Origin of the sequence: Zobellia barbeyronii, assembly GCF_018603515.1 — a bacterium.
GTDB lineage: Bacteria > Bacteroidota > Bacteroidia > Flavobacteriales > Flavobacteriaceae > Zobellia > Zobellia barbeyronii.
Window position 1 is genome coordinate 1 of record NZ_JACATN010000002.1, and the last position, 57,671, is coordinate 57,671.

Sequence of the window (57,671 nt, forward strand, 5' to 3'; positions counted from 1 at the left end):
TTTTGTTTTTGCCAACTTTACTACCTACTTTAGATAACTACACACAACTGGGCATATATTCCAGAAGTCACAGCAATCTTCCACTCGGTAGGCTGCGCCTTCCGGAAGATATACCCGGACCGTTGTGCGTTATTTAAAAAATTGAATTTATAACTGACCGAAGAATGCTGATAGAATGTACAAATTGCAATATTCACTTAGAAGCCGAAACGATAGGAGAATTTTTAAGTGCATATTCTGATGACCCGATTGATAGTGCAAAATATTCTCTTTTTAAATGTCCAAAATGCTTTAATCCAATTTTAACGGAACAGACGATGGATTTTGACAATGTGGACTATCAATTAGCTTTTGGGAATATAAAAATTCTATATCCTAATTCCGAATTTCATCTAAATCCAATAATCCCTGAGAAACTAAGGGATTCTTTGAAGGAATCTATTAAATGTTTTAGAGCAAATTCATATACAGCAACGGCAATTATGTGCAGACGAACCATTGAGGGCTTCTGCTTTTTAAAGGGTGTGAAAGACAAAAATTTAGCAAAATCCATTGAAAAATTAAAAACTAATGGCATAATCAATGAACAGCTATACGAATGGGCGAACGAACTGAGACTAGTGGGGAATGAAGCAGCTCACAATATAGAAATTGAATTTTCTGTAGTTGATTCGAGGGACATTCTGGACTTTACAATTGCTATATTAGATTTCACTTACTCCTTTAAAGATAAGTTTGACAGATTTAAGGAACGACAGTCAAAATAAAAACAACGCACAACAATGGCTATAGCAAATAGGGCATAAAGTGCTACATTTAAAGGCTTGGGCGTGTTTGCCAAGTCCGCCAAATCTTTTGGATTTGGCAATTAAAAAATAAAAATAATTACAAAACAAAAAGCTCTGGCTAGCAGACCAGACGGAAACGAAAAGTTTCCTTGCCTGCCCTACTTGCCATAGCCTAGACGTTGGCAACAAGCATGAAAAAAACATTTAAAGTTTCCAATTTATTTTTTGTGACATTCATTATGTCTCTCATCTTTAGTTGCAATAATTCAAAGTATTCGGATGCGAAAATTGAAAGTAAAGCGCGGAATATTGTTAAAGAACTAAGCCAAGAAGATATTAATGTTTTTAAAAATTGGAAATTCGAATATCACGGTAAAGGCGAAATATGGAGAAAGATTAAAAATAATAGAGTTGATTTTCGAGCATACTATTATAAAGAAAATGATAGCACCTCTTTTATGATTTATCCTAAACATTTGAAATCGACTGAATATCCGATTCTCGTTGATTTTGACACTTCAAAAATTAAATCGAATATTTGGTTAACGAAATTAAAGAATGGTCAAATTAGGATTAGTCCATCATTTAAGATTATAGGCGATTCTATTAGAAGAGAAAAATATTTAGAAACAGAAATATATGGAAATAAAAATCCTTTTAATGACCTTCAAAAACTCAGTAGTTTAATAAATAAGTGCGGAATTGTAAGTGTTAGTCACAATGAATATGTAGGCGGATTTATTCAATTTTATTTAACTTATGAAGATGTTCTGACTTTCGTTCCGGATAACCTAATCATAAATCCAATTTATGGAAATGTTTGGAAAGACAATATTGAAAGCGGAGTAATGATTAATAAAAATTGGAATTTAAGAAAACTTGAACAGCCAATACACCCGATACAGCGTAAATAAGCCAGTTGCCAACACCGTATATAATTTATTGCTGGCTTCTCGCCTATTTACGAAAGTCCTCGCGGACTTTCTTGGTCTGTAATTATTTACTAAATTAGTTGCTTAAAACACGCAACAAACCATATACAAACACGTTGAGGGAAATGACCTAAAGGCCGTGTTACTCCGCTGCAAAAAAACACGTACTGCATGAATAGCCGTTTTTTTGCGACTCCCATAACACTCATTTCCCTCAACGGTCCGGGTATGCCGCGACTTTAATTAAGGCTGTTTTGCTTTTGCCAACTTTACTACCTACTTTAGATAACTACACACAACTGGGCATATGTAAGAATGAATAATTTACTTAAAATCTATATTTATTTTATGATTTTTTCAACCTCAATATTTAGCTATGGTCAAAATAATTTATCAAAAATTAAGAACCATATCGTAAAATCCAATTTTAATATTGAACATTCCGACAAATTAAAGTTTAGTGAATTAATTCAACCAACTATTGGCGTAAGAACAACAAGAAGTAAGGACGATGAAATTGAAGTTGGGTTATCTAAAATTGGCGGAAAACCAGACTTACCAAAAACTTTCAGTTGGCCAAAATACGATGAGGAATCATTGACTTTTTGTGCACAATATAATTTAGAAGAATTAAGTAAATATGACACTAATAATGAGCTACCTAAACATGGAATTATCTATGTATTCATTTACATTGATAAAGAGTGGCCAGGATTTTTGAACCAAAAATCCTCCTATAAGCTAGTCTATCACGACAACATCAAAGATTTAAAGCGGATGGAGTTTCCAGTCAATTACTTCATGAAAGGAGTTTTTAACCCTGCAAAAATTGAATATTTCGAATCTTTCACTATCCCTGACGATGAAAACTTTAAACTAAAAGACTTACAGAAAAAATATGAAAGTTTTTATCAATTATATGACTCAACCTATGAATTTATAAATCGTATTACGGATTTAAATTCAGATGACTTTCATCAAGTATTGGGAGAAGACAGGTCAATCCAATCAAGTGTGGTAACTTATTTCGCGGAAAGGGAATTAAATATAAAAACAAGGAGCGAGTTTGAATCTAAACAATCTGAGATTTCCGACTTGTCAAAAAAATACAAAGTGCTTATTCAACTTGACTGTGCTGATAGAAATACAGATTTAGAAAAGTATGGAGGAAGTATGACAATTTATTTTGGAATTGAACCGAAAGACTTAAAAGAAAGAAATTTTAACAACGTAATTATGGCATTTCAAGGCACATAAATACTGTGTACAACAAAACCTATAAACAATACGGGCTTCGGGCTTAAACGAAAGGTTTGTGTATTTTTATGATGTCCGCAAAATCTTTGGGATTTTGCTTTAGACAAAAAAAATAAAACAAAACAAAAAGATTTGGCTACGCGCTGTGGCGCAACGGGAATCGTAAATCACCGCCTCACACTAATCATAGCCTAGACGTTGAGGGAAATGACCTAAAGGCCGTGTTACTCCGCTGGAAAAAAACACGTACTGCATGAATAGCCGTTTTTTCACGACTCCCGTAACACTCATTTCCCTCAACGGTCCGGGCATGCCGCGACTTTAATTAAGGCTATTTTGTTTTTGCCAACTTTACTACCTACTTTAGATAACTACACACAACTGGGCATATATTCCAGAAGTCACAGCAATCTTCCACTCGGTAGGCTGCGCCTTTCGGAAGATATACCCGGACCGTTGGCATTAATTATGAAAAAAAATCAATGAGAAAAATAACCATCTTTTTATTTGTAATATTTTCATTTATTGCTTGCAAAAATAATGAGTCAAAAAATATTGAAAAGATAATACCTAAGACAGAATTGAAATCAATCGAATATGAAATAAATAAAAACATAATCACCTTTAGAATTGCTCATAATCTTATTAAAGAAAATAGACAATGGACAACAAGACCAAACCCCGTAAGAGATGATTTGCTAAAAGTTTTTGAAGAATTTGAAAACCATGAAGTCTTAAATTTGATAAAACAATGTGGGGGAGATGATGCTATTTCATTATACTTACTTCATAAGAAGGAGTTTCCAGAATTTGGAGACAAGTACACAATTTCCAAAAAAAACAAAGAATACGAATTAAACGATTCAACGCATACTGGGCTAGACCCAAAATGGGACTTATTATACAAATCTCTGCACGACTTTTATCTTAATGCCAATGTTGAGCCATTTATTGAGGAGCACTTGTATTATTATGAAGGAGCCATACAAGAAATATCCAAAATTGCAATGGACATTGATTTAGTTGGTAAAATGGAAGAATACACAAATCAAATAAATGACCGTTATGTGATATCACCTGAGCCCCTTTTTATAACTGGAGGTTGGCGAGGTATTGGACCGAGTATAAAAACAGATGATATTTCTATCGCTTATCAATTAATCAGCCCCTCAGATAAAATTGATTTAACCAATTTTTCTACTGATTCAGTAAAACAATTTGGATACAAAGACAAAGAATTCATTAGAAATTTATGTGTACATGAATTTGGTCATTCTTTCGTAAATGCCTCATTCTATAATCAAGAAATATCTGAATATATTCAGAGTAATGAACCTATACTCACCAAAAAAATAAAGGAAATTATGCTGCAAGAAGGTATGGGCAGTTTGACGGGTTACTTAGTAGAACATGTAGTAAGGTTGTTAGAAATTCGAATTGCATCTATTTATTTCGGAGCTGAAGCTGCACAAAAGGAAAGAGACGAAAACAAAGGTTTTGTTTTTCTAGCAGAAATGGAAAATAAATTGATTGATGAATTCGAAAAAAACAGAGAAAAATACCCAACCTATGCCGATTTTATTCCTGAATTGATAAAAGTTGTAAAGAAATAATTAATGCCAACAATGCCCATAATTAATGTGGGGTTTGGGTTTTTACGCCAAGGTCTGTGTATATTTATGAGGTCGCAAAATCTTTGGAATTTTGCTTTAGACAAAAAAAATAAAACAAAACAAAAAGATTTGGCTACGAGCTGCGGCGCAATGGAAATTGTAAATCACCGACCCACATTAATCATAGCCTGACCATTGAGGGAAATGACCTAAAGGCCGTGTTACTCCGCTGCAAAAAAACACGTACTGTATGAATAACCGTTTTTTTTACGACTCCCGTAATTACCCAGCTGTATTAGCTTAAGGATATATTTTAACTGTTTAATACAAGCTTAAAAAATCTCTATATCTTTGAATTTCAATATATGTATTTTAATGATAGATTTAGAAGAACAATTAAAAAACCCGGTTTGGTATTCCTTAAAGGAAACTCATAAAAAATTTGCTATTGAACATAATGGAGTTCAATTTTATAACCCGGAGATTTGTTCTTTTGGCTCATTCTTCGATGAAACAAAAACAGCTAAAGCTGCAAACGAATATTTAAAAAATTCGGATGATTTCTTCTTCGTTTCAGAGAATCAAACACCAATAATAGATAATACTAAAGTTTCCCTAGAGAAAAAAATTGATGGTTGTCAAATGGTTTTAAATAAGCTAACAGAAGTTTTAATAACTGAAAATATTGTCTTGTTAGGAAAAGAATTTATTGATGAAATCTATGAGTTAGTTTGGTTGGTTATGCCTGGTTATTATAAAAGAAGAAGTTTTGAAATGGGCAAATACTTTGGGATATTTAAGAATGGTAAATTAGTCGCAATTACAGGTCAGCGAATGCAAACTAATCAATTTATAGAAGTCAGCGCAGTTGTTACCCACCCTAATTATACGAGACAAGGATTGGCCAAACAACTAATTGCTCATACCACAAAAGAAATTTTAAAAGAGAAGAAAACTCCTATTTTACATACAAACAAAGGAAACTTAGCAATTTCTCTTTATGAAAAGTTAGGCTATGAACTAACAAGAGATATGAACTGGTGGTCATACCGTAAAATAGGATAGCGCGCAGTGATTATTGCCCGTCCAATATAATTGTAACATTCTAGAAAATTCCTACGTCTTTCTTCAAAAATCTTCATACAAGTGGTTTAAACAATTTAGAGAGGTATTCAATAATTGTATCTTTATAATATCATAAGTTGAAACCCATTTTATAATTGCTTACGCTTAGTATAACGAGTTTTCTTCGCTATAATTTCACTCTCAAAATAGTGTAAATCTTTTCTTTTTTAATTGATTTCAATTTATTTGAATGCTAGTCCGCATATTTTTTCAAACTATCTAATTAATCCTTCGTTGCATTGTAAGAAATATCCTGTCGGTCAAATACCATTTTCAATCGGTGAGTGGAAATCAAACTTTTCTTTTCTACACCTATTATTTTTTTAGATATGCAATTTGTCCGCTAAAAATGTAAAGTAAACGAATATAGCGTGACTTGTTTTATGCTGCTATGAGGTATACCTAATTTTATAGTCAATTGTTCTCCTTAATTGGAGAATAACAGACCCAAATCTTAGTACCTATGAAAAAACATTACGCTATGCAGCGCCTACTTGCATGCTTATTCGTCTCATTTACATTTACTGTATTTACTAATGCTCAAAGCTTTAATGCTACAGGGCTTAACGGCGAAAACCTTAACAATCCAACTTCTTTGGATTTTGGACCTAACGGAAAACTATACGTTTCACAACAAGATGGGACCATTTTTGAGTACACGGTACTACGAGATAAAGCAGAAGCTGGTTCTGGTACCTATACCGCTATAAGTTCTAATACTATAGACCTTGTTAAGACGGGTACACCTAATCATAATGACGACGGTACTATAAATACCGCGAATAAACGTCAAGCTACTGGGCTTCTTGCCACAGGTACACAAACAAATCCTATTCTTTACGTAAGTTCTTCAGATTCTAGAATAGGCGGCGGCGGTAGTGGTAATGATAAAAATCTTGATACCAATTCCGGTGTTCTTTCACGGCTTACATGGACAGGCAGTGCTTGGGAAAAAGTAGATTTAGTTAGAGGACTTCCCAGATGTGAGGAAAACCATTCTACTAATGGAATGGAAATTTTTGAACGTAACGGTAATACCTATTTATTACTACAACAAGGAGGTAACGCAAATAAAGGAGCACCAAGTAATAATTTTGCAGGTACATCAGAGACTTATTTATCTGGTGCCATGTTAATTGTCAACTTAACTCAATTAGAACAGATGGAAGCCTCTAATGGCGGACCATATATAGACACTCGCCAGGGTACTACAAAATATATTTATGACTTACCTACATTAAATGACCCGGAAAGGCCTGATATAGACAATACACATTCAAGTTTTCCTTATACCGCTGGACATCCTATGTATAATTCTACTATAGATTTGGGGGATCCATTTGGAGGTAATAACGGACTAAACCAAGCATTTCCAGAAGCTGGCGCTCCCGTTCAAATTTTCTCTACAGGTTGGAGAAATGGCTACGATGTGGTTATAACAGCAGATGGCCGAATATATTCTGTTGATAATGGACCAAATACAACTTGGGGAGGTTTACCTATAATTTATGATAGTACCGGTCAGCTTAAAGGCGATCAAAGTACTACAACCTATAACCCTTCTGCTGGAGATTATGTAACTAACGAACTTAATGAAGTTGGTAGTAGTGGTCATGGTGATGCGTTGCATTATGTTGGTAATATTACGGATGACAATGGTGCTTACTATGCCGGTCATCCAGCACCTATACGAGCATTTTCATCTCGTGCAGGAGTAAAAGTATATACATTTGACGGCTCTAATTGGGTGCTTTCTGCGAATCACAATTTTGGTACATTGCTTACAGGAGTCTCAGGTTATTTCAACACGACTTTTGATATTTCTAATTTTCCAGATGACCCCATACAGGGAGAATACCTAGCAACCGCTACCTCAGATCCCCGAATGCGAATTTTTGATATTGTAAATTCTTCTACAAACGGTATGTGTGAATATACCGCCAGTAATTTTGGAGGAGCTATGCAAGGAGACCTTTTAACGGCTTCCTTTAATGGTAAGATAAATAGATATCAATTGAACGCAAGTGGCAATGGACTAGAATCTAAAAACAATAGTTTCCTTACAGGTTTTGGCTCAACGCCTTTAGATGTAATTGCACAGGGTGATTCTGACCCTTTTCCTGGTACAATATGGGCAGCCACTTATGGTGCAGACAATATTACAGTTTTTGAACCAACTGATTTTAATGAATGTATAGACCCCAGTGATCCAGAATATGTAGGTTCAGAAGATTATGATTCTGATGGGTATTCTAACGATGATGAAGTAGCAAACGGTACTGACATTTGTTCTGGGGGTAGCCAGCCAAATGATTATGATGGTGATCTTATATCTGATTTGAATGATTTGGACGATGACAATGATGGCATCCCTGATAGCCAAGATGTATTTGCTATTGATGCTGATAATGGTACTACAACAAATCTTCCTATTGATTATCCATTCTGGAATAATGATCCAGGTACAGGATTTTTTGGTCTTGGTTTTACTGGCTTGATGTTAGATCCAAGCGGAAATACCGAGTACCTTAATCAATACGACGAGAATAATCTTTCCTTTGGAGGAGCCGGAGGTAAGGCAACAGTTGATGCAGTTACATCTGGTACAGCATTTGAAGGTGCAAACTCTCAAAAGAATGCTTTTCAGTTTGGGGTAAATTTAACCACCAACTCAAAACCATTTACCGTACATTCAAAAATTGAGACACCTTTTGCAAACGTTTCTTCTGTGTCAGGACTTTCATATGGTATCTATATCGGTAACGGAGACCAAGACCATTATTTAAAAATAGTAGTTGCAGATGGACTAACCGAGAACGATAATCTTTATGGGTTTGAGGTTGTAAAAGAAGATGGCGCATCTAACGTAACTACGCAAAAGTATGATGTAAGCGGGCTTAAAGGAGCTACTTCTGTTGATATTTACATCAATGTAAACCCAGCTTCGAATACGGCACAACCTTATTATTCCGTAGACGGCGGTGAAACAGTAATCGTATTAGGAAGTACTATTGTATTGCCTGTTGAGTTACTAAATCCAAATGATGCTAAGGGTCTGGCAGTAGGTATTATTTCCACTTCAGGAACCGGAGAGGCTTTTACGGCCACATGGGATTTTTTAAAAGTTACGGAAGATGAAGAAGCAAACCTTGTACTTTCAGAAAACCCTGTAGATTATGGTGTTTTGGAAACGGGCTCAGACCAAGTACAACTTATTCCTACATTAACAAATGAAGGTGGACCATCAACTGGAGCTATTGAAATTACCGCAGTAAACATCACAGGTATTGATGCTGCGCTTTATAGCCATAACTTAACATTACCATTAGTAATAGGGCCTGGAGCAGATAAAACATTGCCTTTGAATTTTTTCCCGAATGATATTTCAGGAATCAAAAATGCTAATTTACAAATCGTTCATAACGGTGCAAACTCTCCTTTCATTATTCCCTTAACGGCAATTCTAGAAGAATTTATAGAGCCCAATTATACCATAGTTGCAAGAATAAATGCAGGAGGTAACTCCGTAACTGCAACTGATGGTAATATAGATTGGGAAGCTAATTTAGATAACGGTGCGGCTTCAGGAAGTAACTATTCCGTAAATACGGGAACCATTCCAGGCGGCACTAACACGTTTCTTTATGAAAATAGGCATACGTCTGTTCCCGATTACATAGATGAAAGTACATTTAATGCATTGTATGGCAAAGAACGTTATGATGCCACAAGCGGGCCTGAAATGGAATTTAAATTGCCAGTACCCAACGGAAATTATGTAGTTAATATCTATACAGGTAACGGATATGGACCTACAAATAACATTGGCGCGCGAGTATTTGATATATCCTTAGAAAATGAAATAAAAGGAGATGATATAGATGTCGTTGCACTTTTTGGAGGCAATGGTAACGTGTTCAATGCAGGTATGCTTTCGTATCCTGTTACGGTATCAGATGGTGAACTAAATATATTATTCGAACATATTGGAATTGAAAATCCGGTTTTACAAGCTATAGAAGTTATGGGAAGTACTTCTGCAAATGACCCTATTTCAATAGCTCCAATTGCTAATCAATTTAACGCTAGTGGTGACCAAAGTGCCTTAACCATTTCGGCAATAGGTGGGGATTCGGAAGAAAATTTTACATACGCTATTTCGGGTCAGCCAGAAGGTATTGATGTTGAATCGACCAATGGCCAAATATTTGGTACGATTTCAACGAATGCAATAACGGGAGGAACGAATAATGATGGTGTCCATAATGTGACTATAACGGTAAGTAAACCGGGATCTACTACTACGAGTATTTCATTTGTATGGACTGTAGATGACCTAGTATGGAAAGATAAAGACGAGGATGAAAATTATACGGCTCGTCATGAATGTTCACTGGTACAAGCGGGAGATAAGTTCTATTTAATGGGTGGTCGCGAGAATGCCAAAACCATTGATGTATATGATTACACTACAAATACATGGACTCAAATTCCAAATTCACCACCAGAAGAATTCAACCATTTTCAGGCAACTGAGTATAAAGGATTGATATGGGTGATAGGGGCTTTTAAGAGTAATTCGTATCCTAATGAGGAACCAACTGAGTATGTTTGGGCTTTTAACCCTGCTAATGAAGAGTGGATTCAAGGACCTGAAATACCGGAAAATAGAAGAAGAGGATCTACAGGTTTAGTAGTTTATAACGATAAATTTTACATATCTGGTGGGAATACCATTGGCCATAATGGCGGTTACGTTAGCTGGTTTGATGAATACGATCCTAGTACTGGTATTTGGACTCCCTTAAATGATGCTCCAAGGGCAAGGGACCATTTCCATGCAGGTGTTGTTGATAATAAAATGTATTTGGTAGGAGGTCGTCTTTCGGGAGGTGCCGGAGGTGTTTTTAGTCCAACAATTGCAGAAGTTGATGTTTATGATTTCAATTCAGGTACGTGGAGCACACTTCCAACAAATCAGAATATACCAACACCTAGGGCAGCACCTATAGTGGCTACTTTTAATGGCAAACTTATTGTTGCTGGTGGAGAAGTTGAGAACCAAGAGGTCTATGGTCAAGTAACGTCCAATGCGCTGAAGATTACAGAGCAGTACGATCCTATTACTCAAACATGGACACGTTTGCCAGATTTAAATAACGCAAGGCATGGTACGCAAGCTATAGTTTCTGGTAACGGCTTGTTTGTATTGGCCGGTTCACCAAAACTAGCTGGAGGTAACCAGAAAAACATGGAATTTTTAGGTGAAGATTTACCTGTAGGTTCGCCTAGCATGGCAAGTACTTTATCTATTCCTGATGTGGTCAACCTTGAAGTGGGCGACTCTAAAACGTTTGATATAGAAGTAACAGGTGGAAACATAGGAATGTTTATCCGCTCTATGGAAATAACTGGTGCAGATGCAACCAATTATACAATTACCTCTGGTAACACGGAAAATGTGTTTTTAGATGCGGAAAGTTTACGTCAGATAACAGTTTCCCTGAACAATTCTGGAGAGGATACAAATGCTATTTTGACTATTCATTATGGAGCGTCATCATCGGTAGATATTATTCTAAGGAATGGAGAAAGTATTTCTAATATAATTGATCCTGGAACGCAGTACAATGCTGAAGGAGATGAAGTATCATTACAACTCCTAACTGAAGAAACAGAAAATAATGTAACGTTTAGTACAACTGGACTTCCTCCAACCTTAATGATTGATGCAGCTACTGGACTGATAAATGGAACAGTAGTTTCTTCTAATGAGTCAGGTGAAGGAGCTTTCCTTGAGGAAAATGGTTTAGTTGTTATTGAAGCAGAATCTGGAAATTTAGAACCGGGATGGGTAGAAACCACAATAGATGGTGTTACTGGAATCTTAGCAAGCACGAATAGCTTTGGTGGACAAAACGGTGGAACTATTCCTTATCAAATTACTGTAAGTACGCCTGGTGTATATAAATTCGATTGGAGAAGTTTCTATAGTGGCGAATCTCCAACGGATGAGAACGATAACTGGTTACGTTTTCCTAACAATGAAGATGTATGGTTTTTTGGATACAAAGGAAATCCTGCAGATGAGGCTAGTTTAATCTCAAATGTACAGGGTGATCAAGTAAATGTTGTTTTCCCAAAAGGAAGCTCAAGAATTACAGCTGGACCTGATGGAACAACTCCTGAAGGTAGTAGTAGCAATGGTTATTTAAAAATATACAGAAGCGGTGGTCTTTCTGAAACTTATGATTGGCAGGCTAGAACAAGTGATAATGATTCACATAATGTATACGTCTGGTTTGTGAATCCAGGTACATATACCATGGAAGTTTCTGAACGTTCGGCCGGACATGCTATTGATAAAATGGCACTTTACAAAGTAGATGGCCCTACATATTCAGATAGTCAATTGACGGCTGCAAATGAATCTAGTAGGGCAGGGGGCAATGCAAACACCGGTGATAACAGTTCTTATAATGTTGTAGTTACCGCTACAGATAATAACGATCCAACAAACAAAAGTGATGTTGAATTTACATGGGTTATAAATGATACTGGAAATCCAGTAGCTATTGCAAGTGCAACACCACTTGAAGGTCAGGCTCCGTTAGAAGTCAACTTTACCGGTAGTGGATCAATGGATGATATTAGTATTGTAGATTACAGTTGGGAGTTTGGTGATGCGCTTTCATCTATATCCGACTTAGCTGACCCAACGTTTACGTTTAACGATGCAGGTATTTATAACGTGTTGCTAAGGGTTACCGATAGTGATGGTAATCAAAATACTGAATCTCTCGTGATTACTGTTACTGAAGCAACCTCTCATATCATTACTGCAATGGCAGGTGAAAACGGAGTAATATCGCCAAACGCAGAAGTAGAAGTAATAAAAGGTGCTAATCAACAATTTGATATAATTCCAAATACAGGGTATAAAATTGCTGACGTATTGGTGGACGGGGTATCACAAGGAGCGATTGATAGCTTCACTTTTGAGGCCGTTTCTACAGAACATACCATTGAAGCTTCGTTCGAAGAAATTTTCAAAGTAATTATGTCATCTTCTAGCTTAGGAGGAACAATATCTCCAAGTGGTGCTGTTTCTGTTGCGCAAGGAGTAGACCACTGGTTTACCGCAGCTCCAAATGAGGGCTATAAGTTCGATTATTTTATTGTGGACAATAGCTTTACGGTAGGAGAACCTACTTATGCGTTTGAGAATGTTAATGACAACCATACTATTGAAGCTGTGTTTACAGAAATTGGTGTTAACCAGTTTACAATTTCAGCTACATCAGGAGACGGAGGAATGATAACGCCAGATGGAGAGAATACAGTTGCTGAAGGCGAAAGTATTAGTTTTTCAGTAACAGCTAGTGATGGGTATGAAATAGATAGGTTAATTGTAGACGGTAAAAGCTTACAAGGTTTATCCGAATATACTTTTGAAGAGGTTTCAGAAAACCATACGTTTGAAGCCGTTTTTAAATATACTGGAGCAATTAAGACATATATCATAACTGCTACTGGAACTGAAGGCGGTGAGCTTTCTCCATATGGTGAGATTGAAGTAGCTAAAGGTCAAGAACAGAATTTTATAATACTATCAGACGAAGGTTACCACTTGGTGGATATTCTAATTGATGAAGTCTCAACAGCTCTTGTTGAAGAGTATAAGTTCGCAAATCTAGTAGAGAACCATAGCATTCATGTTGTTTTTGAAAAAATAGACAATAATCCGCCAAAAGCACTAGCTGCAGTAGATATCAAAGATGGCATAGGACCGCTATTGGTTAATTTTGATGGTGATGAATCTACGGATGATACTGGTATTGCAAGTTACTCATGGGATTTTGGAGATGAATCTCCTTTGGCCAGTGGTATCGTGGTTTCTCATACCTATACACAAGCGGGTATTTATACCGCAACCTTAACTGTCATTGATGATAACGGTGAAGTCGCAACAGATTCCATTACAATCACCGTAAATGATTCTTTGACTGATAGTGAAGTTTTAAAAGAGTTTAGGTTATTTCCGAATCCAGCTTCTGTGAACGTATCGCTTAGTTTTGGAAAAGTTGTAGACTTAGAAACGATATCAATTTACGATATGAGCGGAAAGCTAGTTCTGCATGTTAATGCTAAAGATGTGAATAAGGGTAGAAATTATGAGCTTAGCGTCATTAATTTATCTTCTGGTTTATATCTAGTAAGAACTACGGATACGAATGGAAATGAAATTAATAAAAGACTGTTGATTCAACGATAATAATAATAATAATAAGAGTAACTCTATAGAAAAGCAAGGACCTCAACTGGTCTTTGCTTTTTTGTTTCAAGTAAAAACTTCACGATTTATAAATAAAAAAGGGGCCAGATATTGGCCCCTTTACTAATACAATAAATAAAAGTATTTTTAATTTAGAATAACCTTTCCGGTTAAGACTTCTTTTCCTTTTGTGATATTTAACACATACGCACCTTTTGCGTAGGGAGATAAATCCATCTGGATATCACCATCTACAGTCACGGTCTGAGAAGCTACTTTTCTACCTGAGAAATCAAGAAGGTCCAGCTGCATTCCCGTCAACATTCCAGTCACTGTAATGACTCCATTTGTCGGATTAGGGAAGACACGGAATACTTTCATATCTAATTCACCTTCCATTGGTACATCTATTTTTGATGCTATATTTTCTCGAACTATATTAGAATTTCCTTCTTCAAATAGGGAAGACACTTGTTGCTTGGTCAATGAATTATTGAACAACTTTACATCATCAATAGCTCCTTCAAAATATTCATCACTCCAGCCTGACCATCCTATCCAAGATACATCCATAGGCTTCAAGGTTCCAGAAAGCGATTCACTATGAACATTTTCACCATTTATGTACCAGCGCATATCCGTACCATCATAGGTGCAAGTAATCAATTGCCAAACATTGTTTTGAATAGTTCCCTTGCTAACTAGCTTTCTACCATTCTCGTTAGTGCTCACCGTAAACGCTAGTTTGCCACGATTAACGAACATCATAAAGCCACCTGAGGTAGTACTACCAATAATACCTTGATAGTTACCTTCTGCATTGCTAGGGTTAACCCATGCGGATACCGTAAAACTAGACTTCAGATTATTATCAATATCAGGTAAATTAATATGATCATCTACGCCGTCAAATATCAAGGCGCCTTCTATTTTACCATTAGTTTTATTCTTATCGAAAGTTACACCACTATCAAGTGCTCCATTAAGACCTTGACCACTAACATCGTTTGCGATTACGCCGTTTAACTCATCTAACGGCCAATGACCTACTAAGCCCGTAGTTTTTTCAATTACGACATCCTCAATCACTATCGGAGCGTTTTCTTGAATTTCCAAAATCTCAATAGCATTTATGATTGGATGTCTAGTTCCTCCATCAGAAGATAAAGAAGAAAAATCTATATCTAATTTTCCGTCGGTAACGTTTACAGTATGCGTTTTTGTTAGTAGGGCCTCAGCTCCAACCTCTGCAAAAACATCTAGATTATCTTCCGCTAATTTTTCTTCTAAACGTACATCAAAAACACGGTTTCCTACCTTGCCGCTACCACCATCCGTAGCGCCAAACCATAATTCCGCAAAATGTAGTTTAACCGTATATGCTCCATTTTTCAAAGGAATATCGTAACCCATTACTTGGGAACGGCTATATCTAAAAGTCTTGAACGGGTCATTAAGGCCTGTTTGCGGTCTGTTTAATGTAAGACCCGTATCAGAATAATTATCCGCAGAAAACTTATTTCCGTTGTGGGTAATTGCACTACCTCCAGAATTAATTCTAAGAACAAAACCGTCTGTTGTTTTAGGATTTTCTGTATCAGTCTCTTCTACTTTTGGTTCTTCTGCTTCGGGTAATTCTACCTTTGGTTCCTCTACTGTAGGTACTTCTGCTTTTGGCTCTTCTACTTTTGGTTCCTCTACTTTGGGTAATTCAGCTTTTGGCTGTTCTACTTCTGGTTCTTCTACTTCTGGCTCCTCTGCTTCTGGTTCTTCTACTTCTGCCTCAGGCTCATCTATTGTATCAGTTGACCGAATTCGATAAGCCCAGCTTTTTGTACGATCATTATTTGGTAAGGCAGGTGTTTTCATAACACCAGAATTGTTAGTAGTAAGGTTGCCTGCAGAAATCCAACCTCCATTAGTCACATCCCACCATTCAAACTGATAGGTTTCAGATTTCATAAGATTTTTTAGAGAAGGAAGGGCCTTTGGACTGTTTCTAGAATCAGCAGCAAAGAAACCTAGGGCAAACGATTTATCGTCAGCTATAGATAATGTATGTAAATAGTTTTGACTATCGCTTAAATTAGTATCCGCAGCCGGTACCAGTTTAGCATAATTGTGGTCTGAATCTAATATAAAACTTTTTAGATGACCCATAGCCTGAGATTCAAATCGCTTTAGGGCATTAACTTGCGGGTCGTTACTAGGCACGATTGTACCTCCATCCTGCGAACTCCTTCCGGTTGAAGTTGCTGCACCGGCATACCATGCATCTCCCCAAGCATGACCTGCTAGGCCACCACTTAAAACGGAACCATACATCTGCATTTGTGCCATGGTGGTATCATCCATACCTGCATTAATTTCATTCCCAGAATGTAATCCCCAACCAGGATAAAAAGGTTCCAAGTTAAGAGCTGGTTTTGCTGGTTGATGATGATATATATTCCGAAGCCACTCATGCATGGTTTCATCTCTTTCAGCATTACTAACGTTTTGTATATCTAGAGCAGTAGGTATGTCCTTATTCCAATTATTTAGAGATGTATTAAAAGACATTGCTGTTCTAGGTTGACCATAAGGCATTCTGTAGTCACCCATTTTTGAATACAACTTGCTATTGGCATCACTAACTATTTGTTTCCATTTTGGATATATTGAGGACTGGCTATCATGGTGTACCCAGCTAAAAATCATGTTATAACAACCATACCTAGCCCATAGATAACGGACATAGTTATAAAATGCGTTTTTTTCTTGTGTAGTACCTAAATACCAAAGCTCGCTTCTTCTTACGGTCTCAAATAAAGTAACAAATCCTTGGTCGGATAAATGCTGCATTCGCTTATCCACTGATTGCCAATACTCAGGTTTAATCTTAAGGTAGTCTACTTTTCCTGTGCTCTTTAACTCAAAAGGATTTTCTCCGTTAGGACCTGTTTTCTTGTGGTGTGTTTTTTCAGCCCACAATTCAGTATAACTGTCATTCGGGAAGCTAGCAATTACATTAAGCCCGTTAAATCCCTGGCCCTTTCTAGTTGAAATATAATTTTGAAAAGATATTCCGCTAATATTATTCGCTTTACTAAATCCAAATACTTCAGTTAGTGCGGACCAAGAAGTATCTGCAGTATAGAAGAATGGTGTACCATCTGCATACTCTAAAGTTCTATTATTGGATGCAACTCTTATAAAACCACGTTTATTAGGGTTACTGCTTACATTTGCGGCAACAGCAGTAAATGAACCACTTCGCCCAATAAAACTCCGATCGGCATTTTCTACAGTCTCATTGAGAACTTTCCAAGTCCATTTTCCAGGTGAAGTGGGAACTAAACGAACGCGGAAGACATTTCCACCATCCCAGAATACCGGAATACGGTATACCTCGCTTGAAGAACCATCTTTTTTTAATTCAATCCAAACGTCTACATCCATATAGGCGTTACCATACTTGACTTGGCTATTGAATTCTACTTCAACAATATCCATGACAGCATAGCTGTCATTTTGAGCAAAGACAACACTACTTGTCATGCTACAAAGCATTAATAGTAAAATGAGTTTGTACTTCGTAAACTTTTCTGTGATCATCGGGGGTGGGGGATTTTAATTATTAAACTAACGTCAGTTTGACGCAAATAGTTGCAAAAATATATAGAAAAAAGCAGATTATTTCTTTTAAATAGCGATTTCTACCTATTGTATTACAACATCTTATAGGTCTATGTACGTTTATTAACGATAATTTAGTCTTTTTATCGAATAAATTTTGATTATTAGGTATAATAAATGTCGAAAATAATTTCTTAAAAAACCGTGGTTTTTATTTCTAGTGGAGAGTGTTTAAAATTGATGATTAAGAACAAAATAAATTGTTGACCGGAGCTGGTTGTGGAAATTTCTAGAAGATATATAACTTAATAAAAGTAAAGTAATTCAAATAGGGCCAATTCATGATATATATGAATTGGACCTATTTAAAAATTAAAAAAGTATCTGAAGTAGCTTCTAAACTAATTCTTTTGAAGCTTTTGGATAATCTGTATATCCTTTTGTACCTGTTGTGTAAAAAGTGTCTTGATCCCATTCCGCTAGAGCCAAGTTATTTTTAAAACGTTCTACTAAATCTGGATTAGAAATAAACGGCTTACCATAGGCTACCAAATCTGCATGGCCTTCTTCTATAACTTTGTTTCCTTTTTCCTGGTCAAATCCAGAGTTAATCATCAATGTTCCATTGTACAAGGGTCTAAAATGTTTTGCGATTTCTGTTACCGCAAAAGGAACTTTAGAAACATCTGTAAACGGTTCTGAAAGATGCACGTATGCAAGATTATAATCGTTTAACTTTTTAATAATATATTCAAATGTGGGAATGGTTTCTTCATCTATACTTATACCGAACATACCATCTAGTGAAGGATTAAAACGAGCGGCAATTTTCTCTTGGGGAATTACCTCTTTTATTGCATCTAGAACTTCAAAAAAGAAACAAGTTTTATTTTGAATACTTCCTCCGTATTCATCCGTTCTATTATTGGAACATCCATTAAAAAACTGGTGAAATAAATAACCATTAGATGAGTGTATTTCTACACCATCAAAACCTGCTTTTACAGCGTTGGCAGCTGCTTTTTGAAAATCCTTAACCGTAGTTTTTATTTCTTCCGTTGTCATTTCCTTAGGCGTAACCGTATCCTTAAAACCTTCTGGCGTAAATGATTTTGCGTTAGGGTTTATAGCCGATGCCGATAAGGGTAATTTTCCATCATGAAAATCGGGATGGGATATACGTCCCACATGCCACAATTGGATAAAGATTTTTCCACCTTTATCATGCACGCGTTTGGTTACTTTTTTCCAACCGTCAACTTGCTCTTCTGAATAAATACCAGGTGTATGGATATAACCTACAGCATCAGGTGAGACCTGCGAACCTTCTGTAATGATTAGACCCGCTGAAGCTCTTTGCTCGTAATATAAACCCTGTAAATCGTTAGTAGGAACATTACCCTCATTATCCGCTCTACTTCGCGTCATGGGAGCCATAACCACTCTATTATTGAGGTTAATATTTTTGTTATATGGTAATAATAATTGTTGTTTGCTCATGTTTGTACTCTTTTTAATTAATCTTATAATTGTTCCAAATACTTTTTAAAAGCAATGTATCTGATTTGTTATCTTACTTCTTCAACCTCAAATTTATCTAAATGGGCATCTAGAGTATCTGACGCTCGTCATACCTGGTTGGTTATTTTTTTAAATAATGACAAGTGCATAGTCTTGCTTAACTGGTAGCATCAATGAATTAAACAGAATTGGGTAGTCGTAATAACCTGTAAACCTATCAATCTATATCAATTTATTATTCACATTTTAGTTGTAGATATTGAGTATCAATAGAGTGGGAGTTAGCTTATTTATTTATAATACTAAAGACCGTTGTTTTCACTTCAAACTTTCTTATAAAAACCGCTATACTGTTTCCTCGTAGTTTGATTCAAAAATCCGGTATTTGAAAAGTCCTACAACCACAGCACCTCCAATTCCATTACCTAGTAGTGCCAGGAATAGAAACCAGAGGTAATCTAAAAAGGAAATACTATCAGAATGTAAAAAGGCTCCAAAGACTTCTATATTGCCTACAATACTGTGGTGAAACCCTCCAAAACCAATGACACCTGTTATCATAATTATAAGAACAACACGAGTAAGGGAATTCATTGTACTGTTCAGCAACCATGTTAGTAGCCCCATTAACCAACCAGCAACAACAGCACTCAACAGGAGTACCCATGAATCCTCACTAAGTACATGGCTACCAATTTCCACCATGGTTTCTTGATTAAAAAGATTAAGGTGAGGAGCAAGAATTCCTATAAAAAGTGCGAATATAATACCGCCTATGACATTGCCAAGAATGACTAAACCCCATATACGAAATAACTCCCAAACGCTACGCTGACCATTAAGAACAGGCAAAGCTAATACTGATGTCTGCTCAGTAAATAGAGCTGACTTCCCTAGTATAACGAGAATAAAACCAACTGGGTAAACTACAGCAAAAAGTTTGAAAATAATATTCGCATCCAAAGTACCATTCAATAAATAATACAAAGCGCAGATAAGAAAATAACTAAAACCAATTTCTAGCCCAGCAATAACCGCACTAAGAAACATGGCTTTATTTTTTACCTTGAATATCTCTTCTCCTTCATGTATAACACGACTAAGAATTTCGCTGTATTCATTACCACCCTTTACTTCATTGGATTTTTTTTCCAATTCCTTCTGGTGATCTTCCTGCTTTTTATTTTCTGTTTCCATGCTTTAGTCGTTGCCTTTATAATACTAAAATTTAATGTTAAAGCTCATTAAAAGGCTATGGAGCTAATTAGGAAGGGCTATAGTAAGCTAAAACAACAATAGCTATTAAAGTTTCACCATTAATTTATGCTTTTACCCAGTTGTAGGCCAGCTCATAATTTCATCGTGAATCTCCTGTGATGTGCTATTTCTACTTTTTGCTATACTGTCAATTATAGAGTAGAAACTTCCTTTTTTATACACAGAATCTGCAACTTCTAAATCTGGATAATGTGAAAGATATTCATCCCGAACTGCCAGCCATTTCTCTTCTAACTGTGGGTGATATTCCGTTATATTAACTCCACCGTTATTAACGGGCTTTCCAACATTTTTAGTTGATTTAGTATTGGTTTCCTCATTGTACTCATCTTGACTCAGGCCATGATTTTGAGGGACGTCATTTTCCAAACCTTGAAAAGGTTTGTCTTTATCTAATCTTTTATTTTCTGTAATCATCTGATACGTTTTAGATTCATCTTTTAATAATGATTAAAGTTAGGAATTGGTCAGTATCCTGTTTGCTCAAACGATGTTTTAACTAACTTTAAAAACATAAATTGAATTACCTGCCCCTTTGAAGATTTTAACAGAGAATTAATTATCATGAAACAACCCTGTCCTACAATCAAATTGAAATTAAAAAAGATGCTTATGATGCTGATTATATTTTCGGCAACTACTTGTTTTTCAAACTCACTGGTTACAAACGATACCTTAAATTCTAAGGAGGAGTTAAAATATGTAGTTTTTAAATTAGATGATTTACAAGAAAGAAATTGGAGACAGTTTAAATCAATTACGGATATAATTATTGAAAAAGATGTTACCGCAGATATAGGGATATTTCCTTTGTCCGTTCATCTTGGTGATATGGAATACATGGCTTATGTTCAGAGCCTGATAGATGACCCTAAACATTTTCAGCTTTTTATGCACGGGTATACAGGGACACCTAAAGAATTTTTTGATTCGGATTATGACACACAGTTAGAGCATTTTTATTTAGCTAGAACTGCTATGTTAATGAAATATGATTATATAATGCGGGTATATTCCTATCACCACTATGGAGTAAATGAACATACTATCAAGATAATTAATGAAGACCCTTTTATGAGATGGGTGGTTTGGAAAACTGATTATAATTATCTTCCTGAAAAGCAAGGTCTAGCTACGATGGATATACGTATGGAAGGTGTTGGGAAACCTGATTACGGAAATGTATCTTTCAAAAGTTACTTGGCAAATTGGGAGAAATATGATGCCGATTCGCATTCATACATTGTGTTGAATGGTCATCCTGCAGCATACACAACAGATTCCAAGAAAAATGACCTAAAGAAGATTGCAGATGACCTTCTGAAGAAAGGTTTCACTTTTACTCATTTGACTGATTATAGACTTATGCTTGAAGGCCATTCCACTGATAAAACAGCACCATCTATTCCTCAAGGTCTGGAAGTTTCAAGAAAAGATGATTTGCATGTTACGCTTAATTGGAATACTTCTAAGGATGCGGAAAGTGGTATTGATTGCTATAAAATATATAGGGATGGTGTTTGTATTAATTTATCTGCAACACCGAGCTATACAGATAAGATAGCCGGCGCCCATAATTATCAGATTGCGGCTGTTAATAAAAATGATTTAGTATCAGAAAAATCATTGATATGTAAGACTTCTCTTTGAACCGGAAAACATTTTAGATGAGATACTTCTAATTAGGATATAGAAAACATTTAATCTTAATTTCTCTTAAATCAATTAATAAAAAAACTTATGAAATCAATAAGAACAAGACACGAGTACTTTATAATTATGGTTTTAATAGCGGTTTTAAACTTTTCATGTGTTAACAATAAACAAATTCAAGAGCCGAAAAAGCAACCTAACATTTTATGGCTCTTTTTAGAGGATACCGCACCGCTTTTAGGAGCCTACGGCACTACAATTATTTCAACACCTCATATTGATAGTCTTGCTAAGCAAGGGGTTATTTACACAAATGCATTTATGCCTGCTCCGGTATGTTCAGCAAGTCGGTCTAGTATTATCACAGGGGTTATGTCAACAACTACAGGCACACAAAACCACCATAGTTCTAGAACAAAAGAATCTGCCATTTACTTACCGGAAAATTTAAAAACAGTTCCTGAACTCTTTAAAAAAGCAGGGTATTTCACCTTTAATAACGGTAAAGATGACTACAACTTTGCTTATGATAGAAAAGAGCTATATAATCAAAAATATAAATTGCACCCATTATATGGTAAAAGTGGTGTGCATATAGAATTGGCTGCTTTAAAAAAAGAACAACCCTTCTTTGGACAAATACAATTGTATGGCGGAAAAGAAATCTTTTCAGATAGTTTCAAAGACAACATTAAAACCCCAGTTGACAGATCAAAAATAGAACTCCCTCCTTATCTACCCAATCACCCTGCAATTGTGGAAGAGTATGCAAATCATTTAGATGCAATTCAAATAACCGATGAAAAAATAGGGGGGATTATCAAAAATTTAAAGGATAATGGATTACTCGAAAATACGGTAATTTTCTTTTTTTCTGATCATGGTATGCGAATGACAAGAAACAAACAATTTCTTTACGATGGAGGTTTGCATGTACCTTTAATTATTGCCGATTTTACTAAAAAGATAAAGAATTTGCCTTCCGCTAAGGTAAATGATGACTTAGTAAGTGGGCTTGACTTAGGAACAAGTTCTTTAGCTCTGGCCGATATTCAAGTGCCTACTTATATGGAAGGTAAGAATATCTTTAGCGAATCTAATAAAAGAGATTACGTTATTTCAACCCGTGATCGCTGTGATTTTACCATTGATAGAATTCGTTCGGTACGGTCAATAAAATACAAGTATATCCGCAACTTCATGACAGACAGACCCTATACGCAACCAACTTATATGGATTTTGACGGTATAGAGTTTGTAAAAGTAATGCACCAATTACACAGGGATAAAAAATTGAACGTGATTCAAGATCGGTTCATGTCCAATGAACGTCCTGAGGAAGAATTATATAATTTGATAGAGGATCCTTTTGAATTAATTAACCTTGCTTCAAATCCAGGTTATAGTGATGTACGAGAAAAATATGCGGGTATTTTGAATGATTGGATTATCAAGACTGATGATCAAGGCCAGTACCCTGAAGATGAAGAAAACTTAAAACTGATGCTGGGTATATGGGGCGAACATGCCGTCAATACTGAATATGATGCTTTAAGAAAAAAATATCCAACTCTAGAAGGCTCTTTAACCTATTTAAAAAGTGAGCCTTTCCAATTAATAGATTAACTCTAGTTTGTAATATAACCTGAGAGGCTGTTATCAATTATTAGATCCGCTGTGATATTTTACATTATTAAATTAGAGCTTATAGGTATGCGTTTAGTTTAAAGGAAAATTTGGAGAGAAGTGAAATGTATATGGAACGACCCTTTAAATACTATGATAACAAGTATAGCAAACCATGAATTCATCAATAAAGAAATTGCTTATCTAAATAATTTTTATACTTTTATCATACAGAAGTTTTAGTAGTATTTTATTGCAGGCTTATTTTTCATCATAAGGAAGAAATTGGAAAAATAAGTTTACTTCTTACAGAAAGTCTCTGTATACCTTAATTAGTTAATAGCTAATTGGTATGCAGAGACTTTTTTTTTGCGCAAAAAACTAAATAGAAAAACAAAGATTATGACAACAGTTATTCATTTAAAAGAAATTAAAGCCTTGTTAAAGCACACCGATGTTGTCACTGCTATGGAAGAAGGGTTTATTCAATATAGCAACGGAAACACAGTGGTACCTCCGGTTGGAGAATTGTTATTCGAAGACCCAAAAGGAGATGCCCATATTAAGTATGGCTACATTAAAAACGAGGCGTATTATGTCATTAAAATTGCTTCTGGTTTTTATGACAATGCCAAACTGGGAATCCCTTCTAGTCAAGGGTTAATGCTATTATTCGACCAGAAAACAGGAGTGCCCAAAGCAGTGTTGCTAGATGAAGGTTACTTAACAGATATCCGCACAGCTGCTGCTGGTGCTTTAGCGGCAAAGTATTTCGCCCCGAAAGAGATAAAAGCGATCGGAATTGTGGGTACGGGAATACAAGCAAAATTACAATTGCAGTACCTTCAAAAATATACGCCATGCACCACTGTTTGGATTTGGGGACGTTCCAAAGAAAAGGCTGCAAAATTCGCCAATGAACTAGGTGCTGATTTTGATGTTCATATTGCCGACAGCACTACAGAACTTGCAAAACATTGCAACTTGATTGTAACTACAACACCATCAGAACAGGCTTTACTAAAAGCATCGGACATTCAAAAAGGGACACATATTACTGCGGTAGGTTCAGATACAGAACACAAACAAGAATTAGAGAGCGAGTTGCTTAAAAAGGCAGACATCGTTATCTCGGACAGTATTCCGCAAAGTAAAAGTAGGGGTGAGGTCTATAGGGCTACGCAAGATGGTAAAATTACCGAAGACGATATTGTTGAATTGGGTACTGCGATTCAAGATAAAAAATTACAACGCACCAATGACGACCAGATTACAATTGTCGATTTAACAGGTGTTGCAGTACAAGATATTATGATAACCGAAGCTGTGTATACTGCGTATTTAAAAAAATAAATTATGATTCAATTTGTTAGTAACAAAGGAGGAGGGAAGCCAGTTGATTTTGAAACTGCCATCTTAGATGGTTTTGCTTCAGATGGCGGTTTGTATGTTCCAGATACCTTACCGAACATCACCAAAAAACAACTAAGTGCTTGGAAAGGATTGTCTTATGTTGCACTCGCTTTTGAGATTCTTTCGCTTTTTATTGATCGCTCTATTGTTTCGGAAAGCGAATTAAAAAACATTCTTGAAACGGCGTATGCACCTTTTGAGAAAAAAGAGACCATTCCGTTTTATCCTTTAAAAACAAGAAAGGACACCTATATTATGGAGTTGTTTCACGGTCCGACAATATCGTTTAAAGACGTGGGACTCGCTTTTTTGGTGAATCTGGTGAACTTCTTTCTTGAACGAAAAAATGAGCACCTAACGCTTGTTGTTGCGACCACAGGAGATACAGGTCCGGCAACTGCTTACTATACAGCAGGGAAATCGAACTTAGATGCTTGGGTGTTATATCCGAAAGGATTAATTACCGAAGAACAAGAACGCCAAATGACCACCTTGCAAGATGCAAATGTGCATCCGGTTGGGGTGTCTAATTGCCCAGATGGTGCAGATGATCTAGATCTTGTAATTGCTAAATTATATGCGGACAAACGTTTTAAAGACAAACTAAAATTATCTAGTGTAAATTCCATTAATTGGGGACGTGTAATGATGCAAACGGTTCATTATTTCTATGGCTACTTACAGGTTGTAGATACGATTGGAGAGAAAATAAATATGTCCGTCCCATCTGGTGCTTTCGGTAATTTATGTGCAGGAGGCATTGCACGAGAAATGGGATTACCCATCAAGTATTTTGTAGTTGCCAATAATACAAATGCTTGTTTACATCGTGTTTTTTCTGAAGGTCGGTTTTCAAAGGAAGAAATCATCGAAACGCCTTCATCTGCCATAGATATTTTAGTGCCTTCTAATTTTTGGAGGTTCTTGTATTTCAGAAATGAAAAAAACACCGAGAATATTAAAAAGTGGGTAGATCAGTTTAAAGCCACAGGCTCCGTTACTTTTGATAAGCAGACTTTTGAGAGCTATTCTAAAGGGTTTAAATCTTATAGTGCAACGGACAAACAAACCTTAGATATCATTAATGAGCTGTATACTAACGAGGACTATTTATTAGATCCACATGGTGCGGTAGCAGTAGTAGCGGCAGATAATCTTAAAACGGAACTAGGTGATGAGAAATTAATCTGTTTCGCTACGGCGCATCCATCAAAATTTCCAGAAATAATAAAAAAAGCATTACAAACAAGCGTATTGCCAAAAGCCGCTACGCATAGTAGTGTAGAAACTGCCAAGCAACTTTGTGAGAAGGTGTATTTGTGTGATTACGCGCATGTAGAAAATGCCCTTATGCATGCCATGGAAACGAATTGGGACTTAATAAAAGGAAAGTAATATGACACATACTAAAGTTATTACCGATTTAGATATGGAACGTATTTTAGTTCCTTATGGCATTAAAATGGTGTCCTATAAAATGTTAAGTGGTGGCTCGGCAAATACAAACTATTTGATACGTACAGAAGACAACGCTTTTGTATTGACCATCTGTGATGAAAAGTCTATTGAAGAGACGGGGAAACTAGCTTCTTTATTGGAGTACTTAAAACAGCACAAGTTTTCGACTTCTGAGCTGATACAAACCACAACCGAAGCATTAACTACTACCTGGAATTCGAAACCAGTGATGCTTAAAGGGTTTATTGAAGGTTATATTGCCAAAGATATATCAGAAGACTTGTTACTATATTTAGGCAAGGAACTAGCACAATTACATCAAATAAAAGCACCTGATTTTATCCCAAGAGAAATCGCATTTGGACTACAACATTTTGATGACGTAAAAGTCTACGCTCCGGATTCCTCATTTTACAAGTGGCTAAAAACTACACAGCATTATATTGAGAATCATATCAACTCAGATTTACCTAAAGCATTGATCCATAGTGATATTTTTAATAGTAATATCATTGTCGATCAAGAAAGGAAACAAGCGACTATCATGGACTTTGAAGAAGCGTGCTATTATTATCGCGTATTCGATATTGGTATGATGATTATTGGTACGTGCAGTAATAAAACCACCATCAATTTAGATAAAGTAGCTAATTTATTGAAAGGATATCGGCAAGAAATTCAACTTCTAGAAATAGAGAAAAAAGCACTGAAAGCATTTACGATTTACGCAGCAACCGCTACAGCGTATTGGCGACATCAGAATTTCAATTACGTTAACTTCAACCCTGAAATGAAAAATCGTTATCTAGAGATGAAAAATCTGGCAGATTATGTTATGAACTTGCCAGACAATTTTTTATTTGAAGACTAAATCAAACAGCATCTATTTTATTTGATTTCTTTGGAACAGTAAAATAGATGGTTGTTCCTTGTTTTCGAACACTAGAAACCCATATTTTACCTCCATTATTTTCTACCATTTCTTTACAGATAGACAGCCCTAAACCTGAGCCATTTTCATTATTGGTTCCAAAGGTTGATTTTACATATTTTGTTTTAAAGAGATTAGATCGGGTTTCTAAATCCATTCCAACACCGTTATCCACTACTTCTAATTGGAGTGCATCGTCTTTATCTTCAACCTTAATATGGATTTCTCCTTTTTGGTTAGTAAATTTAATTGCGTTACCTATTAAATTTCTTAGAATCACATCTAGATGATTCTTATCGCTATAACTAATCGTATTTTCTGGCACCTCATTTACAATGCTAATCTCCTTCTTTTGAGCCAAAGTGGTTAACACGGAAATACTCTGTTCAGCAATATCATGAAGGTCTATATTCTTTGGTTCTAATACTATACCATCCATTTGTGTTTTTGCCCATATTAAAAGGTTATTCAGCAATTCTGAAATGCCTTGTATTCCTGATAGAGCTTTGGGCATTAAGGATATGTATTGCTCTTTGCTAATAGATACACTTGTAGACATTTTCATAAGGGAATGAAAAGAATTTATTGGCCCTTTAAGATCATGTGCTATAATAGAGAACAGCTTATCTTTAGTTCTATTAGACTCGCATAATTCTGCCTCTTTTTGGATTAAGATTTCTTGTTTGGCCTGTAAATTTTTAGTGTATTTTTTTTGAAGTTTATTGGTTCTGTAAATTAGTATTAAAAATAACGTAGCAACTAAAAGGGCTGCTATGGCAAAATATACGTAGGTTTTTTGTTTAGCAATTGCTTTGTTCTGCTTCTCTATAAGTTGTTCTTTTTGATTCTCAAACCTCATTTTACTAAGGGCAACTCCAAGACCGTTCTTAAATTTCTCATCGGCCTCTTTTTCATATCGTAACCTATATTCATTTTGGTAAGCATATGCCTTTTTATCTTCTCCTTTTTCGTGGTATATCTTAGATAGAACTAGATTTGATAGCTGTATAGATTTTGAAAGACTTAATCTATTAGCAATTTCCAATCCCTTTAAGCCATATTCTTCGGCTTTTTCTAAATTCTTAAGTCCTAAATACGATTCGGCCAATCCTATATAACTGCCTGCATATCCAATACTATAGTCTATTTCATCGCATAATTTTTCTGATTTAATAAACCACTCTAGTGCTTTTGTATAGTTCTTTCTTTCAACTGCAATGTCACCTTTTCCAGCATATGCACTAGATAACCAATCTTTCCTATTTTGTTTTTTAAGACCTGGTATCACATTGGTTAGCAAACGCTCAGACTCTTCAAGGTTTCCCTTTTGCATGTGTAAATGGGCAATACCAAGCGTTGAGACAGCTAATAGATCATCATTATGAGCCTCTAGACTAATTTGCCTTGCTTTCTCTTGAAAGATTATAGCCGAATCAAAATCCTCATTATAACTATATAAAAAGGCAATATTGCTACTAAGAACGGACATCATACGTGTCTCATTAATTTTTTCGGCAACAGCTAAGGCTTCTAAATATTTGGTAAGCGCGGTTGCATAATCTCCTTTAAAATGAAAGTCGATTGCAATATTGTTTAAAGCAGCAATTTTTGCATCATCCAGATCATAGGTATTTGCAACCTCTAAAGCTTTCTTATTATACTCACTAGCCTTATCCGTTTCTCCTCTTTCTGCATAATAATACCCATAGGTAGACAGTGCTATACTTTCTCCGTTTTTATATTGAGAAGCAATACTTAAATCATAACTTTCTTTTAATAATATGGCTGTACTGTCAGGATTGGAACGCATATTGGTCTCTGCTAATTCCAGAAGTAAATCTATATAATCAGAATTCTGAGTATTGAAATCTGAACTAGATTTTAACTCTACTATTTTAGTAAGCGTACTTTTTTCTGTCTGCCCTTGAAGATTGACAGAGAAAACAAATACAAGCAAAATAGCAAAGTAAAAACTTTTATTCGCGAAAAAAAATGATGCCATTTGGACTTTTATTTATGAAAAAGTACAAACAGAAATTAAGAAAACAGCATTTTTTTTGTTAAACGCGTAATTTATAGCTATTTCTCAATAGGAAAACTGAAGAGATTAACAGCAAAAGACAGGATTAAAGGAACTATACAAAGCTATATCAGAATTGGAATAAACGTGCTTTGTTCCATTAGAATTCCGGCAAGAAGCGGGTAGTGGTGCTTCTTTTGTTGAAACTAAAATAATACTTATGCGTTTGCTTTTCTTCCGTAAATTTTATTATAAACTAAATCTATAGATTTATGAAACTCACTTTTCGTAAAAGGTTTACTTATGAAATCTACACAACCAAGTTCTCTGGCCACCTCTTCAAAATCCTGTTTTGTAGAACTAGATATAAAGGGCATACGATTACCGAACATTTCAAGAAAAGAAAGTCCGTTCATGCCTGGCATTTCTATATCGGACATGACAACTTGTGGTTTAGCTATTTGTATGTGCACCCACGCATCATAAGAATCTTCAAAAGTGAGTACACTGCGCACTAATGGGTGCGTTTTAGCAAGTTTTTCTGCTAAGGACAGCCATAAAGGGGAGTCATCAACAATAATTAATTCAAGTCTCATAAAAAAATCAAATTTGGGGTTTGAGGAGTGCAAATTACCCCATTAACCCATCATGAAAAATAAATTCGGGTGAATAGCTAGAAAACTATCTTTATATGTTGAAATACCGCTTTAAACAGCTGTACATCAGGAGAAATTTACATTAAATGGACTACCAAGAATACCAATTCAATTCAAAAAAAAGATTCTTTATACCTGAATACTTAGGTATAAAGAATCTTCATAAGAAGGGTAGTAAAGTATCAACTTAACTACCATATTATTTTAAATATTAATCAAAATAAGATTGTAATTCCTTTTTTAAATTCCCCCATTGCTTTTTATCGCCACTAATAACCTGTCCGACTTCTTTTAATTTAGAAGTTCCGAAACCAATAGCTTCCTTTATTCCAATATGAGGAGGTAAGGATAAAGCGCCACTACTAACTACAGCGTCTATAATAAATGGCTTTTTACTATTCTTAGCTTGTAGTATGGCAGCATCAATATCTTTGGCATGTTCTACACGTACGCCATCTCCGCCACATAGTTTAGCATACTCAGCAAAGTTGACATTGGTTTCGTGTAATGCATCCAGACTGGCTGCTAAGCCTACTTGTTCCATTTCTAGTTTTACAAAACTCAATTCAGAATTATTGAAAATCAATACTTTTATGGGTAACTCATATTTTACGGCTGTAATAAAATCTTGCATCGCCATATTAAAAGCACCGTCACCACTCAGACACCAAATTTCTTGTTTAGGATTAGCCATTTGTGCTCCAATTGCAGAAGGTAATCCCACTGCCATAGAACCGTGATTAAAAGAGCCTATTAAACGTCTTTGACTATGAAAAGAGATATGATGTGCGGCCCAAATTGCGGATGTTCCTGTTTCTACTGTAAAAATAGCATCATTAGCAGCATGCTCGTTTACTAAATCTGCAAATATCTGCGGGTGTAAAGGTTCATTCTCTCGAGTAGGGGAAGCCTGCTCTTTCATGTTCTCTCTCCAATCTTCAAAGCTCTTTCTTAGTTTATCAACAAAACTGGTGTCCTCTTTCTGTTCAATTTTTGGGTTTAGAATTTCTAAGAAGGATGAAATATCACTCCAAACACCTAGAGAGACAGATGTTCTATTCCCTATATTTTCTTGGCGGATATCTACTTGAATCGTTTTGGTTTCATGTGGTAAAAAATCAATATAAGGGAAATCTGTTCCCAGCATCAATAGCAAATCGCACTTCATGACGGCATTGTAACCAGATGGGTTTCCTATTAATCCGGTTAACCCTACAACATTATCGGTATCGTGGTCAAAAATATCACTGGCACGAAGACTATGGGTTATAGGTGCATTCAGTTTTTTAGATAATTCAATTACGGCAGCTCTACTTTCACGACATCCATCACCGGCTAAAATACCAACTGTTTTGGCACCGTTCAAAAGTTGGGCAGCTTCCATAACTACGGATTCCTCTGGAACCAAACGCGAAACATATTTTTTAATAGGGTGTACAAATTGCTGATTATCGGCTTTCATTTCCGCTACATTTGCCGGCAACTCTATTCTACACACGGCATTATTGGCCATTGCAATTTTAATGGCGCGTTGTATGACCATTGGGGCTTGCTCAGGAGTTTCTATTATTGCCTGGTAATCACAAACATCATCAAAAACCTTTTTTAAATCAACTTCTTGGAAGAAACTAGTTCCTTGTTGCTTTTGGTTGATTTGTCCTGTAATTGCAATAACCGGAGTCCGTTCTTTTTTAGCATTATAAAGTCCGTTTATTAAATGGAGGGCTCCAGGACCTACCGTTCCTGCACAAACGGCTAAACTTTCTGTGGTTTGGCTATGTCCAAAGGCAGCAAAAGAGGCATTTCCTTCGTGTTTCATTCCTATCCAATCCACGCCATCACTTTCTTCAATTGCTTTTACAAAAAAGTTAAGGGCATCACCCGTAACTCCATATACTTTTTCTACGCCAACGCTGACTAAAATATCCAATAATTGTTCTGATACATTTTTGCTCATAATAGTTCTCTTTATGTTTTTAAATTAGATGACCAAGGCATCCGTTTGCTATCTATATTCAGGGTTTTCAAAATTCCAGCGTGTACCGTCATCCCATTCTTTTCTAGAATTACCGTAGGCAGGATACCCACCATTATCTTTCAACATTTTGGCTAGGTGCATTAAGTTATAGCTCATAAAAGTGGTGTTCCGGTTTGTAAATTCTGAATCAAAACCTACTGGCGGATCTATACTTTCGCCATTCCATTTGGTATCACCATAACTAGGTCCAGGACCCACTTTGCCAATCCAACCGGCATCCGCTTGCGGAGGAATACTATATCCTAAATGTTGCAGTGCATATAACATGCCCATAGAACAATGTTTTACCCCATCTTCATTACCGGTAACTATACAACCACCAGCTTTACCGTAGTACACATATTGCCCTTTATCATTCTGGTAACCACTCATAGCATATAAGCGTTCAATAAGTTTAGATGCTATAGAGGAGCGCTCGCCCAACCAAATTGGAGTACCAATAACCAAGATATCAGCAGCCATAATCTTTTCATAAATACCTGGCCACTCATCTGTATCATAACCTTCCTTTGTCATATCTGGTTGCACACCTACGGGAATATCATAATCTGCAAGGCGAAGTATTTCTACATCAACCCCTTCAGATTCCATAATTTTCATGGATACATCCATTAGATTTCGTGTGTGACTTTTTGAAGGCGATTTTTTCAATGTACAGTTTACAAACACTGCTTTTAACGTACTTAAGTCTATCTTTTTCATAATATTTATATTCTTATTTCCCTATTGTTTTCACTGTAACCACACCAAATACAATATGCCCAATAAGCATGGCTACTGCCCGCATTTGCATTGTACCATTTACTGGTGGCATTGTTAAAATCATACCCATTACTTTCATTCCTATCTGAGCCAGAATAACTGCTGCAACTCCAAAAACAATTCCCTTTAGCCAGAGATTATTAATGTGCACATTAGGCGCAAAAACAAATCCGTAGCCCAGTGCAAAAAGAATCCCCATCATAAAGTGCATAATCCAGCCAACCACAATTGGTACGCCCATAGCGCCAGCTAATAATTTCCACGGTGCCATCTCGGGCATGCCCAAATTAGGTGCCATTATCATAACAATGGTCATGACTATTGTTCCTACTATTCCTGCTAAGAAATACTTTGTAATGTTGTTCATATTATGGTATTAAGATTGTTAAAATTCAATTTTTAAAAACGGCAAAACCTATCTGGTCCGTTAGCTTTGGATGTGTATATAACTTATTCTTTAGCAATAGAAAGCGTAGGTAGCTCTTGGAGATGGGCTGTAATTAAAATAGGAATACATCTAGTAACAAGATATTAAGATGGTATTCTTTATTAGTATGCAAGATATGTGTTATGTTACCCGGCTTTTAACCCAATCAAAACCAATGTTGACGCAGATTTTCTAGCTTATCCTTTTCAGAGAAAACCAATGCATGGGTTTAAGTCACCAATAATAATTGTTGTAGCATGTAAATTGATAAGGTATAAAACAGACAATAGCCAAATGCCTTACGCGCTAGTTTTCCATCAATTCGTTTTTAAGTTTAATGCTGCTATAGTGCAAAAAATAGCTATTTTTAAGGCACCAAGTAATATTATAAGTTTATGGCTTGGTTGTACTAACTAACGAATAGGTAAAGTTTCCCCATTTATCTCAAATCAGTAAAACCCGAATGAAAAAAGAAGACCTACAGGATAAAAATCAACTTTCAGTAACTAATGAAGGTGAGAATCATACCAATTTCAGTCAGCCTGAAAAAGATAAAATTATTGAAAGGCAACTGCGTTTTCAAGACCTCTTAATTAGTATTTCAACAAAGTACATTAATTCGGATTTATCGGATATAGACAAGTTAATTAGGGCCTCCTTACAGCAAATAGGGGAGTTTGTGGAATCTGACCGAAGCTATATTTTCTCCTATGATTTTGTAAATAATACCACTTCCAACACCTATGAGTGGTGTTCTGAAGGCATAGAACCGGAACTAGATAATTTGCAGGACATTCCCGTAGATTATATTCCACAGTGGATAGAAGCACACAAAAAGGGAGAACCATTTTTTGTGGAAGATGTAAGTACATTACCAGAAGACGGTGAGCATGGTTTACGAGCGGTTTTAGAACCACAGGGCATAAAAAGCTTGATTACCATTCCGAAAATCAAAAACAACGAGCTGATTGGCTTTATAGGTTTTGATTCGGTTAAAAAAATTAATAAGTATGATGATAATGAAAAGGATATCCTTTTTGTTTATGCCAATATGTTGGTTAATGTCATACAGCGTAAAGAGAGCGAAGAACGCATAAAGGAGCAAGAGAAGAAAAAGGAAGAATTGCTAAAGAACTTATCGCTCCAGAATGAAGAATTAAGTGAGTATGCCCATGTGGTATCTCATGATTTAAAAGCACCACTTATAAATATTCACACTTTGGTGAGTTGGTTCATAGATGACAATGCAGACGCCATAGATGAGGACACGATGCAACCCTTACACCAGGCCCTGTTTAATGTTGAAAAGATGAACTTTTTAATAAAGGGAATTTTAGATTATTCAACGATTGATAAGATTGAATCCGAAGACAAACAAGTAGATTTTAATGAACTTATTAAAGAGGTTTTAGAAACCATTTTAGTTCCCGACCATGTAGAAATTAAGGTGCAAGAAAACATGCCCAGTTTGTTTGGAAACACGTGGCGGTTTAAACAGGTTTTTCAGAATCTAATCCAAAATTCCATAAACTATGGTAAAGAGGAGCAGGGAAGGGTAGAAGTGGGCTATACGGATAAAGGGGATCATTATGAGTTTTTTGTAAAGGATAATGGTATTGGTATTAAGGCCGCTTATTTTGAACGGATATTCAAAATTTTTACCAAATTAGAAAGCACCGGTTCTTCTTCTGGTATAGGCTTGTCCATCGTAAAAAGAATCATTAAATATTATAACGGTTCCATTTGGTTAGAAAGTGAAGAGGGCGTGGGTACTACGTTTTACTTTACGCTTTTGAAGACAGCGTAAGTTGTAGTTACATGGATAGCTTTTTACCTTCTAAATTAGAAAAAAGGAAACAAATGAATTTTACCGCACCTACTTTTTATTTTGATTATGAGTCCGATGAAATTAAAGATTTTGTCAAAGAGTTTAGAAGCGATACTATTTCAAAAAAGGAAAAAGCGAAGCGCTTGTATCTCAAAGTAAGAGACAGCTATAGATATGACCCGTACTCCCTAAGTTTCTTAAAAGAGCACTATAGAGCAAGTTATTTGGTAACACAGAAAAAAGGGCATTGCTATGACTACAGCACCAAAAAAAACCAGACGACCTTACTCTTGCTTCTAAAACCAAGTATACAAATCTAATTATTGGCGGACACACTCATACTTTTTTAGACAAACCAACCGTAGTAAAAAACACTACAGACAAAGATATCTTGGTTAACCAAGTTGGTTGCTTTGGTATAAATATAGGGAGAGTAGATTTTAATTTCGACGGGTTTACCTAGAGAATTCTCCAATGGGATGCGGAGCCATAAAACCAATGCATGGAACATCTACAGAAATAAAAAGAATGTATGTTTCTCCAAAGGCGAGAGGAAATGGTATTGCCACTAAAATATTAAAGGAGTTATAATCTTGGACAGCCAAATTAGGGTATACATCTTGTATTTTAGAAACCGAAATAAGACAAACAGAAGCAGTAGCTCTATACAAAAAGAACAACTACAAAATAACACTACACTACGGACAATATCTCAATGTAGAAAATAGCCTCTGTTTTAAAAAAGAAATTTAGAACGAAAACCTAATCTAGTCATGACAAAAAGACCATATCTATTAAGACTGTGCATATTATCGACATTTATTTGGGTTAATACTCAAGCTCAATTGGATAAAACACAAAATATAGATACTTCTACCGATTACGGAAAGTTGATTTTCTTTGATGATTTTGAAAGAAATGAGTCTCAAGAATTAAAGGATGAAGTAGGAAATAATTGGACTACTAGTAGTGATAAAACAGCAAAAGGGCATAAAGAAGTTGACCTAAAAGATGGTCTAATGCATATTTATATACACAAAGAGGCAAATCACGCAGTTTCTGTAAGACAAAAAATGAATTTCAAGGATGGTACTATTGAAATGGATTTTAAATTGAATCATCTGGAGGATATTTTAGTTTTAAACATTGCAGACCCTACTTGCAAATCGGTACATGCAGGTCATTTAATAAACGTAAAAATAAAAACTGGGTCTGTAGAATTACAAGATTTAAAAACAGGTGTTTTCCTTTTAGAACATGTAAAAGCTCGAAAAGAAAAAAACCTTACCAAAGAGCAAAAATTACTCATTAAATCAAAATCAAAAAAAATTTCTAATACAATTGAGTTGGGTAAATGGATGCATGTTGTAGCTCAAATACAAGAAGAAAAGCTAACCGTTATTATTAATGGAAAGGAAATTGGAAGTTTTGTGTCAAATGGTATTGGACATCATGCAAAAAGTCTCCTACGCATTTTGGTTCCAAGAAAAGTAACAGTTGACAACCTTAAAATATGGAGAAAAAAATAATTTTATAATCCAACCATACTAATATACTCAATTATAATAGTTAGGAATTGTTTTAGTTTTCTGACCGTATTATAGTACACCATCTTCAAAGTGGTCTCTTTTTATAGTTTTCACCCGTTGTCCTATTATAAGAGGTTCTCAATCATCATTTCGGTTTACTCAAATTTTGTACTTGAAAAGGGTTTTAAGCTTCTGAAAGCTGCTTTTTAATCTATTTTCAGGTTGGAATCACCAAAATACAGTCTTATAATGATTAAACACGTGTAATAAACCGCGTAAAATACATAAATACCCATTGGTTGTACAAGTACTTACCATTTAAGGATATATATATTTGTAAGTAGTAGCAAGAACAGAATTAGTAAAATAAAAAATCATATTAAAACAACAATCCATTATGAGTCAATTAACAATTGTAGCTAAAATTCTAGTTAAAGAAGAAAAAAGAGATTTTGTACTAGCAGAACTTTTAAAACTAATCCCTATTACTAGAGCAGAAAAAGGATGTATAAATTACGATTTACATCAAGACAATGAGAATCCTAATTTATTCTTATTTCTTGAAAACTGGGAAAGCCGTGAACTGTGGCAAGAACACATGGGCAATGCCCATTTAGCTGAATATATGAAAGCAACCGATGGTGCTGTTGAAGAATTCATATTGCATGAAATGACAATAATTGGCTAACAATAATCTAAGCGCACTTTATAAAATTATAAAGTGCGTTTTTCATTTAAAACAGATAGGATGTCACAGACAATTACAATAGGTGTCACGGATTTATCATTTCATCGTATTGCAGCTTCTTTAGTAGCAAACACACTAAAAGCAATGGGATTTAAAGTGAAACGGATTTATGCGCACCACGAGAAAAATTTTGATAATTTAAAAGCAGGAACAACAGATATGTTGGCTTCCGCTTGGTTGCCATCTAGTCACGGAGGTTATAAGGCCGAAGTACAGAAAACAGTTCCCTTAATAGATTTAGGGTTGCATTACGAGCCTTATGCACTTTGGGGTGTTCCTAATTATGTACCTGCAGAAGCGGTTTCAGAAATTGCAGATTTATTAAAACCCGAAGTGGTAGAAAAAATGAAATCTGATATTCAAGGGATTAATGCTGGCGCGGGAATTACACGTTTCTCAATAAAAATGATGGACGCCTACGGATTGAATAATGCCGGTTATGAATTTCACACCGGAACGGAAGAAGCTTGCTTTGGTGCTTTTGAAAACGCTATAGAAAATAAAGAATGGGTGATTGTTCCCTTATGGAAACCTCATTTTTTACACCATAAATATGACATTAGAGAATTAAAAGAACCTAAAGGATTACTGGGTGTTGTAGATAAAGCGGTATTGCTTTTAAGAGAGGATAAAAAACCGATGTTCACAGAAGAACAACTAGCAACTTTAGACGCCTTACATTTTGATAATGAGATTATTGCAGCCCTAGATTATAAGGTAAGTCGTGAAGGAAAAGAAATTGATACAGTTACGCAAGAGTGGTTAAATTCTGGTAAATAGGATGGAAGAAGTAAAAAAACGAAGATAGGGGTGAAGTGGTAGCTTAAATGGAATAGTAGCTCTGAAGTATTTATCATATTAATAATATGTACCAGAAATAGTTTCCAAAATTTTTAATTGATAGCGCTAAAAAAAATAAAAGAGTTGCAGTAATTTTGTGGTTCATATAATTTCAGAATCTTGCTAGAGAAAAGACACCAATTACCCCAAGAGCTATCTATAGATACAGATAATTTCATCTATTGTTTAGAAGGCGTTCATGATATAGAAACGGACAACGTTACCGAAGCACAAAAGAACTTGAAGCAATTGGCCATGAAATATGGTATAGCAAGCATCTATAAAACTTGTGACACCATTGAAGGGCTGGAAGAAAGCTTAAATGCACTAGTGTTGGATGATCATAATTTTAAGGACTATGAGATTATCTATTTGGTTATGGCGGGTGAAGCAAATAGTATTTGCTTAAACGATTACTATTATAGTTTACAGGAAATTGCAGAAATTTTTGAAGGACAGTTAAAAGGAAAAATTTTACATTTTTCCAATGCAAAAATCCTAGATTTAGATGAAGAGGAATCTCAGTATTTTTTGGATATTACTAATGCAAAAGCTATTTCTGGCTACGGCAATGCATATAACGGAGTAAGTAGCTCAAATCTTGATAAAGCATTCTTCAACTTATTTAAAGAAGATGATGATATGTTTGATGTAGTTGAAGAGCTGCACCAAAGACATTACAATGTCTGTAAATTGCTAGATTTTAGGCTGTATTATTGAAGATACAACGGGATACGGTAAATTATTAGAGTTACCTTCAATTTCATAATAACTTATTGGTATACAACGCGGCACTATAAAACAATTTTGTTCTATAGTGTTTGTGTTACGACACTTTGCTGGAATAAAAGAAAGTGCTCACCACTAATTCTCCTATAAAATTTTATTCTAAAATAGTACTTCTCAAAAGTTACAATGCGCACGTATTTAGGCAATCCAACGAACTAGGGGAGTGGAACATGTGTGTCATGTAATTTATAATTTGATTATCATTTTTTTTATAATTTACTATGAATCAATGTTTTATAAATAGTTATAGATTTGATTATTAATTTGTGTTGACATATAAACATTACATGTTTCTTATATAGCCACTTACACAACTTATCCTACAATCAATACATAACACCTTTCTTCAACTAAGAACATAACCTACTTTTATTCCCATACTTACAAATATCTTCTCCCCAAATAAGATAGCGGAATCAAATTTCTAGATAGAATTCGCTCAATTAAAATTCCCTCTTTTTAAAGTTTCCCTAGTTCAATACACTTTGTTTCTGACTGAACATTGTGGTACCCCCAATTTAATTTAAGAGAAAATCTATAGGTATGCCTGTTGATCATTATGATCATACTGTATAAGTACAATTAGAATCTATTTTGGCGGAATCCGAAAAGCCATAACAGAGTAGGAAATTAATTTTAAATACAATTATTATGGCAAGTGTAAGTAATGTTAGGCTCAGAATGGGCCGTAGAACTGCTACGTTAGAGTTTGCAGAAGTTAGTTTCAACATCAATTTTTCTAGTTCAGAAGTTGCGCACAATTTAGCGTTTGGTCTGTATACGGTCCTTTTCGAAATTGATGATAGTCTAGATGTTTATCATAGGAACCAAAATGGGGCATTTAATCATAGCTTGGAATGGAAAGCCAATGGAGACAAAGATGATTTTGTCAATTGGTTAGACAGTAGGGTAATCAGGCCCAATGGTGATTCAACTCGATCATTTACAATTCGCAAAGATTTTAATGTTGGAAATCAAGAGGCAGGAAACGAAGAATATCGTGCCTACGTCAATGTAATTCCAGAAATAACAACTGGGCAGGCATGGTCAAATCAACTTTCTATAAATCTCGGCTAGGGATTCAAACGGTGCTATGGTTTTCCAATAGACTTAAGGAATACTAATCAACACCATCTTCCGAAGGGTATTTTCTTTAATAAGTAAATACCAACGGTTTAATAAAAAAGTGAACTTAATAAATAATCGTCATGCTATCCTATCATTGGAAGTGTAAAAGCGTGACATAAAATAAACGTTATGGTTAATCAAACATTAGATGAAAAATCGTTAAAAATTGCAGACATTCAAAGTAAACATCAAGATGAATTACTTAGTTTGTCAAATGTAGTAGGAGTTGCCATTGGTAACAAAGTAAAGGATGGGGTTGAAACTAAAAAACCTGTGCTTTCAATACTTGTAACCCATAAACTTGATCCAAGTTTATTGTCACAAAAAGATTTAATCAATCAAAAAATAGGTGGAATAGAGACTGATGTGGTCGAAGTAGGCACCTTATTTGCTGGTAATGCATTTTGTGAAGCACAAAAAGAAGAGACAGAAACGCTTGATACTACTCAGGCAGGGTCGTTTTCTCCCTCTTTAACCAAAAGAATTCGTCCTGCAATGGGTGGTTTTAGCGTTGGTCATTATAAAATTACCGCAGGAACTTTGGGCACATGCTGTTACGATTTATCCCCATTTCCAAGCAAACCGGGCAGCTATTATATTTTGAGCAACAATCACGTATTGGCCAATAGTAATGATGCACGTATAGGTGACCCCATTCTGCAACCTGGGCCTTACGATGGCGGGCAATATCCAAGAGACATGATAGCAAGATTAAGCAGGTATATTCCTATTAAGTTTATTGATGGAGATAATGCACCCTGTAATTATGTAGATGCTGCTATTGCTGAAGGCAATTTACAAGACCTCAATAGAGAAATATTCTGGGGCGGACATGTAAAACGCTTGTATACAGCGCCAAAAGTAGGTGACATTGTTCAAAAGGCCGGGAGAACTACAGGCTTTACCACAGGCAAGGTTACCAATATCAATGCAACAGTTAATGTAAATTATGGAGGCGGGAAAATAGCTAAGTTTTGTCGGCAAATAATAACTACAGATATGAGTGCTGGTGGTGACTCTGGCAGTCTAGTTTGCGATACTAATGAAGGTGCGGTGGGACTATTGTTTGCAGGATCGGCAACAAGAACCATTGTAAATAATATTTTATACGTACAATCACTGCTGCGTGTAAGAGTGACCGAAATATAGTTTTAATGGTCGCAGTAATAGTACTAAATAGGTAAAACTCAGAGTTGGGACTAGCTCACTCTGAGCTTTACTTTTCCGTTTTTAACTATCTTTATAGTAAAGATTAACTAGATACCTCATGAACATACAAGACGCTTTAAAAGAAATACAATCTTGGCTATACCTCAATGGAATTGAAGGAGTTGCACAAGGCGAATACGAAGGTAAACCCTGTATTACAGTTTATGTTTCCTTGCCAAACACAGAAACTATTCTTCCTACAGTTTATAAGGGCTTTAAGGTTGTTATAGAGCCTACCGAGCAATTCGCTATTCAGGGAGGACCTCTATAATCTATAAAGCACTTTTTTATAAAAAATTCAGAATTCAGGTTAGTAATGGCGATTGTCTATGCGCCAATTTTATATAACGGCAAATTATAGCTTACAAGCGGAATGTTCCTCTATATCTACAAAATGTTACTTTTGTACTATAATGTTCTGCGTTATGTTACTTTGCTTTGGGTAAAAGCGAAGTTATTTACTTCAATCTTCTTTTGTTTTTTTCTTTTCCAAGAAGTTTCTTTAAAATGTAATGGAACACTTATTATGCGAGCCGACGGTAGGAGGGGAGTGTAATGTGTGTGGAATGGGTTGGGTAATTAGAAGCTAAATAATTGCAAAAAAATATTATAATCGAATAAATATTCGTTTTAAGTTCTATATTTGCAACGTGAGAGTAAAGGATGAGACAAAAAGATTAGCCATAGTAGAAAACACTTTAGATATTGTTTTTGAAAAAGGAATTGCAGGAATTAAAATGTCTGTACTTGCAAAACGAGTGGGTATTTCACCTTCAACCCTTTATGTATATTTCAAAACAAAGGAAGATTTAATTCATTCAATTGCAACTAGTTTACTGAAACAGATGTCTAAAAATCAAGAGTCTGCTCTTGCTAGTGAGAGTACTTTTGAACTCAAGTTCAGAGCTAAATGGATAAACCTTCTTAATTTTTTACTTAACCATGAGAAAGAAGTAAATTTTATCGACCAATGGAAACAATCACCTTATTTCGATAAGAAATCTTCTAAGGTTTGGGAATATAACAAGAAAGTGAAGAACGAATTATTTAACGAAGGGAGAGAAAAAGAAGTTTTAAAGGATGTAAATGATTTTATAATTTATGCTGTAATGTCAGGTACTGCAAAACAAATTATAGGTCTTGTTAAACAAGGTGATTTAAGCCTAGATAAAAATTCCATAGATCTATATTTTAGTTTGGTTTGGGATGCTTTAAAAAGATAATTTTTTTAATTAATAATCGAATAAATATTCGATTAAATAAAATATAAAATGAAAACTACAAAAATTTCTAAAAGTAAATTTAGACGAATGTTAAGTTGGGGTTGGATGCAAAAAGCCAAAACTCCTACCTGTCCAAACTTACCAACACTTACTAATAAAATTGTTGCAATTACAGGTGGAAATTCTGGTATTGGCTTAGAAACAGTTAAAGGTTTGTTAGCTCGTGGAGCAGAAGTAATTATTCTTTCAAGAAATGGAAAGAAATCAGAAGATATTATTAAGTCTTTGAATGGAAAAGTTCATTTTTTAGAAATAGACTTAGGTAATATTCGCACCATTGAACCTGCAGTTCTTAAGTTAAAAGGCATATTAAATGAACGTAAGATTGATATTCTAATTAATAATGCAGGGATTGCTTTACAAGAGCCACATCGGTTATCACCACAAGGTTATGAAATGACCTTTGCTGTAAACGTACTGGGACATCATATTTTATTCAAAGAGTGTCAATCAAAATTATTACTTACCCACGATGCTAGAATCATCTCTGTAGCTGGAGATATTTATATGCAAGCAGATGATTGTACTCCAAATTATAAATACGAAGGAAAAAGTGGCGTATCGGCTTATTCAAGAAGTAAAGTCGGTGTTATGTGGTGGGCTTTTGAATGCTATAGGTTGTATCCAGACTATAAAGTAGTTGCAGTACACCCAGGAGTTGTTCCTTTAGGTTTAGGCGCCAATGAGAATGCTTTTTTCACTTGTATAATGAGTTCTATCTTATTATCACCCAAAGGAGGAGCTCAAATGAGTTTAATATGTGCTACACAACCAAATATAGAGAGTGGTGCTTACTACCATAATACCCTTGGCAAAACCATATTACCAGAAAATGATATCGCACTAAATAAAGAGAAATCAAAAAATTTCTGGCATACGTTAGAAGACATTTATGCTAAAGATTTATAAGAATGAAATGCATTTTTAAAATAATAAAACGAATGATCATTATTGTAGTAAGTGTGATAGTACTATTTGTTGGTATTGTATTTCTTACGATGAAATTTGACCCTCGTTTTGGAGGCGAACTTTCTGAAAATAAGAAAGAAATTTACAATAACTCATCAAACTTTAAGGAAGGTAAGTTTATTAATAAAAATGAATTAAATGTTAGCCCAAAAATCACTATTTCAGGTTTTATTAGAGCGCTTGGGGGTATGTTAGCTCAAGACTCAACTGCTATAGCTACTATACCAAAAACTGATATAAAAGTACAGCATATAAATAGACCCGATATTTTAACTGTTAAAGACAGTACACGGTTAGTTTGGTTTGGTCATTCTACTTTTTTACTTCAATTAGAGAATAAAAATATATTAATAGACCCCATGTTTGGCAAAGTACCCTCACCTTATTCTTGGCTTGGAACAAAGCGTTTTAGTACAACATTGCCAATTTCAATTGAAAAACTTCCAAAAATTGATGTGGTTTTACTTTCTCACGATCATTATGACCATTTGGATTATGGTTCTATCCTAAAATTAAAAGACAAAGTAGAGATGTTTTACATCCCATTAGGAGTTGGTATGCACTTAGAAAAATGGGGTGTGGAAAAAGAAAGAATTGTAGAATTAGATTGGTGGGAAGAAGCTAAATTGGACAACCTTATTTTCAGGTGTACGCCTTCTCAACATTCCTCAGACAGAAAATTAAATGCAATGAGCAACACATTGTGGTCTTCTTGGATAATAAACTCCAATAAAATGAACATATTTTTTAGTGGAGATGGTGGCTATGGTAAGCACTTTAAAGAAATAGGTGATAAATATGGTCCTTTTGATTTTGCAATGTTGGAATGCGGACAATATAATGAACAATGGCCACTCTTACATATGTTTCCAGAGCAAACTGCTCAAGCCGGAATAGATATAAAAGCCAAACAAATAATGCCTATACATTGGGGAGCGTTTAGGTTATCTAATCATGCTTGGGAAGAACCTGTTGAGCGATTAATTGCAGCAGCAGAGAAGTTACATATACCTGTCATATTTCCAAAAATAGGCGAACCCATTTTAATAGAACCTATCATTAGCTATTCTAATGAATCTTGGTGGGAAAATTATTAAAATGGAACGTAAAAAAATATCAGAATTAGAGTTTATTGGTATCATGGCGTCGTTAATGGCATTAGCCTCTTTATCGATTGACGCCTTGTTACCTGGTTTAAATGAAATTGCAAATTCCATAGGAATAACCAATCCAAAAGATAATCAGTTATTGATTACCACTATTTTTTTAGGTTTAGGATTTGGTCAATTAATATCGGGGACATTATCTGATAGTATTGGACGAAAACCTATCGTTTATATAGGTTACATAATTTTTGTCCTTGCTAGTATTCTCTGTATATTTTCAACAAGTTTAGAAATGATGCTTGTTGGTAGATTATTACAAGGTATTGGTCTTTCTGCTCCAAGAAGTGTTAGTATGTCTATCATCAGAGATAAGTATAGTGGAGATTACATGGCGAGAATAATGTCTTTTGTAACGGTCGTTTTTATTTTGGCTCCAGTTATTGCACCGACATTTGGAAAAATAATGTTGGATAATTTTGGATGGGAATCCATCTTTTTGAGTCAGTTAATTTTTGGTCTTATTGCAGTTGTATGGTTATGGAGGCGACAACCAGAAACGCTCACTGATGAGAATAAAAAAGAGGTGAGACTTTCTTTGTTTACTAATGGAATAAAAGAATTTCTCAAACATAAATCAGCAGTTATTAACACACTTATAATTGGTATTATATCTGCCCCTTTTTTGGCGTATATAAGTGCAAGTCAACACATATTTGAGGGCCAATATAATTTGGGAGATGTTTATCCTTATATTTTTTCAGGTTTGGCTCTTGGTATTGGTTTGGCAACCTATTTAAACGGAATTCTTGTTGTTAAGTATGGAATGTACAGACTATCGATTACGGCTATAATTGCTCTTTTGATGATTTCAGGAACATACTCTATATTCTTTAATGGTGTCAATCCATCTAGTACTATTTTAATCATATTCTTGGCATTAATCCTTTTTGCAACTGGATTTATCGTTGGAAATTTAAATGCTTTAGCAATGCAACCCATTGGACATATAGCCGGAATTGGAGCTGCACTTATTGGGTTTGCATCAACAATTTTAACAGTAGTATTAGCAACTCTTATCGGTAGATATGTAGATGAAACTGCCTTACCAATTTTTGCGGGTTTTGCAGTTTGTAGTGCTTTATCCTTAGGGTTGATATTGATTTTTAATTTATCAAACGAGAATGTAAAGTTTAGTCTTAAAGAAAGTTTTGAATAGTAATTAATGAGCTTAAAATATAATTAAAAATAGAGAAATGAATAAAAACACTGATTTAGGATTATTAATTCTTCGTATCGCACTTGGTACATTAATGTTACTACATGGTATTGCAAAGCTTAAAGGCGTATCATTTATTGAAGGAATGTTAGAAAGCAAAGGGCTACCATCTTTTATGGTATATGGCGTATATATTACAGAAATTGTTGTGCCTATATTAATTCTTGTTGGATATAGAACTCGCTTATCCTCAGCTATTTATGCTTTCGGGGTGTTATTTGCAATGTTGTTGGTACATTCAGGCGATATTTTATCCTTAAACGAAAATGGAGGCTGGGGCGTTGAATTGCTAGGTTTATATTTATTTGGTAGTATTGCGTTATTCTTTACCGGTAGCGGTAGAATTGCTATTTCTTATTCAAATAAATGGGATTAGTTTTATATTATTAAATAAAACTGAAATGATGGTTTTTTTATCCTGATGATGTTTTGGCAAAACGGCCTCAGAGAACTTTGATAAAACAATAGGTAAAATGAGCGGCCATATTCTAGATTTATAGTAATAATGCCTGTTGACAGCCACAATACCGTATAAATCTCTAAGTTATGTTAATAGTTAGAATGCTTTCTAGAATATAGCGATTGAGCCGTAATTGTTTCCAAAGTTATCTGAAGCCTTGATTTTTTTGTTTCTTTTTTTATCAAGAAAAAAAGATAAGAATCATTTAAAAAGGTTGAATTATTGCAAAAGGTTAGCAAGTGTACACGGCCATTCTAGTGGTGAAGTCCAACGCTACAGCTCGCTCAAAATTTAAAAGATTCTTAATCTTCTAAATTTGTGCCGTGTACTGTTGCGGCAAGTTGCCGAGAATGCTCTAGAAAAAAATATGCCGTACATTTTATCGAATACAAGAATTTTAAAGAATCTAAAAGGTTAGCTTTTTTTTGGCGCTGGCCAAGCGTTGGCAAATTGTGTTTTAAAATGAACGCCATTTAGCGTTTATTTTAAAAAAGCAATCCAGCGGTTGGCTGTGCGGCAATTTTACATAACGACAAATTATGGAACAAATGAAAATATGCGTCGCAGACACCGCTTAAAAGAAGTTGATGACCCTGTTGTGAGTTTTAATCAATTCTCAGAGCTTCAGGGATATTTTACATAATATCATTATAGCTAACAAACGGGATGTTCCTTAAAAACTACAATGTGTTAGTTTTGTTCTATAATGTTCTGCGTTATGTAACTTGAGCTTTGGTTAAAAGCGAAAGTTGTTACTACTTTTTATTGAAAAAATTTATTCTAAAAGTTTCTTCCACGATGTTAATGGAACACTTTTTATGCGACGACGTAGGAGGGAAGCATAATGTGTGTGGAATGACGTATTTGAATTGTATGTTTATTAAGGAGTTAATTGTTCGCTTAAAGACTTTATAAATAATTTCACAACCAAAGATGTAATATATTACTCTATTAAACGTCTTACATATATAAGTGCTATTAATAATAGTAATAGAAGAATTGGTATAAATATTGTTTATATAAATAATATAAATAGTCATTTAAATACTATTTCATATATTTGTATCATATAAACTCTAATACATTAAAGTATTAAAAGTTATTATAAAGAAGTTTTGAAAACAAGAGTAGACATATCTAAAGTATTCCCTAACCATGTGTTTTGGGATATGGATAGTAATAAATTATCTATTAAAAGAGATAAAGATATTATTATTCCAAGAGCTTTATATGCTACTAATGAAGATTCTTTTCCAAAAGATATTAAAGTATTAGAAGAATATTATTCTAAAAGAGATATTGTAGAAATTCTAAAACATACTAAAGAGAATATTAGTAATCAAGTATGTATATTAGTAAGTAAGCGATATAATACAAAACCTTTCTACCGTTACGCAGTATAAATAATGCAAGCGGTTTCCAAATTACTTTTACAAACAATTAAAGAATTGCAGGAATTACCAAGTCTGTCTGATTTTGCATTGGCAGGTGGTACAAATTTAGCATTGCGCTTTAATCACAGAATATCCGAAGACATTGATTTATTTTCTACTAAAATCATAGGTATTAAAGGATTTGAACAAATTGAATCAGAAGCAAAAGCATTTTATGGTGATAAATTATTAAATATAGTATATCCTATAAAAGAGAATGACCAATTTGTAGATATACGCTTTTATGTAGCTAAGAAGAATGTTACAATAAAAGTAGATATTATTCAGAATATGAAAGCACTCTATGACTTTGAAATGATTAAAGGAGTACGTTGTTATGATGTAAAAGATATAGGACTTTTTAAATTAGTGAGTTGCGCTAGCCGTCCTGCTAAAAAAGATATTTATGATTTAGAATATATCACAGAATCAGAAAACTTGTCTGATTTATATAATATGTTGAGATCAAAAAAAGAAAAATTTAATAAGGATACAGATAGAAATATATTTGACTTAGATGAGGATCCAGATCCAATTGATAACCCTTATTTACTTCTGCTTTTTGACAAAAGAATGGCTACAAAACAAAAAATGCGTCATTCACACGATAATATTTTAAATATTGAAGGAAGTAAGTCTTGGCGTATGGCAAGCATTCAATGGCGAATGAAAGTAAGGCGGTTGTATCAACATTTGGGAATAGAATATCCGAAATTATAATTCCCTAATGGAATTTTAAGATAAAACATTCATCCTATTAATAATAGTTCTTTTCCTGTAGTATTCTGGATTCTCAAAACAAATGCGACCTCTAACTATACCTGGATGAATATTTAATTCATTTGCAAAATCAATAATTAATGCATCATCAAACTCTTCATTAGACATATAGAATTCATTCCATATGTCAAGTTTTATTAAATTATTTTGCGCATAGTTATCAGCTTCAAACTCTTCCAGTTTCATATTAGCATTATTTATAAAGAAACTAGCTCTTCTATATTTAGATTTTGTGAGATGTTTGTATACATGACCCAACTCATGCATAATGGTGAAAGCAAAATTATCTAATCTTTTATATTTTAAACTTAAGAAAATTGCTGGATTATTTCCAGAAATAAAAGATTTACCTTCAACAGGAGTCTTTTGAGGTCTATCTAAAACATCGAATTTAATGCCATGATTTGCAAGTATTTTTTTTGTGTTCTTTACTGTGTTTTGATTTTTTCTAAAACAATTCTTAAGTTCTTTTATTAATGTCTTTTCCGTAGACTTATCAAAAGTTTTGACCTCCATTTCATTTGCTTTCATTTCAGCTAATAATGACCAAGCAATAACATTATTTCGGCTTTCTGCAAACTTTGTGGATTTCCTAAAATATGTAAGACTATAATTATCAAGAACACCTTTTAACTCTTGAATGTTTTTTACTTTATAAATATCAAAAATATTCTGCAGATCATCTGATGAATTTACGTCAACATGTTTCTTAAAATATTCCAATGGAATTAAAGATTCTCTTTCAATTATATCCCAAGTTTCAATTGCTTCTTTCTTTTTATTAACAACAGAATCATTCTTTGCTTGATATAAAAGATATTCCATGTGTTTAGACATCCAATAAGTTGCATTGTTTAAACCAGCAGCTTCAAGAGAAATTGCAATATTAACATTAATGTTACGCTTCCCTTTTAAAATATTATTTAATAACGAATGAGCAACATTAATCTTTGAGGCTAGTTCTTTTTGACTCAACCCCTTGTCTTCTAATGCTTTATTAAGGATTAGACCAGGATGAATATTGTTTTTTGACATAAATTTGTTTGACCGCTTTGAAGACTGCAAATATAGTAAATCATTATTAATAATTCATTAAAATGTTAATAACTAATTTTGTTTTTTTTTAAATATAAATTACCAATAACCATAATTTTTGTTTAAAACATACCCAGATATATACTAAAAATAATTAACAAATTTGTTAATTAAACTTTACTAACAATTATCTTCATAAATGTTAATAAGTTTACCGTGTTAAGCTCTTGATTTTGATTATATTTGTCTGGTATAATTTTAAAATCAATAAAGGATAAATAATTAAATAAAAAAATCCAATCTATTGCTCTAACAATAAATTGGATTATAAAATGGGATTTAAAGTTTTGACGGACTCTATAATATAAGGCTTATCCACCTTATAACTCCCTTTGTACTGTATACAATGGTAATGATTTTTTAAATATTACACAAGTTTTGTTGTCAGATACGTCAAAAACAGTGTCCGTTCTCATGCTGTCAGAACAAATGAGAACATTAATATTTAATACAATTATTCCAATGGGAAATTTTATTTACAAAGTTAACAGAGAAAAATTTGAAACTGTTGACGCAATTATTACAGGAAAAGAAATTTTAGAAAACGCAAATTTATTACCTGTAGAAGATTATGAGTTATTAATTAAGGTAAACGAAAAAGGTTTCGAACCAGTTCAATTAGATGAAAAAATTGATTTAAAAGGCGCTGGAATTGAAGGTTTTTTTGCAAAACCTTATAAGAAGCTAATAATTTATGTTGATGATGAACCTGTAGAAGTCGATGAATGTTTCATGACACCAAATGAAATATTAACTGCTGCTGGTAAAGATGCTAATGGGTTTTATTTAAAACAAATTAGTGGGCATAAAGAAGTTAGTTATAAGAATGACAGAGAACATAAAATAGCCATTAAAAATGGCCTTAAATTTAGTTCTTGCAAGCTTGAACCTACAACTGTTTCATAGTTATGGGAAATCAAGAGTTGATGAGTCAGTTGCAAAACAAAGGGCTCGAAACTTGGATGCACACAAATAACTTTGTGTGCTTCAAGTTTATCGTACCATTAGGAAGGTTTAAAGGACAAGAAATTGAAATAGCTTTACAAGGTCAGCAATTTCCATTATTACCACCTTCAGGACCACATATTAAACCACATTTACTTCCAATTACTGGAGGTGGAGGAGTACATCCTTTTGGTGGAATACATGACAGAAAATTACCTACACCTGAATTTCAGTATTGGAGTCGTCCATTTAAAGGTTGGACTTCTGGTATGAAAGTAGATGATTATTTAGCGTTCTTAAGAACATTATTAGATTTCGAATGAAGTACAGCATAACAATGACAGAAAATGTCAATAGGATATTTTTTGAACACCTCATTAGAGAGGATGGTCAAGAAGATTTATGCTTTGCTTTTTATAAATTATCTTCTGGAAAATCAAGAAAAACAGGAGTAATTAATGAGGTGATTTTACCAGAATTTGGGGACAGAAATGTACATGGAAACGTAAGTTTTAATTCAGTTTATTTTGATAAAGTGACTTCTTATGCGTTAGCTAATAATTTAGGAGTCTGTTTTATCCATAGCCATCCTTATCCGGGTTGGCAAGGAATGAGCTTTGATGACATAGAAGCAGAGAAAATGTTAGCACCAAGAGTTAAGGCCGTTACAGGATTACCTTTAATTGGAATGACACTTGGCACAGATAACTATTGGAGTGCTCGCTTTTGGATTAAAGAAGCTCCAAATACTTATGAACGTTATTGGTGTGAATCTGTAAGGGTAGTAGGGAAGTCTCTAAAAACATATTTTTGTGATGATATTTTGCCAAAATCAAATTTCGGTGAAGAGTTTAAACGTACTATTTCATCTTGGGGTGATTTAAAACAGCATGAAATTACTAGGTTAAAAATTGGAATAGTTGGATTAGGTAGTGTTGGTTCCATAGTTGCTGAAGCTCTTTTAAGGACTGGTATAAAAAACTTAACCTTTATAGATTTTGATGTAGTTGAATTGAAAAATTTAGATAGATTATTAGCAGTAAATAGAGTAGATGTAGGCAAATTTAAAGTAGATGTTCTAAAAGAACGTCTTTTAAATACTGAGCTTATTTCAGATTTAAGTATTAATGCTGTCCCATTTAGTATTACTGAAAAAGAAGGACAGGATGCAGCTCTAGATTGCGATATATTATTTTCTTGTGTAGATATGCCTTTGCCGAGATACACTTTAGATTGTTTATCATTTGCAAATTTAATTCCTGTAATTGATGGAGGAATTGATACAAATCCAAAGGAAGATTTATCAAATATAGATCAAGCAAGATGGAAGGCTCACACTATAGGTCCTGAAAGAATCTGTATGCAATGTTTAGGGCAATATAAACCCGAAGATGCTGCGTTGGAAATGTCTGGAGAGTTGGATAATCCTAACTATATTAAAGGCTTACCAAAGAATCATTTTATTAATAGAGGTGAAAATGTTTTTGGTTTTAGTTTGAGTTTAGCAGGAATGGAAATACAACAATTCTTATCCTTGATTTTAAAACCTAGAGGAATTTATTATGGTCCAAAAGAAATGGATTTTAATACAGGAAATATAGATTTCGAATTTGATAATGAATGCAGGAATGATTGTGGAATTTCTCAAGGTTTACTTGGTCGTGCAGATGAAATAAATAAATCTCTGATAATAAATCATTTAGCAGCTGAGAATAGCAGAATTAAACATGAAAATTCGTTAGTAAATAAAAACAATAAAGGATTTTATGCTTTTTTAAAAGAATCTATAAATTCCTTGTTTAGTTTTTAATTTTCTTGGCCTCATATAATTTTGGTCAAAACAATAGGAGAAATGAGCGTTCATATTTTAGGGGTTTAGTAATACAGATTCTTAGGAGTTTCGATTATAGAAGGGATTTCAAAGCAATGTAAACTAGTTACAATGTTTCCTAAAATATAGCGAATGAGCCGTTAATTGTTTCCAAAATTATATGCAGCCTTGAATTTTTGTTTCTTTTGTTTCAAGACAAAAGATAATGAAACTCGAAAAAGAAGATTAATTGAAGTTCTAAATAGAACAAGTGCATAGAATTTTATTTTTCTTAAAATTTATGCTCTTGTGGCAATCCACGAGAATCGTCTAAAATTTTTTATTACGTACATTTTATCGAATACGCGATTTTTAATACAGCGCAAAAAGGTTAGCTTTTATTTTGGCGTTGGCAAGCGTTGGATAATTGTGTGTAAAATAAATTGCCCGAGCAATTTGATTTTATAAAACAATCGAGCGCTTGGTGGCGGCTATTTTACATAACGGCTAATTATAGATACAAATGTTTTAAAAAACTCTGCAAAGCAAACCGCTTATTAGTTTAATGACCCAAGTTCCAATTATTCTAATGAAAACAAATGCTTCTGGGATATTTTACATAATACTACATTATAGCTATCAAATGGAAACAATGCTCTAAACTACATAATGAACATTTGTACTATAATTTATATTATGTAAAATAGACTTTTTAAGAACCCCCTCTAGTATATGAATATCTCAACATTACATTTCATTGCAATGGCCCATAGAATAATTAAAAACTCCCCCAGGATTTAAGAGAAACAAAAAAAACCGCTCATTGCTGAACGGTTTTAATTCTATATAATCTAAACTAATCTCTTAGAACAGACCTTTTGCTTTGCTAAGTAAATCGCCAGCATCTCCGCCAACTAAACCGCTAAGACTTTCTAAGCTAAAAGCAGAATCTCCTGCTTCGTTAGATAAAAACTTATCTTTAAGACTATCTACTAATCCAGGTGCTACATTACCAGCTTCCGCCTCAGCTTCACTAGCACTCATTCCTTTCTCTTGTAGTATCTCAGTTAATTTGCCTTTTAAGTTTTGAACAATACCACTGTCCTCAGTAGCATTTCCGTCGTTAGAAAATAAGCTTGTTACCGCGCTTAAATCTCCGGAGCTTACTTTCTCCATTAAGCTGTCAATAAGTGATGACGCTCCTTCTTCTGCAGCGCCACTTGTTGCTTCAGAATTTAAAGAATTAGCACCCATTTTTTCTTGCAATTTTTGAATTGCCATTTGTTTTAGTTGATCTAACATAGTATTTATTGTTTATAGTTAATAATGGTGTTATTCGTTGTTGAACAAGGTGTTACAAGCATGCAATTACCTTGGTTGTTCTTTAAAGATAATAGATAAATATGAGGATTAGCTATCTATCAACTAGAACTGGATTTAGCAAAAAAAAAGCCCGTCATTGCTGACGGGCTTTTTAAGGTTTAATCTATAACTTTAACGTTAACTGCGTTTAATCCTTTTTTTCCTTGGGTTAGTTCGAATTCGACTTCATCGCCTTCGCGAATCTCATCTACTAATCCTGAAATGTGAACGAAATGTTCTTCGTTTGAACCTTCTTCTGTAATAAATCCGAAGCCTTTAGCATCGTTGAAGAATTTTACTGTTCCTGTACTCATAAATGTAATATAATTTAATATTAATAATTACTTAGAAGATTACAATTATGATGCCACAAATGAATTATGACACTATTTTCTAAATATATAGGCCCTTTTCCTAATGATTTATCATCGCTACCTAATTCCAGTAGGCTATGATATAGGTTAAGGGAAAAGTAAGCCGTTTGTTATTTTATATAAAACCTGCTGCAATATTCTTTGGTTTTGATTTCAAAGAGCACTACAGCAGGTAGATATCGCAAAAAGTAGATTTACCTAATGATTTTATTAGGCGTTTGGTGATTTACTTTTAAAAGAAAGCAGATTGTTGTCCTGTACAAATATTAAGGTATTCCTCTACTCCTTCATTTAATCTTCTAAATTCCGTAAGGTGTCTCTTAGCACGGTCTAATTGAATGCCAACAGTTTTACGTTTACCATTCAATGATGAGATAATTTCATTGTTAGAATGGCTTAAAGAGTCCATTTTACTACGTAATGATTCTATTCTCTCAAAAAGAGAATGCGTTTTAGGTTCACAACGGTACGAATTGAGCTTCGTTCGTAATTGAACCAAATCTTTTTGATTTCGTTGAAGTCTTACAACAATTGCATTTTTGTCATTTTCTTCTACTCTTAGTGAGCGGCGTTGAGTTGTTGTTGTCATAGGTGCAGGATTTTGGGTTGTTGAGATTTTAAGCGATACTCTAAGTTATAAAAAAAATCTTACAAAATATAGACTTAACATCCATATAATCAGACTTTAACACTAAATTAATGTTGTTTGCTATACTATGTCACCTACGGTGATTAGCCTTTTTATACACAAGTTATTAACAGCTAATGAGCTGATTACAAATACTTAGTGTAGGAATTTTCGACAATATTTAAAAGCAGCATAGCGCAATTATCTGAAAATAAACTTTTTACACTTTTTTCTTAACTTGTTCGAAAATCAACGTGTTAAAGGTTGATAAATTGGCGAAATTCGTTGTAAATACTAATTTAATCGTTAAAAAGCGTAATCTATATTAACATAAAAGCAAAAAAATACCCTCAAAAAGCATAATGCTCAATGAGGGTATTTCAGTTTAGGTGGTTTGTTTACTATTCTTCGTCTTCAAACTCAATCTCTGCCATCTGACGAGATAATCGGTTCGAAAATGGTTCTGTTATCAAATCTTGTAATAATCGTTGTCTTTTTCTTTCAGAAATATCTAAGGTATCTAATATCTCTCTTCGTCGTTTAGTTTCCGCTAAATGTTCTTCTCTTAGTTTAGTACGCTTCTCATAGGTTGAGATGTCTTCTTCAGAATCAAAACGTTCCATTACCGTGTATTTGGTAACTTCAGTTTGTTTTTCTTTTATTTCCTGAGCGGATAATCCGCATGTGCCTACAAGAATGCAAGCAGCGATCATAAAAAGGGGGTTTTTCATAATTACTTCATATTAGTTCTGTTACGAAGATACTACTTTACCAAAAGTAGTGCCAATTCGTACATCAGATTGTTATTAGGACGATAAATCTATTCCGATTATCGGTGATTTCAAATACCTTATATTTATAAAGATACAATTAGCTGCCCATGAAATCAATTTTTACTACACTATTAGTTGCTGTATTCTCCTGTGTTTCAATATTTGCCCAAGAAGAGTTTACTGTTTCTTCTGCAGAAATTACTTTTAACTTCGATTCAAAAAATGTAGATGGTTCTATATCTGGGTTTGAATCTGAATCAAAAATAGATTTCAGCAATATTACCCAATCCAAGTTTAAAGGCTCTGTTATGGTCGAAACAATAAAAACCGGTAACTTCCTTAGAGATTGGCACTTAAAGGGTAACAAGTATTTTAACGTAGATAAACATCCAAAAATTGCTTTTGAAAGTACACAAATTGTGAAAAATAAAAACGGGCTTACCATTAACGGTAACCTTACCTTAAAAGGAACAGTAAAACCAATTACTATAAATTTCACTAAGGAGCAATTACAATTAGTAGGTACTACTACCCTATTTTCATCAGATTATGGCATTGCCATTAAACAAGATAGAGCGGATAACAAGGTTAAGGTTACCATAGTATTACAGCTAATAAGGTAAGTTTACCCTCTAAATTCCATTATCTAAGTAACGCTTCCTCTTTCATTTTTCAACTCTCGATTACGCTCTTCAAATGAATCAAATCCTTTTTCATATGCGTCTTGAACAACAGTAAAAATGAAGTATATTCGCAGCCTTAAAACTGCGTATTATGTTAGTTTGGATACTTTTTATTACTCTGATTATTATATTTCTTGCGCTAGATTTAGGCGTGTTCAATAAACATGAACACGTTATAAAAAGTAAGGAAGCTGCTATATGGACGGCCATCTGGGTTACCGTGGCCATGTCTTTTAGTGGCGTCATCTACTGGCTTTTTACAGATGGCTTGGTAGAAAACCCCACAAACCTTACGCCCAATACCGCCGTACTAAAATACATAACCGGTTATCTTATAGAATTATCGCTTAGTATAGATAATGTATTCGTTATTGCCGTTATATTTTCCGCTTTTAAGATTCCGGCCCTGTACCAGCATAGGGTGCTCTTTTGGGGGATTCTTGGCGCTATTGTTTTTAGGGGATTGATGATTTTCTTTGGTGTGGCTTTAATCACCAAGTTTGAATGGATTATTTACGTCTTTGGAGTATTCCTACTTTGGACCGCTTACAAAATGTTGAAAGGTGATGAGGAGAACTTTAAACCTAAAGATTCATGGGTTTTTAAACAGATTGGCAAAATTTACCCAATTACATCTGATTTTCACGGGCATGATTTTTTTGTGAAATTAAAAGGCATAAACGCCGCCACTCCCCTTTTTGTAGCCTTAGTGGTTATTGAGTTGACAGATGTTTTGTTTGCTTTAGATAGTATTCCCGCTATTTTAGCCATTACAGCAGATCCTTTTATTGTATTCAGTTCTAATATATTGGCTATTCTAGGCTTGCGTTCTATGTACTTTCTTATTTCTAGAATGCTGGACAAATTCCGCTTTATAAACTATAGCCTTGTGGTTATACTAGCCTTTGTAGGTCTCAAAATGCTATTCTCGCATATGTTAGAATTACCGGAATGGTTGTCTCTTGCCGTGATATCTTTGGCATTGCTCTCTGGTATTGCCGCCTCTTTGTTGATTCCCGAGAAAGAAACCCATGAAGAAGTAGAACAAGATGAATAAGAATCTTATTTAGCCTCTAGCTTTGCATCAATAATACCAAGGGCGTCCTGTACGGTTTGCATTTTATCCATGTCTGCATTCTCTAACATGATGTCAAATTCATCTTCTACATCTAGAACAATGTCTACTAAGTTGGCAGAATTAATGTTGAGTTCACTAATAAAATTACTCTCTA

47 protein-coding genes and 2 pseudogenes (1 of these 49 running past the window's edge) are annotated in these 57,671 nt (G+C 34.5%); 34 read left to right on the forward strand and 15 right to left on the reverse strand.

Annotated elements, in window-relative coordinates; translation table 11 throughout:
* Nucleotides 1-164: 164 nt before the first annotated feature.
* The 6 genes from HW347_RS04500 (at nucleotide 165) to HW347_RS04525 (ending at nucleotide 13,990) form a co-directional block, all read left to right on the forward strand.
* The gene (locus HW347_RS04500; protein WP_214610745.1) at nucleotides 165-767 is read left to right on the forward strand and encodes a DUF4145 domain-containing protein; all 603 of its coding nucleotides are present in this window, start codon (nucleotides 165-167) and stop codon (nucleotides 765-767) included.
* 212 nt (nucleotides 768-979) lie between these two features.
* On the forward strand, nucleotides 980-1,702 hold the full coding sequence (locus HW347_RS04505; protein ID WP_214610746.1) for a hypothetical protein: 723 nt from the start codon (nucleotides 980-982) through the stop codon (nucleotides 1,700-1,702).
* 366 nt (nucleotides 1,703-2,068) lie between these two features.
* Nucleotides 2,069-2,977, forward strand: a complete 909-nt coding sequence (locus tag HW347_RS04510; protein ID WP_214610747.1) for a DUF1963 domain-containing protein — start codon at nucleotides 2,069-2,071, stop codon at nucleotides 2,975-2,977.
* A gap of 482 nt (nucleotides 2,978-3,459) precedes the next feature.
* Nucleotides 3,460-4,590, forward strand: coding sequence for a DUF4932 domain-containing protein (locus tag HW347_RS04515; protein WP_214610748.1), 1,131 nt, complete (start codon nucleotides 3,460-3,462; stop codon nucleotides 4,588-4,590).
* A 375-nt stretch (nucleotides 4,591-4,965) separates the two neighbouring features.
* Complete coding sequence (locus HW347_RS04520) at nucleotides 4,966-5,655, forward strand: GNAT family N-acetyltransferase (protein WP_214610749.1); 690 nt, start codon at nucleotides 4,966-4,968, stop codon at nucleotides 5,653-5,655.
* Nucleotides 5,656-6,178: 523 nt separating this feature from the next.
* Nucleotides 6,179-13,990, forward strand: coding sequence for a PKD domain-containing protein (locus HW347_RS04525; RefSeq protein WP_214610750.1), 7,812 nt, complete (start codon nucleotides 6,179-6,181; stop codon nucleotides 13,988-13,990).
* Between the two features lie 147 nt (nucleotides 13,991-14,137).
* Here HW347_RS04525 and HW347_RS04530 read toward each other — a convergent pair whose 3' ends face one another.
* The 4 genes from HW347_RS04530 to HW347_RS04545 all read right to left on the reverse strand — a co-directional run bounded on the left by HW347_RS04530 (nucleotide 14,138) and on the right by HW347_RS04545 (nucleotide 20,824).
* On the reverse strand, nucleotides 14,138-17,587 hold the full coding sequence (locus HW347_RS04530) for a LamG-like jellyroll fold domain-containing protein (protein ID WP_214610751.1): 3,450 nt from the start codon (nucleotides 17,585-17,587) through the stop codon (nucleotides 14,138-14,140).
* Nucleotides 17,588-18,004: 417 nt separating this feature from the next.
* Nucleotides 18,005-19,108, reverse strand: a complete 1,104-nt coding sequence (locus HW347_RS04535) for an alkene reductase (RefSeq protein WP_214610752.1) — start codon at nucleotides 19,106-19,108, stop codon at nucleotides 18,005-18,007.
* Nucleotides 19,109-19,474: 366 nt separating this feature from the next.
* Nucleotides 19,475-20,326 (reverse strand): formate/nitrite transporter family protein, encoded by an 852-nt coding sequence (locus HW347_RS04540; RefSeq protein WP_214610753.1) that lies wholly within the window; start codon nucleotides 20,324-20,326, stop codon nucleotides 19,475-19,477.
* Between the two features lie 132 nt (nucleotides 20,327-20,458).
* Complete coding sequence (locus HW347_RS04545) at nucleotides 20,459-20,824, reverse strand: hypothetical protein (protein WP_214610754.1); 366 nt, start codon at nucleotides 20,822-20,824, stop codon at nucleotides 20,459-20,461.
* Between the two features lie 195 nt (nucleotides 20,825-21,019).
* Between HW347_RS04545 and HW347_RS04550 the strand changes: the two genes are divergently transcribed.
* From HW347_RS04550 to HW347_RS04570, 5 genes are all read left to right on the forward strand, one after another.
* Nucleotides 21,020-22,057, forward strand: coding sequence for a polysaccharide deacetylase family protein (locus HW347_RS04550; RefSeq protein WP_214610755.1), 1,038 nt, complete (start codon nucleotides 21,020-21,022; stop codon nucleotides 22,055-22,057).
* 90 nt (nucleotides 22,058-22,147) lie between these two features.
* Nucleotides 22,148-23,686 carry a sulfatase family protein gene (locus HW347_RS04555; protein WP_214610756.1) on the forward strand — a complete coding sequence of 513 codons (1,539 nt, stop codon included), beginning with the start codon at nucleotides 22,148-22,150 and terminating at the stop codon, nucleotides 23,684-23,686.
* Nucleotides 23,687-24,088: 402 nt separating this feature from the next.
* On the forward strand, nucleotides 24,089-25,039 hold the full coding sequence (locus HW347_RS04560) for a Rossmann-fold NAD(P)-binding domain-containing protein (RefSeq protein WP_214610757.1): 951 nt from the start codon (nucleotides 24,089-24,091) through the stop codon (nucleotides 25,037-25,039).
* A gap of 3 nt (nucleotides 25,040-25,042) precedes the next feature.
* Nucleotides 25,043-26,494: a threonine synthase gene (thrC, locus tag HW347_RS04565; RefSeq protein WP_214610758.1), complete on the forward strand. Its 1,452-nt coding sequence runs from the start codon at nucleotides 25,043-25,045 to the stop codon at nucleotides 26,492-26,494.
* 1 nt (nucleotide 26,495) lies between these two features.
* Nucleotides 26,496-27,428 carry a phosphotransferase gene (locus HW347_RS04570; RefSeq protein WP_214610759.1) on the forward strand — a complete coding sequence of 311 codons (933 nt, stop codon included), beginning with the start codon at nucleotides 26,496-26,498 and terminating at the stop codon, nucleotides 27,426-27,428.
* Between the two features lies 1 nt (nucleotide 27,429).
* Here the strand turns inward: HW347_RS04570 and HW347_RS04575 are convergent, their stop codons facing one another.
* The 5 genes from HW347_RS04575 to HW347_RS04595 all read right to left on the reverse strand — a co-directional run bounded on the left by HW347_RS04575 (nucleotide 27,430) and on the right by HW347_RS04595 (nucleotide 33,331).
* Nucleotides 27,430-29,490 carry a tetratricopeptide repeat-containing sensor histidine kinase gene (locus HW347_RS04575; RefSeq protein WP_214610760.1) on the reverse strand — a complete coding sequence of 687 codons (2,061 nt, stop codon included), beginning with the start codon at nucleotides 29,488-29,490 and terminating at the stop codon, nucleotides 27,430-27,432.
* Between the two features lie 236 nt (nucleotides 29,491-29,726).
* Nucleotides 29,727-30,104 (reverse strand): response regulator, encoded by a 378-nt coding sequence (locus HW347_RS04580; RefSeq protein WP_214610761.1) that lies wholly within the window; start codon nucleotides 30,102-30,104, stop codon nucleotides 29,727-29,729.
* A 271-nt stretch (nucleotides 30,105-30,375) separates the two neighbouring features.
* Nucleotides 30,376-32,121, reverse strand: a complete 1,746-nt coding sequence (locus tag HW347_RS04585) for a thiamine pyrophosphate-dependent enzyme (protein ID WP_214610762.1) — start codon at nucleotides 32,119-32,121, stop codon at nucleotides 30,376-30,378.
* A 48-nt stretch (nucleotides 32,122-32,169) separates the two neighbouring features.
* On the reverse strand, nucleotides 32,170-32,904 hold the full coding sequence (locus HW347_RS04590; RefSeq protein WP_214610763.1) for a flavodoxin family protein: 735 nt from the start codon (nucleotides 32,902-32,904) through the stop codon (nucleotides 32,170-32,172).
* A 13-nt stretch (nucleotides 32,905-32,917) separates the two neighbouring features.
* Nucleotides 32,918-33,331: a DUF6789 family protein gene (locus HW347_RS04595; protein ID WP_214610764.1), complete on the reverse strand. Its 414-nt coding sequence runs from the start codon at nucleotides 33,329-33,331 to the stop codon at nucleotides 32,918-32,920.
* Nucleotides 33,332-33,854: 523 nt separating this feature from the next.
* Here HW347_RS04595 and HW347_RS04600 point away from each other — a divergent pair.
* The 18 genes and pseudogenes from HW347_RS04600 (at nucleotide 33,855) to HW347_RS04680 (ending at nucleotide 48,709) form a co-directional block, all read left to right on the forward strand.
* Nucleotides 33,855-35,198 (forward strand): GAF domain-containing sensor histidine kinase, encoded by a 1,344-nt coding sequence (locus HW347_RS04600; RefSeq protein WP_214610765.1) that lies wholly within the window; start codon nucleotides 33,855-33,857, stop codon nucleotides 35,196-35,198.
* A 53-nt stretch (nucleotides 35,199-35,251) separates the two neighbouring features.
* Nucleotides 35,252-35,539, forward strand: a complete 288-nt coding sequence (locus HW347_RS04605) for a transglutaminase-like domain-containing protein (protein WP_214610766.1) — start codon at nucleotides 35,252-35,254, stop codon at nucleotides 35,537-35,539.
* A pseudogene (locus tag HW347_RS20625) lies at nucleotides 35,488-35,682 on the forward strand (bifunctional metallophosphatase/5'-nucleotidase); the annotation flags it as partial. The gene HW347_RS04605 and the pseudogene HW347_RS20625, both read left to right, overlap by 52 nt.
* Nucleotides 35,683-35,687: 5 nt before the next feature.
* A pseudogene (locus HW347_RS20815) lies at nucleotides 35,688-35,810 on the forward strand (GNAT family N-acetyltransferase); the annotation flags it as partial.
* A gap of 254 nt (nucleotides 35,811-36,064) precedes the next feature.
* Nucleotides 36,065-36,748, forward strand: a complete 684-nt coding sequence (locus tag HW347_RS04615; protein ID WP_214610768.1) for a family 16 glycoside hydrolase — start codon at nucleotides 36,065-36,067, stop codon at nucleotides 36,746-36,748.
* Between the two features lie 397 nt (nucleotides 36,749-37,145).
* Nucleotides 37,146-37,436 (forward strand): putative quinol monooxygenase, encoded by a 291-nt coding sequence (locus tag HW347_RS04620; RefSeq protein ID WP_225901823.1) that lies wholly within the window; start codon nucleotides 37,146-37,148, stop codon nucleotides 37,434-37,436.
* A gap of 60 nt (nucleotides 37,437-37,496) precedes the next feature.
* A complete protein-coding gene (locus HW347_RS04625; protein ID WP_214610769.1) occupies nucleotides 37,497-38,276 on the forward strand; it encodes a glycine betaine ABC transporter substrate-binding protein in 780 nt (259 codons plus the stop codon).
* A 180-nt stretch (nucleotides 38,277-38,456) separates the two neighbouring features.
* On the forward strand, nucleotides 38,457-39,056 hold the full coding sequence (locus HW347_RS04630; RefSeq protein ID WP_214610770.1) for a DUF6642 family protein: 600 nt from the start codon (nucleotides 38,457-38,459) through the stop codon (nucleotides 39,054-39,056).
* Between the two features lie 720 nt (nucleotides 39,057-39,776).
* Complete coding sequence (locus tag HW347_RS04635) at nucleotides 39,777-40,202, forward strand: hypothetical protein (RefSeq protein ID WP_214610771.1); 426 nt, start codon at nucleotides 39,777-39,779, stop codon at nucleotides 40,200-40,202.
* A gap of 180 nt (nucleotides 40,203-40,382) precedes the next feature.
* Nucleotides 40,383-41,402 carry a S1 family peptidase gene (locus HW347_RS04640; RefSeq protein ID WP_214610772.1) on the forward strand — a complete coding sequence of 340 codons (1,020 nt, stop codon included), beginning with the start codon at nucleotides 40,383-40,385 and terminating at the stop codon, nucleotides 41,400-41,402.
* A gap of 118 nt (nucleotides 41,403-41,520) precedes the next feature.
* Entirely contained in the window at nucleotides 41,521-41,733 is a 213-nt protein-coding gene (locus HW347_RS04645; RefSeq protein WP_214610773.1) for a hypothetical protein, read from the forward strand.
* A 379-nt stretch (nucleotides 41,734-42,112) separates the two neighbouring features.
* Nucleotides 42,113-42,685, forward strand: coding sequence for a TetR/AcrR family transcriptional regulator (locus tag HW347_RS04650; RefSeq protein WP_214610774.1), 573 nt, complete (start codon nucleotides 42,113-42,115; stop codon nucleotides 42,683-42,685).
* 48 nt (nucleotides 42,686-42,733) lie between these two features.
* Entirely contained in the window at nucleotides 42,734-43,654 is a 921-nt protein-coding gene (locus tag HW347_RS04655; protein ID WP_214610775.1) for an SDR family NAD(P)-dependent oxidoreductase, read from the forward strand.
* 32 nt (nucleotides 43,655-43,686) lie between these two features.
* The gene (locus HW347_RS04660; RefSeq protein WP_214610776.1) at nucleotides 43,687-44,811 is read left to right on the forward strand and encodes an MBL fold metallo-hydrolase; all 1,125 of its coding nucleotides are present in this window, start codon (nucleotides 43,687-43,689) and stop codon (nucleotides 44,809-44,811) included.
* 1 nt (nucleotide 44,812) lies between these two features.
* Nucleotides 44,813-46,036 carry a multidrug effflux MFS transporter gene (locus HW347_RS04665; protein ID WP_214610777.1) on the forward strand — a complete coding sequence of 408 codons (1,224 nt, stop codon included), beginning with the start codon at nucleotides 44,813-44,815 and terminating at the stop codon, nucleotides 46,034-46,036.
* Between the two features lie 37 nt (nucleotides 46,037-46,073).
* Nucleotides 46,074-46,472, forward strand: a complete 399-nt coding sequence (locus tag HW347_RS04670; RefSeq protein WP_214610778.1) for a DoxX family protein — start codon at nucleotides 46,074-46,076, stop codon at nucleotides 46,470-46,472.
* A 1,199-nt stretch (nucleotides 46,473-47,671) separates the two neighbouring features.
* Nucleotides 47,672-47,959: a DUF6922 domain-containing protein gene (locus HW347_RS04675; protein ID WP_214610779.1), complete on the forward strand. Its 288-nt coding sequence runs from the start codon at nucleotides 47,672-47,674 to the stop codon at nucleotides 47,957-47,959.
* Between the two features lie 3 nt (nucleotides 47,960-47,962).
* Nucleotides 47,963-48,709: a nucleotidyl transferase AbiEii/AbiGii toxin family protein gene (locus HW347_RS04680; RefSeq protein WP_214610780.1), complete on the forward strand. Its 747-nt coding sequence runs from the start codon at nucleotides 47,963-47,965 to the stop codon at nucleotides 48,707-48,709.
* Nucleotides 48,710-48,724: 15 nt separating this feature from the next.
* Here HW347_RS04680 and HW347_RS04685 read toward each other — a convergent pair whose 3' ends face one another.
* Nucleotides 48,725-49,804: a helix-turn-helix domain-containing protein gene (locus HW347_RS04685; RefSeq protein WP_214610781.1), complete on the reverse strand. Its 1,080-nt coding sequence runs from the start codon at nucleotides 49,802-49,804 to the stop codon at nucleotides 48,725-48,727.
* Nucleotides 49,805-50,278: 474 nt separating this feature from the next.
* Between HW347_RS04685 and HW347_RS04690 the strand changes: the two genes are divergently transcribed.
* From HW347_RS04690 to HW347_RS04700, 3 genes are read left to right on the forward strand one after another with little or no spacing between them, the layout of a single operon-like run.
* Nucleotides 50,279-50,770, forward strand: a complete 492-nt coding sequence (locus tag HW347_RS04690) for a multiubiquitin domain-containing protein (protein ID WP_214610782.1) — start codon at nucleotides 50,279-50,281, stop codon at nucleotides 50,768-50,770.
* Between the two features lie 2 nt (nucleotides 50,771-50,772).
* Complete coding sequence (locus HW347_RS04695) at nucleotides 50,773-51,132, forward strand: hypothetical protein (RefSeq protein ID WP_214610783.1); 360 nt, start codon at nucleotides 50,773-50,775, stop codon at nucleotides 51,130-51,132.
* Nucleotides 51,129-52,619 carry a ThiF family adenylyltransferase gene (locus HW347_RS04700; RefSeq protein ID WP_214610784.1) on the forward strand — a complete coding sequence of 497 codons (1,491 nt, stop codon included), beginning with the start codon at nucleotides 51,129-51,131 and terminating at the stop codon, nucleotides 52,617-52,619. The genes HW347_RS04695 and HW347_RS04700 overlap by 4 nt, the downstream gene beginning before the upstream one ends.
* A gap of 864 nt (nucleotides 52,620-53,483) precedes the next feature.
* Here HW347_RS04700 and HW347_RS04705 read toward each other — a convergent pair.
* The 4 genes from HW347_RS04705 to HW347_RS04720 all read right to left on the reverse strand — a co-directional run bounded on the left by HW347_RS04705 (nucleotide 53,484) and on the right by HW347_RS04720 (nucleotide 55,714).
* Complete coding sequence (locus HW347_RS04705) at nucleotides 53,484-53,921, reverse strand: hypothetical protein (RefSeq protein WP_155596355.1); 438 nt, start codon at nucleotides 53,919-53,921, stop codon at nucleotides 53,484-53,486.
* Between the two features lie 179 nt (nucleotides 53,922-54,100).
* The gene (locus HW347_RS04710; protein ID WP_073244563.1) at nucleotides 54,101-54,295 is read right to left on the reverse strand and encodes a cold-shock protein; all 195 of its coding nucleotides are present in this window, start codon (nucleotides 54,293-54,295) and stop codon (nucleotides 54,101-54,103) included.
* Between the two features lie 292 nt (nucleotides 54,296-54,587).
* Complete coding sequence (locus tag HW347_RS04715) at nucleotides 54,588-54,944, reverse strand: hypothetical protein (RefSeq protein ID WP_214610785.1); 357 nt, start codon at nucleotides 54,942-54,944, stop codon at nucleotides 54,588-54,590.
* 440 nt (nucleotides 54,945-55,384) lie between these two features.
* Nucleotides 55,385-55,714, reverse strand: coding sequence for a hypothetical protein (locus HW347_RS04720; RefSeq protein WP_214610786.1), 330 nt, complete (start codon nucleotides 55,712-55,714; stop codon nucleotides 55,385-55,387).
* A gap of 149 nt (nucleotides 55,715-55,863) precedes the next feature.
* Here HW347_RS04720 and HW347_RS04725 point away from each other — a divergent pair, with 149 nt between their 5' ends.
* Nucleotides 55,864-56,379, forward strand: coding sequence for a YceI family protein (locus HW347_RS04725; RefSeq protein WP_214610787.1), 516 nt, complete (start codon nucleotides 55,864-55,866; stop codon nucleotides 56,377-56,379).
* Nucleotides 56,380-56,530: 151 nt separating this feature from the next.
* Nucleotides 56,531-57,496 carry a TerC family protein gene (locus tag HW347_RS04730; RefSeq protein WP_214610788.1) on the forward strand — a complete coding sequence of 322 codons (966 nt, stop codon included), beginning with the start codon at nucleotides 56,531-56,533 and terminating at the stop codon, nucleotides 57,494-57,496.
* Nucleotides 57,497-57,501: 5 nt separating this feature from the next.
* On the opposite strand, the gene HW347_RS04735 is transcribed toward HW347_RS04730, so the two are convergent.
* A protein-coding gene (locus HW347_RS04735; protein WP_214610789.1) for a phosphopantetheine-binding protein crosses the window boundary here: on the reverse strand, nucleotides 57,502-57,671 show its 3' portion. It continues 85 nt past the right edge of the window; only the last 170 of its 255 coding nucleotides appear in the window; the start codon falls outside the window, past its right edge — the gene reads right to left on this strand; its stop codon occupies nucleotides 57,502-57,504.

Bases quoted from the DNA above. Each gene is read 5' to 3' on its own strand.
- HW347_RS04730 (WP_214610788.1), top strand. From the start codon at position 56,531: ATGTTAGTTTGGATACTTTTTATTACTCTGATTATTATATTTCTTGCG.
- HW347_RS04660 (WP_214610776.1), top strand. From the start codon at position 43,687: ATGATCATTATTGTAGTAAGTGTGATAGTACTATTTGTTGGTATTGTA.
- HW347_RS04550 (WP_214610755.1), top strand. From the start codon at position 21,020: ATGATGCTGATTATATTTTCGGCAACTACTTGTTTTTCAAACTCACTG.
- HW347_RS04535 (WP_214610752.1), bottom strand. From the start codon at position 19,108: ATGAGCAAACAACAATTATTATTACCATATAACAAAAATATTAACCTC.
- HW347_RS04600 (WP_214610765.1), top strand. From the start codon at position 33,855: ATGAAAAAAGAAGACCTACAGGATAAAAATCAACTTTCAGTAACTAAT.
- HW347_RS04670 (WP_214610778.1), top strand. From the start codon at position 46,074: ATGAATAAAAACACTGATTTAGGATTATTAATTCTTCGTATCGCACTT.
- thrC (WP_214610758.1), top strand. From the start codon at position 25,043: ATGATTCAATTTGTTAGTAACAAAGGAGGAGGGAAGCCAGTTGATTTT.
- HW347_RS04645 (WP_214610773.1), top strand. From the start codon at position 41,521: ATGAACATACAAGACGCTTTAAAAGAAATACAATCTTGGCTATACCTC.
- HW347_RS04540 (WP_214610753.1), bottom strand. From the start codon at position 20,326: ATGGAAACAGAAAATAAAAAGCAGGAAGATCACCAGAAGGAATTGGAA.
- HW347_RS04655 (WP_214610775.1), top strand. From the start codon at position 42,734: ATGAAAACTACAAAAATTTCTAAAAGTAAATTTAGACGAATGTTAAGT.
- HW347_RS04695 (WP_214610783.1), top strand. From the start codon at position 50,773: ATGGGAAATCAAGAGTTGATGAGTCAGTTGCAAAACAAAGGGCTCGAA.
- HW347_RS04690 (WP_214610782.1), top strand. From the start codon at position 50,279: ATGCTGTCAGAACAAATGAGAACATTAATATTTAATACAATTATTCCA.
- HW347_RS04725 (WP_214610787.1), top strand. From the start codon at position 55,864: ATGAAATCAATTTTTACTACACTATTAGTTGCTGTATTCTCCTGTGTT.
- HW347_RS04515 (WP_214610748.1), top strand. From the start codon at position 3,460: ATGAGAAAAATAACCATCTTTTTATTTGTAATATTTTCATTTATTGCT.
- HW347_RS04640 (WP_214610772.1), top strand. From the start codon at position 40,383: ATGGTTAATCAAACATTAGATGAAAAATCGTTAAAAATTGCAGACATT.
- HW347_RS04620 (WP_225901823.1), top strand. From the start codon at position 37,146: ATGAGTCAATTAACAATTGTAGCTAAAATTCTAGTTAAAGAAGAAAAA.
- HW347_RS04665 (WP_214610777.1), top strand. From the start codon at position 44,813: ATGGAACGTAAAAAAATATCAGAATTAGAGTTTATTGGTATCATGGCG.
- HW347_RS04560 (WP_214610757.1), top strand. From the start codon at position 24,089: ATGACAACAGTTATTCATTTAAAAGAAATTAAAGCCTTGTTAAAGCAC.
- HW347_RS04505 (WP_214610746.1), top strand. From the start codon at position 980: ATGAAAAAAACATTTAAAGTTTCCAATTTATTTTTTGTGACATTCATT.
- HW347_RS04530 (WP_214610751.1), bottom strand. From the start codon at position 17,587: ATGATCACAGAAAAGTTTACGAAGTACAAACTCATTTTACTATTAATG.
- HW347_RS04545 (WP_214610754.1), bottom strand. From the start codon at position 20,824: ATGATTACAGAAAATAAAAGATTAGATAAAGACAAACCTTTTCAAGGT.
- HW347_RS04680 (WP_214610780.1), top strand. From the start codon at position 47,963: ATGCAAGCGGTTTCCAAATTACTTTTACAAACAATTAAAGAATTGCAG.
- HW347_RS04605 (WP_214610766.1), top strand. From the start codon at position 35,252: ATGAATTTTACCGCACCTACTTTTTATTTTGATTATGAGTCCGATGAA.
- HW347_RS04685 (WP_214610781.1), bottom strand. From the start codon at position 49,804: ATGTCAAAAAACAATATTCATCCTGGTCTAATCCTTAATAAAGCATTA.
- HW347_RS04720 (WP_214610786.1), bottom strand. From the start codon at position 55,714: ATGAAAAACCCCCTTTTTATGATCGCTGCTTGCATTCTTGTAGGCACA.
- HW347_RS04710 (WP_073244563.1), bottom strand. From the start codon at position 54,295: ATGAGTACAGGAACAGTAAAATTCTTCAACGATGCTAAAGGCTTCGGA.
- HW347_RS04570 (WP_214610759.1), top strand. From the start codon at position 26,496: ATGACACATACTAAAGTTATTACCGATTTAGATATGGAACGTATTTTA.
- HW347_RS04595 (WP_214610764.1), bottom strand. From the start codon at position 33,331: ATGAACAACATTACAAAGTATTTCTTAGCAGGAATAGTAGGAACAATA.
- HW347_RS04585 (WP_214610762.1), bottom strand. From the start codon at position 32,121: ATGAGCAAAAATGTATCAGAACAATTATTGGATATTTTAGTCAGCGTT.
- HW347_RS04580 (WP_214610761.1), bottom strand. From the start codon at position 30,104: ATGAGACTTGAATTAATTATTGTTGATGACTCCCCTTTATGGCTGTCC.
- HW347_RS04555 (WP_214610756.1), top strand. From the start codon at position 22,148: ATGAAATCAATAAGAACAAGACACGAGTACTTTATAATTATGGTTTTA.
- HW347_RS04520 (WP_214610749.1), top strand. From the start codon at position 4,966: ATGATAGATTTAGAAGAACAATTAAAAAACCCGGTTTGGTATTCCTTA.
- HW347_RS04575 (WP_214610760.1), bottom strand. From the start codon at position 29,490: ATGGCATCATTTTTTTTCGCGAATAAAAGTTTTTACTTTGCTATTTTG.
- HW347_RS04715 (WP_214610785.1), bottom strand. From the start codon at position 54,944: ATGACAACAACAACTCAACGCCGCTCACTAAGAGTAGAAGAAAATGAC.
- HW347_RS04625 (WP_214610769.1), top strand. From the start codon at position 37,497: ATGTCACAGACAATTACAATAGGTGTCACGGATTTATCATTTCATCGT.
- HW347_RS04590 (WP_214610763.1), bottom strand. From the start codon at position 32,904: ATGAAAAAGATAGACTTAAGTACGTTAAAAGCAGTGTTTGTAAACTGT.
- HW347_RS04500 (WP_214610745.1), top strand. From the start codon at position 165: ATGCTGATAGAATGTACAAATTGCAATATTCACTTAGAAGCCGAAACG.
- HW347_RS04525 (WP_214610750.1), top strand. From the start codon at position 6,179: ATGAAAAAACATTACGCTATGCAGCGCCTACTTGCATGCTTATTCGTC.
- HW347_RS04635 (WP_214610771.1), top strand. From the start codon at position 39,777: ATGGCAAGTGTAAGTAATGTTAGGCTCAGAATGGGCCGTAGAACTGCT.
- HW347_RS04510 (WP_214610747.1), top strand. From the start codon at position 2,069: ATGATTTTTTCAACCTCAATATTTAGCTATGGTCAAAATAATTTATCA.
- HW347_RS04705 (WP_155596355.1), bottom strand. From the start codon at position 53,921: ATGTTAGATCAACTAAAACAAATGGCAATTCAAAAATTGCAAGAAAAA.
- HW347_RS04700 (WP_214610784.1), top strand. From the start codon at position 51,129: ATGAAGTACAGCATAACAATGACAGAAAATGTCAATAGGATATTTTTT.